The 56971-nt window shown below is 56.1% G+C and carries 56 protein-coding genes, 3 tRNA genes and 1 other RNA gene (2 of these 60 cut by a window edge); 33 read left to right on the top strand and 27 right to left on the bottom strand.

All coding sequences use genetic code 11. The features are described 5' to 3' along the window. The 4 genes in view from yjfF to ytfQ are tightly spaced (at most 54 nt apart) and all read right to left on the bottom strand, a layout consistent with a single transcriptional unit that may run on beyond the window. On the bottom strand, positions 1–12 hold the start of the coding sequence (gene yjfF / locus B4056_RS07035; protein WP_039384209.1) for a galactofuranose ABC transporter, permease protein YjfF. Its footprint begins 975 nt before the window's first position; the window shows 12 of its 987 coding nt (coding positions 1–12); the start codon lies at positions 10–12; its stop codon lies beyond the left edge, outside the window. After that, entirely contained in the window at positions 9–1025 is a 1017-nt protein-coding gene (gene ytfT, locus B4056_RS07030) for a galactofuranose ABC transporter, ATP-binding protein YtfT (RefSeq protein WP_039384208.1), read from the bottom strand. The genes yjfF and ytfT overlap by 4 nt, the downstream gene beginning before the upstream one ends. Next, a complete protein-coding gene (locus B4056_RS07025) occupies positions 1018–2538 on the bottom strand; it encodes a sugar ABC transporter ATP-binding protein (protein ID WP_071668783.1) in 1521 nt (506 codons plus the stop codon). The genes ytfT and B4056_RS07025 overlap by 8 nt, the downstream gene beginning before the upstream one ends. A 54-nt stretch (positions 2539–2592) precedes the next feature. Beyond that, entirely contained in the window at positions 2593–3549 is a 957-nt protein-coding gene (gene ytfQ / locus B4056_RS07020) for a galactofuranose ABC transporter, galactofuranose-binding protein YtfQ (protein ID WP_071668782.1), read from the bottom strand. A gap of 619 nt (positions 3550–4168) precedes the next feature. Between ytfQ and ydgT the strand changes: the two genes are divergently transcribed. The 9 genes from ydgT to nth all read left to right on the top strand — a co-directional run bounded on the left by ydgT (position 4169) and on the right by nth (position 11418). Next, positions 4169–4384, top strand: coding sequence for a transcription modulator YdgT (ydgT, locus tag B4056_RS07015; protein WP_039384201.1), 216 nt, complete (start codon positions 4169–4171; stop codon positions 4382–4384). A 2-nt stretch (positions 4385–4386) separates the two neighbouring features. After that, positions 4387–4830, top strand: a complete 444-nt coding sequence (locus B4056_RS07010) for a DUF2569 domain-containing protein (RefSeq protein WP_039384199.1) — start codon at positions 4387–4389, stop codon at positions 4828–4830. 123 nt (positions 4831–4953) lie between these two features. After that, a complete protein-coding gene (gene rsxA / locus B4056_RS07005; protein WP_094111270.1) occupies positions 4954–5535 on the top strand; it encodes an electron transport complex subunit RsxA in 582 nt (193 codons plus the stop codon). A 1-nt stretch (position 5536) separates the two neighbouring features. Then, the gene (gene rsxB / locus B4056_RS07000; protein WP_094111269.1) at positions 5537–6115 is read left to right on the top strand and encodes an electron transport complex subunit RsxB; all 579 of its coding nucleotides are present in this window, start codon (positions 5537–5539) and stop codon (positions 6113–6115) included. After that, positions 6108–8390, top strand: coding sequence for an electron transport complex subunit RsxC (gene rsxC, locus B4056_RS06995; RefSeq protein WP_288654204.1), 2283 nt, complete (start codon positions 6108–6110; stop codon positions 8388–8390). The genes rsxB and rsxC overlap by 8 nt, the downstream gene beginning before the upstream one ends. Next, positions 8391–9449 carry an electron transport complex subunit RsxD gene (gene rsxD, locus B4056_RS06990; protein WP_039384187.1) on the top strand — a complete coding sequence of 353 codons (1059 nt, stop codon included), beginning with the start codon at positions 8391–8393 and terminating at the stop codon, positions 9447–9449. It begins immediately after the preceding gene. Between the two features lie 3 nt (positions 9450–9452). Beyond that, positions 9453–10082, top strand: coding sequence for an electron transport complex subunit RsxG (rsxG, locus tag B4056_RS06985; protein ID WP_039384184.1), 630 nt, complete (start codon positions 9453–9455; stop codon positions 10080–10082). Next, a complete protein-coding gene (locus B4056_RS06980) occupies positions 10079–10786 on the top strand; it encodes an electron transport complex subunit E (RefSeq protein ID WP_039384182.1) in 708 nt (235 codons plus the stop codon). Before rsxG ends, B4056_RS06980 begins: the two co-directional genes overlap by 4 nt. Further along, positions 10783–11418, top strand: coding sequence for an endonuclease III (gene nth, locus B4056_RS06975; protein ID WP_113655485.1), 636 nt, complete (start codon positions 10783–10785; stop codon positions 11416–11418). Before B4056_RS06980 ends, nth begins: the two co-directional genes overlap by 4 nt. A 41-nt stretch (positions 11419–11459) precedes the next feature. Here the strand turns inward: nth and B4056_RS06970 are convergent, their stop codons facing one another. Further along, positions 11460–12524 carry a mechanosensitive ion channel family protein gene (locus B4056_RS06970; RefSeq protein ID WP_039385834.1) on the bottom strand — a complete coding sequence of 355 codons (1065 nt, stop codon included), beginning with the start codon at positions 12522–12524 and terminating at the stop codon, positions 11460–11462. Between the two features lie 733 nt (positions 12525–13257). Here B4056_RS06970 and dtpA point away from each other — a divergent pair. Together dtpA and gstA are read left to right on the top strand one after the other, a co-directional pair. After that, a complete protein-coding gene (gene dtpA, locus B4056_RS06965; RefSeq protein ID WP_113655486.1) occupies positions 13258–14763 on the top strand; it encodes a dipeptide/tripeptide permease DtpA in 1506 nt (501 codons plus the stop codon). Positions 14764–14931: 168 nt separating this feature from the next. Further along, positions 14932–15537, top strand: a complete 606-nt coding sequence (gene gstA / locus B4056_RS06960; protein ID WP_039384173.1) for a glutathione transferase GstA — start codon at positions 14932–14934, stop codon at positions 15535–15537. 41 nt (positions 15538–15578) lie between these two features. Here gstA and pdxY read toward each other — a convergent pair whose 3' ends face one another. From pdxY to anmK, 5 genes are all read right to left on the bottom strand, one after another. Continuing rightward, a complete protein-coding gene (gene pdxY / locus B4056_RS06955; RefSeq protein ID WP_039384169.1) occupies positions 15579–16439 on the bottom strand; it encodes a pyridoxal kinase PdxY in 861 nt (286 codons plus the stop codon). Between the two features lie 54 nt (positions 16440–16493). Then, positions 16494–17768 carry a tyrosine--tRNA ligase gene (tyrS, locus tag B4056_RS06950; RefSeq protein ID WP_039384166.1) on the bottom strand — a complete coding sequence of 425 codons (1275 nt, stop codon included), beginning with the start codon at positions 17766–17768 and terminating at the stop codon, positions 16494–16496. A gap of 138 nt (positions 17769–17906) precedes the next feature. Continuing rightward, positions 17907–18563, bottom strand: a complete 657-nt coding sequence (pdxH, locus tag B4056_RS06945; RefSeq protein WP_071668777.1) for a pyridoxamine 5'-phosphate oxidase — start codon at positions 18561–18563, stop codon at positions 17907–17909. 19 nt (positions 18564–18582) lie between these two features. After that, positions 18583–18912, bottom strand: coding sequence for an MliC family protein (locus tag B4056_RS06940; RefSeq protein WP_039384161.1), 330 nt, complete (start codon positions 18910–18912; stop codon positions 18583–18585). Positions 18913–18921: 9 nt separating this feature from the next. Next, entirely contained in the window at positions 18922–20043 is a 1122-nt protein-coding gene (anmK, locus tag B4056_RS06935) for an anhydro-N-acetylmuramic acid kinase (RefSeq protein WP_288654222.1), read from the bottom strand. Between the two features lie 277 nt (positions 20044–20320). Between anmK and slyB the strand changes: the two genes are divergently transcribed. After that, on the top strand, positions 20321–20788 hold the full coding sequence (gene slyB, locus B4056_RS06930) for an outer membrane lipoprotein SlyB (protein ID WP_039384159.1): 468 nt from the start codon (positions 20321–20323) through the stop codon (positions 20786–20788). 39 nt (positions 20789–20827) lie between these two features. Here the strand turns inward: slyB and slyA are convergent, their stop codons facing one another. Next, complete coding sequence (gene slyA, locus B4056_RS06925; protein WP_039384157.1) at positions 20828–21265, bottom strand: transcriptional regulator SlyA; 438 nt, start codon at positions 21263–21265, stop codon at positions 20828–20830. A 151-nt stretch (positions 21266–21416) separates the two neighbouring features. Here slyA and B4056_RS06920 point away from each other — a divergent pair, with 151 nt between their 5' ends. Genes B4056_RS06920 through B4056_RS06910 form a run of 3 tightly spaced genes read left to right on the top strand, consistent with a single transcriptional unit; the run spans position 21417 to position 24522 of the window. Further along, positions 21417–21653, top strand: a complete 237-nt coding sequence (locus tag B4056_RS06920) for a DUF1656 domain-containing protein (RefSeq protein WP_039384154.1) — start codon at positions 21417–21419, stop codon at positions 21651–21653. Positions 21654–21659: 6 nt separating this feature from the next. Then, complete coding sequence (locus tag B4056_RS06915; protein ID WP_039384152.1) at positions 21660–22517, top strand: HlyD family secretion protein; 858 nt, start codon at positions 21660–21662, stop codon at positions 22515–22517. A gap of 7 nt (positions 22518–22524) precedes the next feature. Beyond that, positions 22525–24522, top strand: coding sequence for an FUSC family protein (locus B4056_RS06910; RefSeq protein ID WP_288654195.1), 1998 nt, complete (start codon positions 22525–22527; stop codon positions 24520–24522). Here the strand turns inward: B4056_RS06910 and B4056_RS06905 are convergent, their stop codons facing one another. The 4 genes from B4056_RS06905 to B4056_RS06890 form a co-directional block, all read right to left on the bottom strand. After that, a complete protein-coding gene (locus B4056_RS06905) occupies positions 24523–24990 on the bottom strand; it encodes a hypothetical protein (protein WP_039384148.1) in 468 nt (155 codons plus the stop codon). It abuts the gene before it with no gap. A gap of 125 nt (positions 24991–25115) precedes the next feature. Continuing rightward, positions 25116–25634, bottom strand: a complete 519-nt coding sequence (sodC, locus tag B4056_RS06900) for a superoxide dismutase family protein (protein WP_094111264.1) — start codon at positions 25632–25634, stop codon at positions 25116–25118. 81 nt (positions 25635–25715) lie between these two features. Then, positions 25716–26612 carry an aldo/keto reductase gene (locus B4056_RS06895; protein WP_094111263.1) on the bottom strand — a complete coding sequence of 299 codons (897 nt, stop codon included), beginning with the start codon at positions 26610–26612 and terminating at the stop codon, positions 25716–25718. A gap of 64 nt (positions 26613–26676) precedes the next feature. Then, complete coding sequence (locus B4056_RS06890; protein ID WP_162287178.1) at positions 26677–26946, bottom strand: DUF1289 domain-containing protein; 270 nt, start codon at positions 26944–26946, stop codon at positions 26677–26679. 184 nt (positions 26947–27130) lie between these two features. Here B4056_RS06890 and eptA point away from each other — a divergent pair, with 184 nt between their 5' ends. From eptA to rnt, 5 genes are all read left to right on the top strand, one after another. Beyond that, on the top strand, positions 27131–28768 hold the full coding sequence (eptA, locus tag B4056_RS06885; RefSeq protein WP_094111262.1) for a phosphoethanolamine transferase EptA: 1638 nt from the start codon (positions 27131–27133) through the stop codon (positions 28766–28768). Between the two features lie 39 nt (positions 28769–28807). Beyond that, on the top strand, positions 28808–29410 hold the full coding sequence (locus B4056_RS06880) for a TetR/AcrR family transcriptional regulator (protein WP_039384141.1): 603 nt from the start codon (positions 28808–28810) through the stop codon (positions 29408–29410). Positions 29411–29451: 41 nt separating this feature from the next. Continuing rightward, on the top strand, positions 29452–30549 hold the full coding sequence (locus tag B4056_RS06875) for an alkene reductase (RefSeq protein WP_113655489.1): 1098 nt from the start codon (positions 29452–29454) through the stop codon (positions 30547–30549). A gap of 96 nt (positions 30550–30645) precedes the next feature. Continuing rightward, positions 30646–31053, top strand: a complete 408-nt coding sequence (gene gloA, locus B4056_RS06870; protein WP_039384137.1) for a lactoylglutathione lyase — start codon at positions 30646–30648, stop codon at positions 31051–31053. 108 nt (positions 31054–31161) lie between these two features. Then, positions 31162–31845: a ribonuclease T gene (gene rnt / locus B4056_RS06865; protein WP_039384135.1), complete on the top strand. Its 684-nt coding sequence runs from the start codon at positions 31162–31164 to the stop codon at positions 31843–31845. Between the two features lie 38 nt (positions 31846–31883). Here rnt and B4056_RS06860 read toward each other — a convergent pair whose 3' ends face one another. Next, positions 31884–32216 carry a Grx4 family monothiol glutaredoxin gene (locus B4056_RS06860; protein ID WP_021506217.1) on the bottom strand — a complete coding sequence of 111 codons (333 nt, stop codon included), beginning with the start codon at positions 32214–32216 and terminating at the stop codon, positions 31884–31886. A 352-nt stretch (positions 32217–32568) separates the two neighbouring features. On the opposite strand from B4056_RS06860, the gene B4056_RS06855 reads away from it, so the two are divergent. After that, the gene (locus tag B4056_RS06855; protein ID WP_039384133.1) at positions 32569–33357 is read left to right on the top strand and encodes a C40 family peptidase; all 789 of its coding nucleotides are present in this window, start codon (positions 32569–32571) and stop codon (positions 33355–33357) included. A 297-nt stretch (positions 33358–33654) separates the two neighbouring features. Continuing rightward, positions 33655–34680, top strand: coding sequence for an HTH-type transcriptional repressor PurR (gene purR, locus B4056_RS06850; RefSeq protein ID WP_039384130.1), 1026 nt, complete (start codon positions 33655–33657; stop codon positions 34678–34680). Here purR and punR read toward each other — a convergent pair. Next, the gene (gene punR / locus B4056_RS06845) at positions 34677–35588 is read right to left on the bottom strand and encodes a DNA-binding transcriptional activator PunR (RefSeq protein ID WP_094111259.1); all 912 of its coding nucleotides are present in this window, start codon (positions 35586–35588) and stop codon (positions 34677–34679) included. The genes purR and punR overlap by 4 nt on opposite strands. 108 nt (positions 35589–35696) lie before the next feature. Between punR and punC the strand changes: the two genes are divergently transcribed. Together punC and cfa are read left to right on the top strand one after the other, a co-directional pair. After that, complete coding sequence (gene punC / locus B4056_RS06840; protein WP_039384127.1) at positions 35697–36890, top strand: purine nucleoside transporter PunC; 1194 nt, start codon at positions 35697–35699, stop codon at positions 36888–36890. 272 nt (positions 36891–37162) lie between these two features. Then, on the top strand, positions 37163–38311 hold the full coding sequence (gene cfa, locus B4056_RS06835; protein ID WP_288654192.1) for a cyclopropane fatty acyl phospholipid synthase: 1149 nt from the start codon (positions 37163–37165) through the stop codon (positions 38309–38311). A gap of 59 nt (positions 38312–38370) precedes the next feature. On the opposite strand, the gene B4056_RS06830 is transcribed toward cfa, so the two are convergent. Then, complete coding sequence (locus tag B4056_RS06830; RefSeq protein WP_039384122.1) at positions 38371–39027, bottom strand: riboflavin synthase; 657 nt, start codon at positions 39025–39027, stop codon at positions 38371–38373. A 191-nt stretch (positions 39028–39218) separates the two neighbouring features. Here B4056_RS06830 and B4056_RS06825 point away from each other — a divergent pair, with 191 nt between their 5' ends. From B4056_RS06825 to B4056_RS06800, 6 genes are all read left to right on the top strand, one after another. Then, positions 39219–40592 (top strand): MATE family efflux transporter, encoded by a 1374-nt coding sequence (locus tag B4056_RS06825; protein ID WP_039384121.1) that lies wholly within the window; start codon positions 39219–39221, stop codon positions 40590–40592. Positions 40593–40746: 154 nt separating this feature from the next. Continuing rightward, a tRNA-Val gene (locus B4056_RS06820) sits at positions 40747–40823 on the top strand. 3 nt (positions 40824–40826) lie between these two features. Then, positions 40827–40903, top strand: a tRNA-Val gene (locus B4056_RS06815). A 14-nt stretch (positions 40904–40917) separates the two neighbouring features. Beyond that, positions 40918–40994: transfer RNA gene (locus tag B4056_RS06810), tRNA-Val, on the top strand. A 343-nt stretch (positions 40995–41337) separates the two neighbouring features. Then, positions 41338–42750 carry a pyruvate kinase PykF gene (pykF, locus tag B4056_RS06805; RefSeq protein ID WP_039384119.1) on the top strand — a complete coding sequence of 471 codons (1413 nt, stop codon included), beginning with the start codon at positions 41338–41340 and terminating at the stop codon, positions 42748–42750. Positions 42751–43052: 302 nt separating this feature from the next. Beyond that, on the top strand, positions 43053–43289 hold the full coding sequence (locus B4056_RS06800) for a major outer membrane lipoprotein (RefSeq protein WP_039384115.1): 237 nt from the start codon (positions 43053–43055) through the stop codon (positions 43287–43289). A gap of 88 nt (positions 43290–43377) precedes the next feature. Here the strand turns inward: B4056_RS06800 and B4056_RS06795 are convergent, their stop codons facing one another. Genes B4056_RS06795 through sufA form a run of 7 tightly spaced genes read right to left on the bottom strand, consistent with a single transcriptional unit; the run spans position 43378 to position 49980 of the window. Beyond that, the gene (locus B4056_RS06795) at positions 43378–44352 is read right to left on the bottom strand and encodes a L,D-transpeptidase family protein (RefSeq protein WP_288654191.1); all 975 of its coding nucleotides are present in this window, start codon (positions 44350–44352) and stop codon (positions 43378–43380) included. 60 nt (positions 44353–44412) lie between these two features. Next, positions 44413–44829, bottom strand: a complete 417-nt coding sequence (sufE, locus tag B4056_RS06790) for a cysteine desulfuration protein SufE (protein ID WP_071668772.1) — start codon at positions 44827–44829, stop codon at positions 44413–44415. Between the two features lie 20 nt (positions 44830–44849). Further along, entirely contained in the window at positions 44850–46070 is a 1221-nt protein-coding gene (gene sufS, locus B4056_RS06785; RefSeq protein ID WP_104084800.1) for a cysteine desulfurase SufS, read from the bottom strand. Further along, on the bottom strand, positions 46067–47344 hold the full coding sequence (gene sufD / locus B4056_RS06780; RefSeq protein WP_039384107.1) for a Fe-S cluster assembly protein SufD: 1278 nt from the start codon (positions 47342–47344) through the stop codon (positions 46067–46069). Before sufD ends, sufS begins: the two co-directional genes overlap by 4 nt. Further along, a complete protein-coding gene (gene sufC, locus B4056_RS06775) occupies positions 47319–48065 on the bottom strand; it encodes a Fe-S cluster assembly ATPase SufC (protein ID WP_039384106.1) in 747 nt (248 codons plus the stop codon). The genes sufD and sufC overlap by 26 nt, the downstream gene beginning before the upstream one ends. A gap of 39 nt (positions 48066–48104) precedes the next feature. After that, complete coding sequence (gene sufB, locus B4056_RS06770) at positions 48105–49598, bottom strand: Fe-S cluster assembly protein SufB (RefSeq protein ID WP_039384104.1); 1494 nt, start codon at positions 49596–49598, stop codon at positions 48105–48107. A 7-nt stretch (positions 49599–49605) separates the two neighbouring features. Continuing rightward, positions 49606–49980 carry a Fe-S cluster assembly scaffold SufA gene (gene sufA / locus B4056_RS06765; protein WP_094111255.1) on the bottom strand — a complete coding sequence of 125 codons (375 nt, stop codon included), beginning with the start codon at positions 49978–49980 and terminating at the stop codon, positions 49606–49608. Positions 49981–50367: 387 nt separating this feature from the next. On the opposite strand from sufA, the gene B4056_RS06760 reads away from it, so the two are divergent. After that, a complete protein-coding gene (locus tag B4056_RS06760) occupies positions 50368–50772 on the top strand; it encodes a hypothetical protein (protein ID WP_039385821.1) in 405 nt (134 codons plus the stop codon). A 30-nt stretch (positions 50773–50802) separates the two neighbouring features. Here B4056_RS06760 and ydiJ read toward each other — a convergent pair whose 3' ends face one another. Continuing rightward, positions 50803–53856: a D-2-hydroxyglutarate dehydrogenase YdiJ gene (gene ydiJ / locus B4056_RS06755; RefSeq protein ID WP_288654190.1), complete on the bottom strand. Its 3054-nt coding sequence runs from the start codon at positions 53854–53856 to the stop codon at positions 50803–50805. Positions 53857–54057: 201 nt separating this feature from the next. On the opposite strand from ydiJ, the gene ydiK reads away from it, so the two are divergent. Then, a complete protein-coding gene (gene ydiK / locus B4056_RS06750) occupies positions 54058–55167 on the top strand; it encodes an AI-2E family transporter YdiK (protein ID WP_288654189.1) in 1110 nt (369 codons plus the stop codon). Between the two features lie 250 nt (positions 55168–55417). Continuing rightward, positions 55418–55526: antisense sRNA RprA (gene rprA / locus B4056_RS06745), an RNA gene on the top strand. 162 nt (positions 55527–55688) lie between these two features. Here rprA and ppsA read toward each other — a convergent pair. After that, positions 55689–56971: the 3' portion of a phosphoenolpyruvate synthase gene (gene ppsA / locus B4056_RS06740; protein WP_071668771.1), read on the bottom strand. It continues 1108 nt past the right edge of the window; the window shows 1283 of its 2391 coding nt (coding positions 1109–2391); the start codon falls outside the window, past its right edge; the stop codon is at positions 55689–55691.

The following is a 56971-nucleotide window of genomic DNA, read 5'->3' as shown; positions in this document are numbered from 1 at the left end:
ACGCTTTATCATTTTGAACGCCTCCCCTTCAGCATGGCGATAAACCGCGGCGACTGCAGCAGCAGCACGCACATCACAACCACCGCTTTCACCACCTGGTTCAGTTCCGGCGGGAACCCTGACAACAGGATCCCGGTATTCATCGACTGGATAATCAGTGCGCCAATCAGCGACAGCACCAGATTAAAGCGACCGCCCATCAGCGAGGCTCCGCCAATCACCACGGCCAGAATGGCATCCAGCTCCAGCCACAGGCCGGCGTTATTGGCGTCAGCACCCCGGATATCAGCCGCGACAATCAGCCCGGCCACCGCTGCACATAAGCCGCTAATCACATAGGTCGACATCACCACCAGCCAGCCGTTAACGCCTGCGTTACGCGCCGCGCGCAGGTTGATACCTACCGCTTCGATAAACAGGCCCAGCGCTGTTTTGCGCGTCAGCAGCCAGACAGCCAGCGCCACCAGCAGCGTGATCCACACCGGCACCGGCAACCAGAGCAGCGAACCGCTGCCAAACCACGCCAGGCTTTCGCTGTTAAACGTCACGATCTGCCCCTGCGTAATCAGCTGCGCTACGCCCCGCCCCGCTACCATCAGAATAAGCGTGGCCACAAACGGCTGGATTTTCAGCAGCGCCACCAGCACCCCATTCCACAGACCACATAGCAGACCGGTGCCGAGCGTTGCCAGCACAATCACGCCCAGGCTATGTCCGGCAACGGTCAGCGTGGCTGCGGTTGCGCCCGCAATAGCCATTACCGCGCCCACAGAGAGATCGATCCCGCCGGTAGCGATGACCAGCGTCATGCCCACGGCGAGCAGCGCTACCGGCGCGGCGCGGTTCAGAATATCGATCGGGCTGCCAAACAGACGACCATCCTGAATATGAATGGCAAAAAAGTTATTCGCTACCAGGCTGTCAATCAGCAGCACCAGAATCAGTGCAACAAGCTGTGGCATACCCGGAGGCAGCTTCAGCTTACGTCTTTCAGGTTTTGACTGTGTCATAGACGATTCAGGCATGTTGTGCACCTCCCTCGGCGATCGCGTTCACAATGGACGCCACGGAGAGCTGCTCGAGTGGGATTTCAGCCACCTGCTTCAGATCGCGCATAATCAGGACGCGATCGGCGTAACCAACCAGCTCTTCCAGTTCAGAAGAGATGACCAGCAGCGCCAGACCATCCGCGCAGAGCGACTCGATCAAACGAATAATCTCAGCGTGCGCACCGACATCGATGCCGCGCGTTGGCTCATCCAGGATCAGAAACTGCGGTTTGGTCACCAGCCAGCGCGACAGCAGCACCTTCTGCTGATTGCCGCCTGACAGCAACTCGATCGGCTGGTCGGCATGCGGCGTACGGATGCCGAGGCTTTTAATGAAACGTTCGGCAATCGCCTGCTGCTCGCGACGCTTAATCGGACGCAGCCAGCCGCGCTGCGCCTGCAGCGCCAGAATAATATTCTCACGCACGGAAGCCGCACCAATAATGCCATCCGTTTTGCGATCTTCAGGACAGAATCCCATACCCAGGCGGGATGCCTGCGCCGGCGTGCGAATAGTCTGCAGCTTGCCTTTAATACGCGCGGTGCCGCGATCGGCACGCCGGATGCCAAACAGCACCTCTGCGGTTTCAGTACGGCCTGAACCCAGCAGACCCGCCAGACCCACCACCTCGCCTGGCCTGACCTGCAGGCTGAAAGGCTCAATGGTGCCTTTCCTGCCATAATCCTCAAACGCTACTACCGGCTGATCGCTGCGCAGGGTGCTGCCCTGTCGCTGCAGCGCGGTCTCCAGCAGCTCGCGCCCCAACATCAGTTTAATCAGCTCTATCTGTGGTAGCGAAGCGGTATCACGCGTGGCGATAAACTGGCCGTTGCGTAATACGGTAATGCGGTCGGTAATACGGTACACCTGGTCAAGAAAGTGGGTTACAAAGATCAGACTCATGCCTCTGGCACGCAGCTGCGCCATGAGCGTAAACAGCATCTCTACTTCACTGGCGTCCAGACTGGCCGTAGGCTCATCCAGAATCAGTATCTGTGCCGACAAATCGACCGCGCGGCAGATAGCGATAATCTGCTGCATGGCGACAGAGTAATGTCCGAGCGGGCGCGTCACATCCAGCGCAAAGCCGTAATTGCGCATCAGCGTATCCGCATCACGGTTCATTTTCCGGCGATCGACCATGCCAAAGCGCTTTGGCTCACGGCCGATATAGAGGTTATCTGCTACCGACATATTTGGCAGAAGGTTAACTTCCTGATAGACCGTACCGATCCCGGCGCGCTGCGCATCCGCCGTACTGTGGGGCGTGATTGCTTCTCCGTTAAGGGTGATGCTACCGGCATCCCGTGAATAGACGCCGGTCAGCACTTTAATCAGCGTTGATTTGCCGGCGCCGTTTTCACCCAGCAGCGCCATAATCTCGCCTTTGCGGATAGTGAATGACACATTATCCAGCGCTTTTACGCCGGGAAATCCTTTACTGATGCCGCTCAGCGTGAGCAGCGGTGTATCATCAATGGTGCTCATCAGGCTCTACCTCGCTGATGTCAGCAGAGCCGCCCCGCAGGGCGGCTGCGGGGATCAGTAACCCATGTTTTTCTTTTTATCGAGTTCTGTCTGGGCATCCGCCGGCAGGAAGAGCTTCGACTCCGTTTTAATGATTTTAGGCGGCATGGTGCCATCTTTCTTAAACTTCTCCAGCGCATCAAACGCCGGGCCAGCCATATCCGGCGTCAGCTCGACGTTGGCATTTGCCTCACCGGCCAGCATCGCTTTATAGATATCCGGTACGCCATCGATTGAACCAGTCAGAATATCTTTGCCCGGCTTCAGGCCCGCTTCTTTTATCGCCTGAATGGCACCGATTGCCATATCATCATTGTGGGCATAGACCATGCAGATGTTTTTGCCGTTATTTTCAGCTTTAATAAAGCTCTCCATCACCTCTTTACCTTTACTGCGGGTAAAGTCACCGGACTGGGAACGGATCACCTTAATGTTGTTATGTCCGGCTATCGCTTCGGCAAACCCTTTTTTACGATCGATGGCCACACTGGCGCCGACCGTTCCCTGCAGCTCTACGACGTTACACTGCTTGTCGCCCACGGTTTTCACCAGCCAGTCGCCAATCAGCTTGCCTTCCAGCACGTTGTCCGCCGTCACCACAGCCATATAGAGAGATTTATCCTTAACAACAATGGCGCGATCCAGCAGGAAAACCGGAATTTTGGCATCTTTTGCTTCTTCAAGTACCGGTTCCCAGCCGGTCTGCACCACCGGCGCGATGAAGATGGCGTCCACCCCCTGAGCAATAAACGAACGTACTGCTTTAATCTGGTTTTCCTGCTTCTGCTGACCATCAGCAATTTTCAGCGTAATGCCGCGCTTTTTAGCCTCGCTTTTTGCGACGCTGGTTTCAGCAGCACGCCAGCCCGATTCTGAACCAACCTGCGAGAATCCCACTGTCATATCAGCGGCCAGCACCGGCGTGCTGAGCGCGGCGCTCACCATGGCGGTCAGGAGTAAACGTTTCCACATAGTTTTCATTCCTCTGAAGGGAGTGTGTAGTCGGGGTACAAACGCAGATTAAGCCTGACGTAATTCAGGTAAAACTAGCGCGACATAACTCACAAAACAGAATGATTTAAAGGGGTTACGCCTAAATAGCATCATCAGCTCGCGACAGGTTTATGGATAAAACAGCTGAGTTTTAATATCCGAAGGGGCAAATAACTGTAATAAACAGAACTGGTTAGATTTGAACGGGCTGGAAGCGATTACAACCGCTGCGTAAAGAATGGTTATGCTGTTGTTCATAAAGCAATAAGCAATTTTGTGATAACCCGCACACTCCACCAGCGGCTACGCTGGCTTAATTATCTTATATCGCAGTTAAGACTTAATTACCGGCGAAAAATAAACGCAATGAATGTTGCCGTTATCACCTGTTAGATTTTCTCACAGCATCGGAAATAAGGTGTCTGTGAAATAGATGTTTGGCTGTTATACCCCGAAACATCCCTCAAAAAATCGCTGCTGATGAAGTAATTACTCCACCTGTTCTGAATTTTAAATTTTTTTAACACCGATATATAGACAGCAGCAGCGCGCTCCCTATACTTGAGCCTTCTTTCGTTCTTTCTGTTCAATGGCAATCATGACTGCGCTGGATTACCTGCTAAAATTTCGCAAAGTGAATAATCTTGAGAGTCTGGAAAAACTCTACGATCATCTCAACTATTCGCTGACTGATGATAATGACATCATCAATATGTATCGTGCTGCCGATCATCGCCGCGCTGAACTGGTCTCTGGTGGCCGATTATACGATCTGGGCTGCGTGCCTAAATCAGTGTGGCGCTATGTGGTTTAATTATGTCTGAATCTGTTCACTCACCGCGCATCGGGGGCTGGCTGTTACTGCCGCTGGCCTGGCTGATTATGACCATGCTAACCAGCGCGCTGGTTGTCGCGCTTTATCTGCGCCCCCTGTTTGACAGCGAGCTGCGTACCACGCTGTTTTCACACGCTAATCTGCTGTTATCACAGTGGCTGGTCTCCCTGCTGACGGCCGCTGCGGTCTGGCTCTACAGCATCTGGGTATGCTGGATATTCTGCAGACGTTCGCGACGCCTGCCACGGCACTACACCATCTGGCTGCTGATGACCGTCGTGCTGGCGCTGAAAACCTTTGCGTTCACGCCGGTTGCAGACGGCAAAGCGCTGCAGACCCTGCTTCTGACGCTGCTGGCCGCGGCCCTGTTTGTGCCCTACTTTAAGCGCTCCCGACGGGTTAAACAGACCTTCACCGCTCTGTAATGATGCGTTATTCGTCAGGAATTTAATTCTGCGTGCTCTCAGAGCTGCTCTCGCCGGGGTAAAGGTTGAGATGTAGCTCTCATTTCCGGATAATAAACGCCTTTAGGCTTCCCGGGTTAAACCATGACCGATTACTTGCTTCTCTTTGTTGGCACAGTGCTGGTGAACAACTTCGTGTTGGTCAAATTCCTCGGCCTTTGCCCGTTCATGGGCGTGTCAAAAAAACTGGAAACGGCCATTGGCATGGGGCTTGCCACTACGTTTGTTATCACGCTCGCTTCGGTGTGTGCGTGGCTGGTTAACCATCTGATTCTGATCCCGCTGGATCTGGTTTATCTGCGTACGATGTCCTACATCCTGGTAATTGCCGTAGTGGTGCAGTTCACAGAAATGGTGGTGCGGAAAACCAGTCCGTCACTCTACCGGCTGCTGGGGATCTTCCTGCCGCTGATCACCACCAACTGTGCGGTACTGGGTGTGCCATTACTGAGCGTTAATCTCAACCATACGTTTCTGCAGGCTGCGCTCTATGGCTTTAGCGCCTCGCTGGGCTTTTCACTGGTGATGGTGCTGTTTGCCGGCATGCGTGAACGTCTGGTGCTGGCTAACGTGCCGGCACCGTTTAAAGGTAACTCTATCGCCCTGATCACCGCCGGCCTGATGGCGCTGGCATTTATGGGCTTTACCGGTCTGGTGAAATTCTGATATGACCGCTATCTGGATAGCAATCGCTGTACTCAGCGCGCTGGGGCTGATTTTTGGCGGCCTGCTCGGCTACGCTTCGCGCCGTTTTGAAGTTGAAGAAGACCCTATTGTCGAACAGATTGATGCCGTACTGCCACAAAGCCAGTGCGGTCAGTGCGGCTACCCCGGATGTCGTCCCTATGCGGATGCCGTCGGCAACAACGGGGAAGCGATTAACAAGTGCGCTCCGGGTGGCGAGCAGACCATGCTCAGGCTGGCGGAGCTGCTGAACGTTGAGCCGCAGCCGCTCGATGGCGGTGCCGAAATCCTTACGCCGGTACGCACCGTGGCGTGGATCGACGAAGAGAACTGTATCGGCTGCACCAAGTGCATTCAGGCGTGTCCGGTGGATGCGATCGTCGGCGCCACGCGCGCCATGCATACCGTGCTCAGCGACGTCTGCACGGGCTGCGACCTGTGTGTGGCTCCCTGCCCGACTGACTGCATTGAAATGCGCCCGGTCGCCGCCACTCCAGCAAGCTGGAAGTGGGATCTCAACACCATTCCTGTAAAAGTGATCCCGGCAGAACATCATGCTTAATCTGTTAAATCTGTTTCGCAAAGAGAAGCTGTGGGATTTTCAGGGCGGTATTCATCCGCCGGAAATGAAAACACAGTCTAACGGTACGCCGCTGAGCACGCTGCCGCTGCCTGAACAGTTTGTTATTCCCCTGAAACAGCATATTGGCCATGAAGGTGAGATCTGCGTCTCGCCAGGCGATCGCGTGCTGCGCGGCCAGCCGCTCACCTTTGGCAGCGGACGCATGCTGCCGGTACACGCGCCAACCTCAGGCACTATAGAGGCTATCGCGCCACATATGACGGCGCACCCGTCCGGGCTCTCAGAGCTGTGCATTTTCCTGCGCGCTGACGGTGAAGATCGCTGGATTGAACGTGATGCGCAGCCCGACTACCGTGCGCTGAGCCGGGAAGAGGTTATCCGACGCATTCACAGCGCCGGCGTAGCGGGCCTGGGTGGCGCCGGGTTCCCTACCGCCACTAAACTGCGTGGCGGCCTGCAGGGTGTCAAAACATTAATCATCAATGCCGCAGAGTGCGAGCCTTACATCACCGCTGATGACCGGCTGATGCAGGATTACGCCGCCGAAGTGCTGGAAGGCTGCCGGATCCTTGCCTGGGTACTGCAGGCGGAACGCGTTCTGGTGGGTATTGAAGATAACAAACCTGAAGCGATAGCTGCCCTGAAACAGGCGCTGCGCGGCGAGCGCGATATTGAGATCCGGGTTATCCCGACAAAATATCCCTCTGGCGGGGCCAAACAGCTGACCAAAATCCTGACCGGGCGGGAAGTGCCGCACGGCGGACGCTCAACCGATATTGGTGTGCTGATGCAGAACGTCGGCACCGCCTGGGCGGTTAAGCGTGCGATCGTTGATGGTGAACCCATCACCGAGCGCGTGGTCACGCTGACCGGCGACGCGATTGCGCAACCGCGCAACGTCTGGGGGCGTCTTGGCACCCCGGTGAGTCATCTGCTGCGTCAGGTCGGTTTTCAGCCGGGGCCGCGTCAGATGGTGATCATGGGCGGGCCGCTGATGGGCTTTACCCTGCCTTCCCTCGACGTGCCGGTTGTGAAAATCACCAACTGTATTCTGGCGCCTGCCGCCAGCGAAATGGCTGCGCCGCAGGAAGAGCAATCCTGCATTCGCTGCAGCGCCTGCGCCGACGCCTGTCCGGCGAAGCTGCTGCCGCAGCAGCTCTACTGGTATAGCCAGGGCGGCGATCATGAAAAAGCGCGCGCGCATAATATCGATGACTGTATTGAATGCGGGGCCTGCGCTTACGTTTGCCCGAGTAATATTCCGCTGGTTCAGTATTACCGGCAGGAAAAAGCTGAGCTGCGCGCCATCGATCTTGAAGCGAAGCGCACGGCGGAGGCTAAGGCACGCTTTGAGGCGCGTCAGGCGCGGTTAGAACGTGAGAAACTGGCGCGCGAGGCGCGTCATGAAGAGGCGAAGCAGCGCGTTGCACGCAGCGATAACGGTGAACGCGACGCCGCTGCTGCACGTATTAAGGCGCGTCAGGCGAAAACGCCAGAGCAGGAACTGGCCGAACGCGAAGCGCGTCACGCACAGGCGCTGGCGCAGCAGGCAGCAACCCAGGCAGAGACGCAGCCGGTTACCCGTCAGACAGGCGACCCGCGTAAAGCGGCGGTGGAAGCCGCGATTGCCCGGGCAAAAGCGAAAAAAGCGGCTCAGCCAGAGAGCGAGGCTGCGGCAGAGAGCGACCCGCGTAAAGCGGCAGTGGAAGCCGCGATTGCGCGGGCAAAAGCGAAAAAGGCGGCAACCGAGCGTCCTGAGGCCACTCCTGCTGCGATGCCCGCAGCAGAGGCACCTGAGCCGGTAACGGAAGACGATCCGCGCAAAGCCGCCGTCGCCGCCGCCATTGCCCGCGCCAAAGCGAAAAAAGCGGCCGCGCAGGCCACAACCGCGGACGAGCCGGTCGCCGCAACGCCTGAGCCGATAACGGAAGACGATCCGCGCAAGGCCGCCGTCGCCGCCGCTATTGCCCGCGCCAAAGCGAAAAAAGCGGCCGCGCAGGCCACAACCGCAGACGAGCCGATCGCCGCAACGCCTGAGCCGGTAACGGAAGACGATCCGCGCAAAGCCGCCGTCGCCGCCGCCATTGCCCGTGCCAAAGCGAAAAAAGCGGCCGCGCAGTCGGAAAGCTCGCTGCCGCCGGCGGTATCCGCTGAACCTGAACCTGAAGACCCACGCAAAGCGGCCATCGCTGCGGCGGTCGCCCGTGCTAAAGCGCGTAAAGCGCAGCAGCAGCCTTCGACCACTGAGGAATAAATGGCCTTTCGTATCGCAAGCTCTCCCTATACTCATAACCGGCGCAGCACCGGTAACATTATGCTACTGGTGGTACTGGCGGCCCTGCCCGGCATGGCGGCGCAGTGGTATTTCTTTGGCAGCGGTTTTCTTATCCAGGTTGTGCTGGCTATTGCGACGGCGCTGCTGACCGAAGCGGCGATACTGCGGTTGCGCCACAGCGCCGTAAAGCCGGTGCTGGCAGATAACTCAGCCCTGCTGACGGCGCTGCTGCTCGGGATCAGCCTGCCGCCGCTTGCCCCCTGGTGGCTGATTGTTCTGGGCACCCTGTTTGCGATTCTGATTGCCAAACAGCTCTATGGCGGCCTGGGCCAGAATCCGTTCAACCCGGCAATGGTCGGCTACGTTGTGCTGCTGATCTCTTTTCCGGTGCAGATGACCAGCTGGCTGCCGCCCGATGCGCTGCAGGCGGTAAAACCGGATCTGATGGATTCACTCAGTATGGTGTTTCGCGGCCATACGCTGGCCGGCGATACCATGCAGCAGCTGCAGCTCGGGGTGGATGGCATCAGTCAGGCCACGCCGCTCGATACGTTTAAAACCGGACTGCGCGCCGGCCACAGCGCCGAAGAGCTTCACGCTCAGCCAATCTACGCCGGGGTACTGGCGGGACTGGGCTGGCAGTGGGTCAACCTGGGTTACCTGCTGGGCGGCATGCTGCTGCTGGCAAAAAATGCGATTCGCTGGCATATCCCGGCCAGCATGCTCGCCTCGCTGGCGGTATGCGCCACGCTCGGCTGGATCTTCTCGCCTGAGACGCTTAATACACCGCTCACCCACCTCTTTTCGGGTGCGACCATGCTGGGCGCATTCTTTATCGCTACCGATCCGGTTACCGCCTCCACCACTAACCGGGGGCGTCTGATCTACGGTGCGCTGATCGGTCTGCTGGTCTGGCTGATCCGCAGCTTTGGCGGCTATCCGGATGGCGTGGCGTTCGCCGTGCTGCTGGCAAACATCTGCGTGCCGCTGATTGACTACTACACTCAGCCGCGCGTTTATGGTCACCGGAAGGATTAAGGTATGATCGACGCTATTCGCAAAAACGCGGTAACGCTGGGGATGTTTGCAGTGGTGACGACCGGCGTAACCGCCGTGGTGAACTATGTGACCAAACCCACCGTTGAGCATCAGACTGCGCTGCAGCAGAAAAACCTGCTGGATCAGGTGGTACCGACCGCGCTGTACGATAATGCTATTCAGCAGGAGTGTTATCTGGTGCACAATGCGGCGCTGGGTAATGAGCAGCCGCATCACCTCTATATTGCCCGTAAAGGCGACAAGCCGGTGGCCGCAGCGCTGGAAAGTACCGCCCCCGATGGCTACTCCGGCGCCATTCAGCTCCTGGTAGGCGCTGACTTCAGCGGTACCGTGCTGGGCGTGCGCGTCATTGAACACCATGAAACGCCCGGGCTGGGTGATAAAATTGAGCTGCGCATCTCTGACTGGATCAACAGCTTTAATGGAAAACAGATTAAAGGGGCCGATGACCCGCATTTTGCCGTGAAGAAAGATGGCGGCGATTTCGATCAGTTTACCGGTGCGACCATTACGCCGCGCGCGGTGGTTAACGCCACTAAACGCACGGCGCTCTATATTGAAACGCTGCCAGCGACGCTGCGTTCGCTGCCGGAATGTGGAGAAACACCATGAGTGAAGCGAAAAATCTGCTGATTGGCGGTTTATGGAAAAATAACTCTGCGCTGGTACAGCTGCTGGGACTCTGTCCGCTGCTGGCGGTGACCTCCACCGCAACCAATGCGCTGGGGCTGGGGCTGGCCACGACGCTGGTGCTGACCATTACCAACAGTGCAATCTCCGCCTCACGCCGCTGGGTACCGGCAGATATCCGTATCCCGATTTATGTGATGATTATCGCCTCGGTTGTCAGCTGCGTTCAGATGCTGATCAACGCTTACGCCTACGGTCTTTATCAGTCGCTGGGGATCTTTATTCCGCTGATCGTCACTAACTGTATTGTCGTGGGCCGTGCTGAAGCGGTAGCGTCAAAAAGCAGTATCCCGCTATCCGCGCTGGATGGGTTCGCTATCGGTATGGGAGCGACCTGCGCCATGGTCACGCTGGGATCCATTCGCGAACTGATTGGCAGCGGTACGCTGTTCAACGGTGCCGATCAGCTGCTCGGCCCGTGGGCAACCTCACTGCGCATCGAAGTCGTGCACTTTGATTCACCGATGCTGCTGGCTATGCTGCCACCCGGCGCCTTCATCGGTCTGGGTATGCTGCTGGCAGGAAAGTATCTTATCGATCAGAAAATGAAACAGCGCGCCGCGCTGCGCGCTGAAGCGGAAGCTAAAACAGTGGCTGCGCCAGGCGAAATCGGGAAAGCGGTGTGAATAAAGAGAAGCGCCTGCAGATCCTGACCCGTCTGCGCGATAACAACCCGCATCCGACCACTGAGCTGCAGTTCAGCTCGCCATTTGAACTGCTGATTGCGGTACTGCTTTCGGCTCAGGCGACCGATGTCAGCGTGAACAAAGCCACGGCCCGGCTCTATCCGGTCGCGAACACCCCGGCGGCCATGCTGGCGCTTGGCGTCGACGGCGTCAAAGAGTACATCAAGACAATCGGGCTGTTTAACAGCAAAGCGGAAAACGTGATTAAAACCTGCCGCATATTGCTGGAACAGCATGGCGGCGCGGTGCCGGAAGATCGGGCCGCACTTGAGGCGCTGCCGGGTGTCGGGCGTAAAACCGCTAACGTGGTGCTGAACACCGCCTTTGGCTGGCCCACCATCGCCGTCGACACGCATATTTTTCGCGTCAGTAACCGCACGCGTTTTGCGCCGGGTAAAAATGTGGAAGAGGTTGAAGAGAAACTGCTTAAAGTGGTGCCTGCCGCGTTTAAGGTCGACTGCCATCACTGGCTGATTCTGCACGGGCGTTATACCTGCATAGCACGCAAGCCGCGCTGCGGCGCCTGCCTGATCGAAGACCTGTGCGAATACCGTGATAAGACGGACATCTGAGCGCGGTGCCGGGGTCAGCGGCACCGCATTCTCCTGTCTGGTTACGCTTCCGGATGGCTCAGCGTAGCCCGTACATGCGGCAAACACTGCGGATAGTGCTGCTGAATAAACTCAATCATCTTTTCCCGCACGTAGCAGCGTAAGTCAAACGCGGTAGGCGAGTTATGTGCCGTCATCAGCAGCCTGATCGTCATGGTTTTTTCGGTTGTTTCCGTTACCTGCAGCACCTGCGTTTCCCGATCCCAGAGCCGGGTTTCATTGAGCACCTTCTCAAAATGCTCGCGCAGCGGTTCCAGCGGCATAGAGTAATCAAGATAAAGAAAGACGGAACCTAAAATCTGTGCGTTATTACGCGTCCAGTTCTGGAACGGATTTTCTGTAAAGTAGGTTATCGGCAATACCAGCCGGCGCAGATCCCAGAGACGCACCACAACATAGGTCAGATTAATTTCTTCAATCCAGCCCCACTCTTTTTCTACCACCACCGCATCATCAATTTTTATCGGCTGCGTAAATGCAATCTGAATACCGGCAAACAGATTGACCAGCGATTTCTGTAATGCAAAGCCAATAATAATACCGGCAACGCCTGCCCCGGCGAGAATCGTCGTGCCAAACTTACGCACACCCGGAAAGCTAAGCAAAATCAACGACAAACAGAGCGTTACCAGCACAACAATCACAACTTTTTTTACATACATGATCTGCGTGCGGATTTTTCGCGCGCGCAGGTTATTTGAGATATTAATGTCATAACGGATAAAGAGCATGTCCTGCGCGACATTGATCATCCTGATCATCAGCGAGCAGAAGGATAATATAATAAAGATGTGCAGAGCGGCATTAATAAAGCCCAGCGACTCCGGCTGAATATTCACATAATCTACGCCGGCGCTGATGAATAACAGCGGTAAAATAAGAAACATCGAGCCGCGCAGATGTTTTTCGAGAGATTTAAACAGTTTTTTATCCCGTCCCTGCCAGTAACGAATCAGGCTGAGAAGGATATATCGCGCCAGAAAGCCCATTGCGAGCGACAGTGTGACGAGTAATACAGCAGGCACCCATTGCGGAGCACCAGATAACTCACCCAGTATCAACGGCATCATCTTCCCTCATGGTTTACTGACGGCACTGCACCGCCAGTACGCTGAACATCTGGCCGGTTTCACGCCGGCCCCCGGAATTGTACTGACATGAGTATATGAAATTTATGATAAACCGCGTCTGCCCACGGCTGTTTATTCGTCTGAAAGGATGAGTTGATGTTTCAGTTAAGCCGTGAACAGCGTTCAGCGCTGGCTGGCCTCAGCGTTTTCGTTCGTTTCCTCAATAAAAAGAGATTTGCTGCACGAACAGCGCGCCATTTCTTTTTTCATGCGGCTAATTAATTGGAGAATTTGTGCGCTGGATCAACTAATTAGCTTTCCGGAAACCCCGCCCTGCTCTTTTAGCTCAATAATCAACCTATTATGCTCATAATTCACGCGAAAACAGCAGCATATATCGTATAAATATTCAGCAACAGTCTGTTATTCCGCTTTATGCCTCTCAGGCGGTTTGTTTCAGTAAAGGGGTTTACCAAACTTATGCGCTGCGTGTTTATTCTGTTACAATCGTTTTACACCCTATTAAACACTAAACCATCGCGCTTAGCCGCAGAGATTGCCCTGCCGGCATTCGCTACGCCAGCGTGTAAAAAATGCTTGCCCTGTGGCCCCGATTCAGCCAAATTAGGCGCCGTTTTTCCTTTCTAATAACAATGTTGCGCGGGATGACCCAGACCGACGCAGACTTAATTCCTGTTACAAAACAGGCGATGTATAAACTGAGGTATACGTGTCAACTGCAAACAAACACACTAACGAGGCAGTAAGCCTCAACGCCTTCCGGCAACCTAAAGCATTTTATCTGATCTTCTCTATCGAGCTGTGGGAGCGTTTCGGCTACTACGGCTTACAGGCCATTATGGCCGTCTATCTGGTCAAACAGCTGGGGATGTCTGAAGCGGACTCCATTACGCTGTTTACCTCCTTTAGCGCCCTGGTTTACGGTCTGGTGGCTATCGGCGGCTGGCTGGGTGACAAAGTACTCGGCACCAAGCGCGTCATTGTGCTGGGCGTCATGGTGCTGGCACTCGGCTATGCGCTGATCGCATTTTCCGGGCATGACACCACGCTGGTTTATGTCGGCATGGCGACCATTGCTGTGGGCAGCGGCCTGTTCAAAGCGAACCCCTCTTCGCTGCTCTCCACCTGCTACGCCAAAGACGATCCGCGCATCGACGGCGCATTTACCATGTTCTATATGTCGATCAACATTGGCTCGCTGTTCTCAATGATGCTGACGCCGTGGCTGGCAGCAAAATATGGCTGGGGTGCCGCTTTCTCTCTCTCCGTCGTGGGGCTGGTGATCACGCTGCTTAACTTCCTGTTCTTCAAGCGGCTGGTGAAAGAGTATGGGTCAAAGCCCGATTTTGCTCCGCTGCAGGTGGGTAAACTGCTGCTGACCATCGTGGGCGTTGCGGTGCTGATCGCACTCGCCACCTGGCTGCTGCATCATCAAAGCATTGCGCGCATAACGCTCGGCGTTGTCGCACTGGGCATTGTTCTGATCTTTGCCAAAGAAGCGTTCACGCTGCAGGGTGCCGCGCGCCGTAAAATGATTGTGGCGTTTCTGCTGATGGTGGAAGCGATTGTCTTCTTTGTGCTCTATATGCAGATGCCGACTTCGCTCAACTTCTTTGCGATCCGCAACGTTGAACACGCCATTTTCGGCATCGCGTTTGAGCCGGAGCAGTTCCAGGCGCTGAATCCGTTCTGGATCATGGTCGCCAGCCCGCTGCTGGCCGCAGTCTATAACAAGCTGGGCGATAAGCTGCCGATGCCGCACAAATTTGCCATTGGCATGGTGCTCTGCTCCGGCGCGTTTCTGGTGCTGCCGCTCGGCGCCGGCTTTGCAAATCAGGCAGGTATTGTCTCCGTTAACTGGCTGATCCTGAGCTATGCCCTGCAGAGTATCGGTGAGCTGATGATCTCCGGCCTGGGTCTGGCCATGGTCGCGCAGCTGGTGCCACAGCGTCTGATGGGCTTTATCATGGGCTCATGGTTCCTGACTACCGCAGGCGCAGCGATGATCGCCGGTAAGGTGGCCAACCTGATGGCGGTGCCGCAGGATGTCACCGATCCGCACACTTCCCTGGCGGTCTACAGCCAGGTATTCCAGCAGATTGGTATTGCCACCGGTGTGATTGCCCTGCTGATGCTGGTTACCGCCCCGCTGCTCAACCGCATGACGCAGGATACCGCTGAGGGTGCGCTGAAGCGCGCCGGCGCCAGCGAATAACCGCATCCGGCTCCGCGCTGCGCACGCCTGTTACTGCGCACCGGAGCCGTTTTTCAGCTGATAAGTCCCTTCCCATCTCTCTTTTTCCCTTGTAGTTTACTCAGAGTCCGCTATCCGGCGTGCCATGTTTGTCACGTCACTCATATCATTTGTTGAGGAGATGCAACAATGAAACTCTATTGCAAGCCCGGCGCCTGTTCCCTCTCCCCCCATATCGTCGCCCGCGAATGCGGCCTCGACTTTACGCAGGTTAATGTTGATCTGCAGAAGAAACTGACGGAACAGGGTGAGGATTACTGGCAGATTAACCCTAAAGGTCAGGTTCCGGCGCTGCAGTTTGATGACGGGACGATACTGACTGAAGGCGTGGCGATTGTGCAGTATCTGGCGGATCTCAAACCTGATTACCATCTGCTGGCTCCGACCGGCAGCCTGACGCGCTACCATACGCTGGAGTGGCTGAGCTTTATCAGCAGCGAGCTGCATAAAGGGTTTTCGCCGCTGTTCCGCCCCGATACGCCAGACGCGTACAAACCGCAGCTGCGTGCCCAGCTGGAGAAGAAGTTTCAGCTGGTCAATGCGGCGCTGGAAGACAAGCAGTGGCTGCTGGGCACGCGCTATACCGTCGCCGATATCTATCTGTATGTGGTGACGCGCTGGGCGAAAGCGGTGAAGCTGCAGCTGGATGAGATGCCGGCGCTGGACGCGTGGTTTGCCCGCGTGGGTGAGCGTCCGGCGGTTCAGGCGGCGCTGCAGGCAGAGGGGCTGGCGTAAACAGTGCGACAGGCCGGCGCTGAAACCGGCCTGCCGTGCAGTCAGAGTTTTTCTGCCGCGAAATGCTGCTGCGGCTGCGCGATAGCGTCCTGTGCCGCGACCAGCTGCAGCTCATACTCTCCCATTTCATGGGTTTTCAGCATCACTTCATATACCGCTGCAGTAACATGCTCCAGCGCCTGCTGCAGCGATTTGCCGTGCAGCAGATCCACCAGCAGCAGACCGCTGGTCAGATCGCCTACGCCTACCGGCTGACGCACGCCAAAGTCCACCAGCGGACGGCTGATATGCCAGCACTCATCAGCGGTAACCAGCAGCATCTCAAAGCGGTCGCTGCGCCGGCCGGCACGGGCCAGATGTTTAACCAGCACCACTTTCGGTCCCTGCGCAATCAGCAGACGCGCCGCATCAACCGCCTGCTCAACGTCAGCCACCGTCTGTCCGCTCAGCATCTCCAGTTCAAGCAGGTTAGGTGCAATCAGATCGCTGGCGGGCAGCGCCTGTTTGCAGTGAAACTCCGCTACGCCCGGTGCCACAATACAGCCTTTCTCAGGATGCCCCATCACCGGATCGCAGAAAAACCAGGCGTCCGGGTTGGCGGCTTTGACTTCACGCACAATCGCCAGAATCTGCTCGCCCTGTTCGGCTGAACCCAGGTAACCGCTGAGTACGGCATCACAGGTTTTAAGGCGATCGATGGCGGCGATACCTTTGACGATATCGGTCAGATGGCTGGCCGGCATCACCGTACCGGTCCAGTGACCATACTGCGTGTGATTAGAAAACTGAACAGTATTGAGCGGCCAAACGTTTGCGCCCATGCGGCGCATCGGGAACTCTGCCGCGCTATTACCGGCGTGGCCAAACACCACGTGAGACTGAATTGCGAGAATATTTTTCATTATAACCCTGTACTGCCTTGCCATGAAAAAGGGCCGGAAACCGGCCCTGACACCTTACTGCCAGTTTATCAGGCAGTAGTGTTTTTTGCCGCGACGCAGCAGCGTAAAGCGGCCAAACAGCTTGTCGCTGTCGCTGAAACGATACTCGGCATCCGCCTGTTTTTCTCCGTTCACAGAGACCGCATTAGAGCCGATCATCGTCCGGGCCTGGCCGCGCGACGGCACCAGCTCTGCGGCAACCAGCGCCTGCTGCAGATCGTCTTCCGCGCTGAGCGTGATAACCGGCATGCCGTCCTGTGCCAGCTGCTCAAAGTCTGCTTCGGTCATGTCGCTCAGGCTGCCTGAGAACAGGCTCTCGGTGATCCTTCTGGCCGCAGCCAGTCCTGCATCACCGTGCACCAGGCGCGTAACCTGCTCGGCCAGCACGTACTGGGCGCGTGGCGCTTTGCCGCTGTTTTTGTCCTCTTCTTCGAGCGCGTTAATCTCATCCAGGCTCATAAAGGTAAAGAACTTCAGGAAGCGGTAGACATCTGCGTCAGCGGTGTTGATCCAGAACTGGTAAAACTTGTAAGGACTGGTTTTTTTCGCATCCAGCCAGACCGCGCCGCCTTCTGTTTTACCGAACTTGGTGCCATCTGATTTTGTAATAAGCGGCACGGTCAGGCCAAAGGCCTGCTGCTGATGCAGACGACGGGTCAGGTCGATACCGGAGGTGATATTTCCCCACTGATCGGAGCCGCCAATCTGCAGCACCACGCCATAACGCTTGTAAAGCTCGGCAAAATCGTAGCCCTGCAGCAGGTTGTAAGAGAACTCCGTGTAGGAGATCCCCTGATCCTCACGATTCAGACGCTGTTTAACCGCTTCCCGGTTGATCATCTGATTAACAGAGAAGTGCTTGCCGATATCGCGCAGGAAAGTCAGCACGTTCATGCCACCAAACCAGTCGTAGTTGTTAGCTGCGATAGCGCTGTTATCGCCGCAGTCAAAGCTAAGGAACGGGGCAACCTGGTTGCGGATCTTCTCTACCCACTCGCCTACGGTTTCACTGGTATTGAGTTTACGTTCCGCGGCTTTAAAGCTGGGATCGCCAATCAGACCGGTGGCTCCACCCACCAGCGCAACCGGCTTGTGGCCGGCATCCTGAAAACGCTTCAGGCAGAGCAGCGGCACCAGATGGCCCAAATGCAAGCTGTCAGCGGTAGGGTCAAAGCCGCAATAGAGGGCAATTGGCCCTTGCGCCAGTCGCTCTGCTAACGCTTCTTCATCCGTTACCTGGGCCACAAGGCCACGTTCCTGCAATTGTTGTATCAGGTTACTGCTGGTCATCACTGACTCCAAATTGATCGGGCTGCACCTGGGCTGGTACACAGCTTTCCGCTACGATGCGGAGACGAAAAAAAAGAGGGCTATAGCATAAAGCGCTGACGCTCACGGCGCCAGCGCTGAAACGGGGAAAAGCGGGTTTTACGGTGCTAACCGGTCAATCGTCCAGCCATTCTCACTGCGCTGATAGAGAAAACGATCGTGCAGCCGGTGTTCGCCGCCCTGCCAGAACTCAATGGCAGAAAACCGCACGCGGTATCCGCCCCAGAACGAGGGCAGCGGGACGTCGCCCTGCTGAAATTTCTGCGTAAGTTCCAGAAACTTGCTCTCCAGTACGCTGCGCGCAGAGATACGGCTCGACTGTTTAGAAACCCAGGCACCAATCTGGCTGTCGCGGGGGCGGCTATGGAAATATTTTATGACCTCCAGCGGCGAGAGCTTCTCCGCCTCGCCCAGCACCATCACCTGACGCTCCAGAAAGTGCCACGGGAGATGCAGCGAGATGCGCGGGTTTTCTGCCAGCTGCAGCGCTTTACGGCTGCCAAGGTTGGTATAAAAGACAAAGCCTGCAGCATCGTAGTGCTTGAGCAGCACAATGCGCTGATAAGGCTGACCGCTGCTGTCTACCGTCGCCACCGTCATGGCGGTGGGATCGGGCAGCTGCGCGGCACACGCCTGCTGCAGCCACTGTTCAAACAGGACCAGAGGATCGTCCGGCAAATCTTTGCGCCGCAAGCCGCCGCGGGTATATTCCCGGCGCAGATGGGCAATCTGTTGCAGGCTGTCGCTGTCGCTCATAGCGTCTCTCTTAATCGTATTAAGACCGGTTGGTGTTCGCCGCGTCCTGCAGTTCGCAGTCGTTGATAATGATTCTGTCATTGCGCTCAACAAAAGCGCTGTTGCCTTTCGACCAGAAAACGTAGTGGTCGTCACTGTAGCGCGCGCCCGACGCGGAGACGGTCTGTTTCAGCGTCAGCGGCTTGCCATCAAGAATAAAGCTGACCTCTTCTTTGCTGTTATCCAGCGTAACCGTCAGCGGCAGCGTGCCGCACTGGTAGTGCAGCGTTTCGGGCTGCGGGGCCGGCTTCTGCAGCATACCGCAGCCGCTCAGTGCCAGGCAGCCCGCTGCCAGCATATATCTCTTCATTACTTCTCCTTATCGTGTCGGCCGGCTATTTGCCGGATAGATAGCACCCAGCACGCTCATTTCACGCGCCCCGGTGACCGCAGGCAGATTGCCTGGCAGGCCAGAGAGGGTCCGGAACGCCAGCCAGGCAAAGGCCAGCGCTTCCATATCATCGCCGCTGACGCCCGCGGCATCGGTAGTGGTCACCTCGGTGCCGGGAAGATGCGCCGCGAGCCGCGCCATGAGCAGCGGATTGCGGCCACCTCCGCCGCACACCAGCAGACGGTCACAGCCGTTACTGAGCTGGATCTGCTGTGCAATTGTCAGCGCCGTCAGTTCGCTTAGCGTAGCCTGCACATCCTCCGGTGCCAGCGCAGGAAAAGCCTGTAGCTGACGCCCTATCCAGTCAGGATTAAAGTACTCACGCCCGGTGCTTTTCGGCGGCGGCAGCGCAAACCAGGGATCGTTCAGCATCTGCTCCAGCAGCGCGGGTACCACCTGCCCGCTGGCGGCCCAGGTCCCGTTATGATCGTAGCTTACCCCCTGATGACGCCAGATCCAGGCATCAATCAGCATATTGCCGGGTCCGGTATCAAAGCCCCGCACCGGCTGCCCCGGGATCAGCAGCGACAGGTTAGCGATGCCGCCAATATTCAGCACCATGCGGCGTTCACTGCTGTCCATGAGCAGCGCCTGATGAAACGCAGGCACCAGCGGCGCACCCTGCCCGCCCAGCGCCATATCGCGCCGGCGAAAATCGCCGACTACGGTCACGCCGGTGGCGGCGGCAATCTGGTTATTATCGCCAATCTGCAGCGTATTAGGGGCGAAGCTGCCGGGTTCATGCCAGACGGTCTGACCGTGGCAGCCGATGGCCACAATGTCATCGGCTTCCAGCGCCTGCTGACGCATCAGGGTGACCACCGCTTCAGCAAACAGCTTACCCAGCTCGGTGTCCAGCTGCCCGAGCTGCGACAGCGTCAGCGGCTGTCCCTGGCATATAGCCAGTACCCGCTGCCGCAGTGCGGGCGGAAACGGGTGACAGTAGCTCGCCTGCTGCGCCACCATGTGACGGTCGATCGCCGCCAGCACCACGTCCACGCCATCCAGACTGGTGCCTGACATCACTCCTATATAGCGTCCTGACTTTATCACGATAGCTCCTCGTTATCCGGCGGGCGCCGGCGCCGGCACTCTGCTGATGCCGCCTTTCTAATATGATGATAACTTTCTGCTTTTCACTCTGCCATGCGCAGTGCAGCAGAGCAGAAATATTTTTACCGGCGGATTGAATTTTTGTTGATGAGGCATACTCTATGCTGCGACTCTGGTACTGATTGTGCGGCATGGCATCCATGCGTCGCTTTCTGTCTTATACTCTGTGCAGAGCAGGATGAGAACATGGCGTTTTTTATAAAGGAGCTTTCTGATGATTAAGCGTTTCATAGCCGTGGCCCTCGCTGGTGTAACGCTGGCAGGCTGTGTCAGCAATGACACCCTCTCAGGCGATGTTTACAGCGCCAGTGAAGCCAAGCAGGTCCAAAATGTGTCATACGGCACGCTGGTGTCAGTGCGCCCGGTTAAGATTCAGGGTGGCGATGACAGCAATGTCATTGGTGCAATTGGCGGTGCGGTGCTGGGTGGTTTCCTGGGTAACACCATCGGTGGTGGTGCAGGTCGCAGCCTGGCGACGGCGGGCGGTGCGGTACTGGGCGGCGTTGCGGGCCAGGGCGTACAGGGTGCCGTTAACAAATCTAACGGCGTTGAGCTGGAAATCCGCAAAGATGATGGTAATACCATCATGGTCGTGCAGAAGCAGGATGCGAGCCGCTACTCACCAGGCCAGCGCGTGGTACTGGCCTCTAACGGCAGCCAGGTCACAGTCTCTCCGCGCTAACTCTGACGCGCAAAAAAACCGACGCCTGGCGTCGGTTTTTTATTTTTCGCGATGCTGTAATTCGAGAATATTTTTCTCAAGCCGCGCAATCAGCGTGACCATCTGATTGATCTCTTCGGCGCTGATGCCAGCCAGGATATCGTCGCGGGTTGCATCAATAACGTGCTCTACCTGCCCGATAATCGGTGCGGCTTCTTTGGTCAGCCTGATGCGTTTCGCCCGCCGATCGTTTGCGCAGGTGGAGCGGGTGATCAGTCCCTTCTCTTCCAGCTGATCCAGCGTGCGCACCAGCGAAGGCTGCTCAATACCGATCGCTTTAGCCAGCTGGATCTGCGACTGTTCTGGCGGAAGTTGATGAATATTATGCAAAGTCACCCAGTGCGTTTGTGTCAGCTCCAGCGGCTTCAGGCGCTGATCGATTAACGCGCGCCAGATGCGCACCAGGCGCGACAGGTCGGTTCCAAGTGGCGTATCCATTTCATCTCCTTATAATTAGCTTGCTAGCTATCAAGCCAGATTTTACACTATTTTGCGAGTTTACAGGACAAAATACAAATAGCAGGCCAGACGTAGTGGATATCGCTACGCTTATCATGACATTGCCTGAGTCAACAAAGGATGATGACACATGCCCACCCCTGATTTTCCTGCAGCAGCGCCCCTGACCGATCTGGTCTTTGGTGCCTCACTGCTGTTTCCGCCGCTGTTTAAGGCCGTGCTGCTCGGCTTTTTTTTCTGGCTGCTGATCCATCCTCTGCTGCGCGACCGGCTCTATGCCGGTGATATCTGGCACCCCACTCTGCTGGATCTCTCACTGTTTGTGCTTTGCGTGTCAGCCGCGCTGTGGCTGGTGCAATATGGATAACCGACCATGACCTTTAATCCCCTGAAATATTTCTCGACCCTGATTGTTTTTGCGCTGGCGCTGCTGGCCGCCTGGTGGATGTGGAATACCTACATGCAGGCGCCCTGGACACGCGACGGCAAAGTGCGCGCTGAACTGGTTGATGTGACGCCTGAGATCTCCGGCCGCATTACTCAGCTGCGGGTGCGGGACAATCAGCGCGTACACAAAGGCGACGTGCTGCTTGAGCTTGATGCAAAACCGTGGCAAATCGCGGTAGCGAGCGCTGAAGCACAGCTGGCGAAAGCACAGAGCGATCTGGCAAAAGCGCAGCATGAAGCGCGGCGGCGGGCAGAACTGCCGCGTAATGTTATTTCAGCAGAAGATCGGGATATCGCTCAGCTAACCGCTGAAGCGGCTGCCGCTACGGAGAAAGCGGCGCAGGCGACGCTGGATCAGGCGCGCTGGAATCTGCAGCAGACCACACTGACGGCTCCCACCGATGGCTGGATAACCAATCTGACGCTGCGTCCTGGCAACTATGCGACGGCGGGAACACCGCTGTTTGCACTGGTTGACAGTCATTCATGGTATGTCGTGGGCTATTTTGAAGAGACTAAACTGCGCCATATCCAGCCTGGTGCCGCAGCGCGAATTGCGCTCTATAGCGATGGCACCCGGCTGCAGGGAGAAGTAGAAAGCATCGGCAGCGCTATCTACGACCAGAGCGTAGCGACCGACAGCGGCCTGGTGCCGGATATCAAACCCAATGTTCCCTGGGTGCGGCTGGCGCAGCGGGTACCGGTACGTATCCGGCTGACGCAGCTGCCCGCTAATGTCCGGCTGGTTGCGGGCACCACCTGTACCATCTCTGTTGCGCACTGAGGCGAGCATGAAACTGCACTGGCTGGCGTGGCATAACCTGCCCTGGATCAGAGCCACACGCGGTGAGTGGTGGAGCGCCCTGCGCATTAGCCTGGCGATGTGCCTGGCCCTGACTATGGCGTATCTGCTGCAGCTGGATGAGCCCTACTGGGCGATGACGTCGGCGGCGGTCGTGAGCTTTCCCGGACTGGGGGGTGCAATCAGTAAAAGCCTGGGGCGGATTGCCGGCAGCCTTACCGGCGCGCTCGCCGCGCTGCTGATTGCCGGTCACACGCTAAATGAGCCATGGCTGTTTGCTTTTTTTATGGCCAGCTGGCTGGCGCTCTGCACCTGGATCGCCAGCCATTATCAAAACAATGTCGCTTACGCTTTTTCCCTCGCTGGCTACACCGCCGCTATCATCGCGTTCAGCAGCGTTAACGTCAGCGACACGGCTGAGCTCTGGACGATTACCCAGGCGCGCGTCTGTGAAGTCATCACCGGTATTCTCTGTGCGGGCATAATGCTGATGCTGCTGCCCGCTACCTCAGATGGCAGCCATCTGATGCGCTCGCTGCAGCAGATGCATCAGCGTCTGCTGCAGCACGCACGTTTGCTGCTGCAGGAGCGCGGCGAAACAGCCCATCTTGCTCATGAGCAGGTTATCAGTGAAATTCTGACCATGAATCTGCTGCGCATTCAGGCATTCTGGAGCCATTACCGCTACCGCCGGCAGAATAGCGTGCTGAACTATGTGCTCCACCAGCAGCTGCGGCTGACCAGCATGCTCTCAGGCCTGCGCCGTATGCTGCTCAACTGGCCCGATGCACCGGACGACGTGCAGGAGGCGTTAGCGCAGGTGCTGGAGCAGCTTACCCGGCCGCAGTGCGATAAATATTGCATCGCGCGCATCCTGAGCCGCGTGACGCCGCCTGACAGCGGTGATTTTCGTCAGCGCGCTTTTGTCACGCGTCTGCATACCTTCTGCCGCCTCTGGCTGGACGTGCAGCGCTGGATCCGTCTGCTGCAGCACCCCGAAACCGGCGTCCGTTTTCAGCCACCGCGCGTTCCGGCACTGTCGCGTGAAGCTGACAGCGTTGAGGCGGCCTGGAGCGCCCTGCGCACGTTTACCGTTATTATGCTGGGCTGTGCTTTCTGGATTGTTACCCGCTGGGAATCGGGTGCCGCAGCGCTGACGCTGACGGCTATCGCCAGCGTACTTTACGCCTCAGCCCCTTCGCCCGGCGGCAGCGTTCTGCTGCTGCTGCGTACTCTGCTCTGGCTGTCGCTGTTCAGTTTTCTGTTTCAGTATGGATTGATGGTGCAGATCAATGCGCTGGGCGGGTTTTTAGCCGTGCTTTTTCCGCTACTGCTGACGCTGCAGCTCTTCAGGTTACAGCAGAAAAAACGGGCGGCGCTGTGGGGGCAGTTCATTGTGTTCATGGGATCGTTTATCGCCGTCACCAATCCGCCTGAGTGGGATTTTCAGCGTTTCATTAATGACAACCTGGCAAAGGTGTGCGGCGTGTTGCTGGCGTGGATGGCCTTTCAGCTGCTGCGGCCGGGTTCTGATATGCGCCGCAGCCGCCGTTATATCCACGCTATTCGTTACGCTTTTCTCGACCAGCTGCGCAGACGACCACGCCTGAGCGAATATCGTTTTGAATCACATATCTATCACCATATCGGCCAGCTGACGCAGAGCCGCGATGCGCAGGCCCGTCTCTGGCTGCTGCGCTGGGGCGTTGTTCTGCTGAACTGCTCGCATATTGTCTGGCAGCTGCGCCAGTGGCAGCCTGCGGATAGCGCGCTGGCGCAGCTGCGCGACCAGAGTATTCAGGATCTGCACCCGATCATGAGCCGGCGCGGCGTGCAGCATCGCGCCCTGGAGCAGACGCTGCAGGCGCTTGATAAACAGATATTCCGGCCCGGTTCAGAGGTCAGCGGTGAAGCGAATACGCTGGCAGGCATGTTATGGCAGCTTCGCTGTGCGCTGGCTCAGCTGCAGCAGGCGCTGCCGGAGTAATTACCGGCAATATTTTGCCCACTGATTCTGAAAATCGGTTTGCAGCTGCGCCAGCGTTTTACGATCTTCAAACCGGCTTTTATCCTGTTCGCTCTCCGGCCTGATCACCAGCGCTTTTTCATCATAAGAGTAGATAAAGCGGCGGGTCAGCGTGGTTCCGGTAAAGCTGCGCCCCTGAATTGAGCCGCAGACCACCGGGATAGTCTGCGTATAGATCGCCGTATTGAGGAAATTGGTTTCGCTGGCGCTACGCAGCACGTTCTGGCAATGGTGCTTTTCCAGCTGCTGCACGCTGTGCGGCGTCAGCCACTCCCGGCCGCGGGCGATATGCTCGCAGCTGGCGCGCAGCGGACTGGTATCTATATTGCGCTGCAGCTGACGGCTGGCGTCGAGACGCAGCTGCGTATCCCTGGGCCGATCGCACCCTGCAAGTAACAGTGCCAGCAGCACTATCCCTAAGCTTTTCATTCCTGCCCCTGAGTGGTTCCCTGACTGTATCGCTATGATAGAGCGGAATAATCGTCCTGAGTAGCATTAAACGGTGTCAGAATTTTATTGCAGCGGGCAGCCCTTGCTGCACTACCCGCGGTTGATCAGATTACGCCACAGGCAAGACGCGCTCCCCCGCCTCCCAGCGGTTCAGGATGATCGGCATGGTTATCACCGCCCACGTGAACCATCAGCGCCTTACCTTTAATATCACTGAGCGATTTCAGACGCGGCGCAACCACCGGATAGCTGGCTTTGCCGTCATCTGTAACATAGAGGGCCGGCAGATCGCCGAGGTGCCCGTCGGCATAAGGACCGAGATGTTTGCCGCTGTTCTGCGGATCAAGATGGCCACCCGCAGCGCCGGCTGCCACGGTTTTCCCCTGCGACTCGCCAGGTTCACAGCTGCCTTTAGCATGCACATGGAAACCATGGATGCCCGGTTTCATACCGGATAACGCCGGGGTAAATTGCAAACCGTAGTCCGTTTCCGTAATGGTCACTTTACCCACGGCCTCGCCGACGCCCTGGGCGGAAACCTGATGCAGCGTGACCTCCTGAGAAGCAGCGCTGGCACCGGCCGAACAGGCCAGCGTAATAAGAGCAATAAGCGTTCTTTTCATAACGTCTCCTTACGGTTGATAGACCCGATAAGTCTGGACGCTTTTTGCCCGCGCTGCTGCAGTTTGACGAAGCTTTACGCTTCAGGGCACATCGTAGCCGAGCGCGGCTTTACGGATACGGAACCACTGCTGGCGATTAAGCGTCAGCGCAGCCGCCTCTGCCGCCTGACCGATGCGGCCGGTTTTACCGGAGCCGATGATCGGCAGTGGCCGGGATGGCAGCATCATAATCCAGGCATAGACCACCTGCTCAATCGTGGCCGCACCGATCTCCTGCTGAACCTGGCTCAGCTCGTCGCGCAGCGGCTGGTAGTGTGGATCGCTGAACAGACGGCCGCCGCCGAGGCAGGACCACGCCATAGGACGCATCCGCGCCTGCTGACACTGATCGAGCGTGCCATCCAGCAGCGCGGTCTGCTCCAGCGGCGAGATCTCCAGCTGGTTGGTCACCAGCGTAAACGGCAGGCGCGACTGCAGCAGCGAAAACTGCGCCGGGGTAAAATTTGAGACGCCAAAATGACGCACTTTACCGCTCTGGTGCAGCTGCATAAACGCTTCGGCCACTTCATCGGCATCCATTAGCGGATCGGGACGATGGATCAGCAGCAGGTCGAGGTAGTCAGTCGCAAAATGCGTGAGCGAGTTTTCCGCACTGCGAAGAATGTGGCTGGCATCGGTGATGTAGTGTCCGATCTGATGCTCAGGTTTGGCCCGCGTTGCGATGCCGCACTTAGTCACAATCTGCAGCTGTTCGCGCAGCTGTGGCGCCAGGCGCAGCGCAGCGCCAAACGCCGCCTCGCACTGATAGTCACCGTAGATATCCGCATGATCGACCGTGGTCAGCCCGAGGGAGAGATGATACTCAATAAATGAGACCAGCTGCTGTGGTGTCATCCCCCACTCCATTAACCGCCAGTAGCCGACCACCAGAGGAGAGAAAGCCGGCCCCTGAGGGGAGATAGCCTGTGGTTGTAACATAACAAAACTCCCTGCATTGAATGTTAAAAAAGGGAGTATAACGAAATGAGGACAGAAGCGGCGTTTAAAACAGCGAGGGCTGCTGCGGATCCTGATCCGCATCCGGTTTTTGCTGACGCTGCAGGCGCAGATAGCGCTGCCGGCACAGCCTTAGCACTTCACGCTTCTGCGCATCGCTGAAGCGCATCCAGTTAAAACGCTCTTCACGACTTCGCAGGCAGCCGCGACAATAGCCGCGCGCATCGGTCTGACAGATGCCGCGACAGGGGCTGGGTACCGGGAAAAACTCGAGTTGTTCAGCCACATCTGCCTCTGATTCGCTACTGGATAACATAGTGATAACAGTTTCCGCGTGAACTGCAAGCTGCGGTGCTAAAAGAAAGCGTACCTGCCCGGCTCTCTGATCTAATCAATAAGTGTTATTTAACTTTAACAATAACGTCATCTGAAGTGCGTTTAAGGTTATCCTCAGATTTCTTCTCTACTGTGCGTCCATTCTGACTTGATAATGAACCTCAATGAAACCTGCCATTAAGTTACAGTGTCACGAAAACCGGTTTAATCTGCTGGCTGCCCTGCTGTTCGCGCTGATTCTGAACGCGCTGTTTCTGCAACAGGCGTGGAAAATCATCACCTATACCCGTCTGCACGACTACCTTTTTGCTGCCAGCATGCCGGTCGTGCTGACGGCCGCATTTTATCTTCTGTTTTGCCTGTTTGCCTGGCCATGGGTTCGCAAGCCACTGCTGATCGTACTGGTACTGATCAGTGCAGCAGCCAGCTACTTTATGTTCAGCTTTGGGACGGTAATCGACACCAATATGGTGGCCAACGTCTTTGAATCCAGCGTGCAAGAGGCGGGTGCGCTGGTAAGCCCGCGCTGGCTGGTCTGGATGCTGCTGATGGGGTTGCTGCCGGTGCTGCTTATCGCCTTCGTGCGCGTCAGGCGCAGTCAGCGCTGGTGGTGGAGCATCCTGCAGCGGCTGGCGGGAGCGCTGGGGGCGCTGCTGGTGATCCTGCTGATGGCTGCCCTGTTCTACAAAGATTATGCGTCGCTGATCCGTAACAACAAAGGGCTGGTAAAAATGATCACGCCAGCCAATGTGATTAGCGGTGCTGGCCATTATGTCGATAAGCGCTATCTGCAGGGCAGCCAGACGCTGATTAAAATCGGGCAGGATGCCCGCAAAGGCCCGCTGATCGCGCAGGCAGCTAAAAAAACCCTGGTGGTGCTGGTTGTGGGAGAAACGGCACGCGCGGAGAACTTTTCGCTGGGCGGCTATGCGCGCCAGACCAATCCGGAGCTGCAGAAGCAGCAGGTGATTTACTATCCGCATGCGACCTCCTGCGGCACCGAGACGGCGGTTTCTGTACCCTGCATGTTCTCAGTGATGCCGCGCGAGCATTACGATGCTGACCTGGCACATCACCAGGAGGGCGTACTGGATGTGCTGGCGCACGCCGGAGTCAGCGTATTGTGGCGCGAGAATGATGGTGGCTGTAAAGGCGCCTGCGACCGCGTGCCGCACACTGACATGACGCAGTGGTCGTTACCGCAATACTGCCATAGCGGATTCTGCCTCGATGACGTGCTGCTGCACCGCTTCGATAACTACGTTGACAGTTTACATAACGACAGCGTGATCGTGCTGCATCAGATGGGAAGCCACGGCCCGGCCTACTATCTGCGCTATCCGGCTGCATTTCGTCGTTTTACACCCACCTGCGACAGTAATCAGATTCAGGATTGCGATCCGCAGGCGCTGGTCAACACCTATGACAATACCCTGCTTTATACCGACAGCATGCTTAGCCAGACTATCGACAAGCTAAAAGCGCTGAGCGACCGCTTTAACGTGGCGCTGGTTTATCTTTCGGATCATGGTGAGTCGCTGGGCGAACACGGTATGTACCTGCACGGCGCGCCCTGGATGCTTGCCCCGTCACAGCAGACGCACATTCCGCTGCTGATGTGGTTCTCACCCGGCTATGCCAGCGCGTTTCATCTGGATGAAAGCTGTCTGCGGCGGCAGGCCGCAACGCAGCCGGTCTCCCAGGATAACCTGTTTCATACGCTGCTGGGCCTGTTTGACATCCGGACGCAGGTTTATCAGCCGCAGCTGGATATGATCAAATCGTGCCAGCAGAAAAGCTGACGCTTGCATTAGACCGACTGGTCTACTAGGCTTTTGCTCATGAACAAAAGTGTGCAACGTAATGAAACCCGTGAACACCTGCTCGCTACCGGCGAGCAGGTTTGTCTGCAGCGCGGCTTTACCGGAATGGGACTCAACGAAGTACTCACGCTGGCGGCCGTGCCGAAAGGGTCCTTCTATTACTATTTCCGCTCTAAAGAGGCGTTTGGCGTTGCGCTGCTGGAGCGCTATTTCGTCAATTATCTGCAGCAGATCAATCAGCAGCTGACGCTGCCATCCCTGCCTGCGCGTCAGCGGCTGCTGGCGCATTTTCGTTCAGGCCGGCAGCTGTTTGCTGAGCAGGGGCTTATTATGGGCTGCCTGGGCGTCAAGCTGTCGGCTGAGGTATGCGATCTCTCAGAGCCGATGCGCGATGCGCTGCAGCGCGGCGCCAGCGCCATTATTGCCGCTTACGCACACTGCCTGACCGAGGCTGCGGCTGAACAGCCGCTGCTATTTAATCAGACTCCGGTGCAGCTTGCGCAGCGTTGCTATCTGCTCTGGCTGGGCGCCAGTCTGCAGAGCAAAATTTCCCGCGAACCAGATCCGATTAATCTGGCACTCAGCACTATCGAACAGTGGCTTAACGGCCCGCATTTTTAAAACAGATGTTTATAGACGACCGGTCTAATAGAGGAATTACTATGGCGAGCAAACAGCTATTTTCCCCGCTGAAAGTGGGTGCAGTTACCGTTCCTAACCGCGTATTCATGGCACCGCTGACGCGGCTGCGCAGTATTGAGCCGGGTGATGTTCCCACGCCGATGATGGCTGAGTACTACCAGCAGCGTGCCGGAGCGGGCCTGATTATTACTGAAGCGACGCAGGTCTCTTTTCAGGCTAAAGGCTATGCGGGCGCACCAGGCCTGCATACGCAGCAGCAGATTGATGCATGGAAGATGATCAACGAAGGCATTCACGCTGCTCAGGGCCACGTTGCGGTCCAGCTGTGGCATACCGGCCGCATTTCACATTATAGCGTGCAGCCAGAAGGCAATGCACCGGTTGCGCCTTCTGCCCTGCCAGCCGGTACCCGTACCTCGCTGCGCGCCGCTGACGGCAGCGTGTATCGCGAAGAGACCTCCGTGCCGCGCGAACTGACCGTCGATGAAATTAAGCAGATTGTGCAGGATTTCGGCCAGGCTGCAGCCAATGCCCGCGAGGCTGGCTTTGACCTGCTTGAGCTGCACTCAGCGCACGGCTATCTGATGCACCAGTTCCTGTCGCCTGACTCAAACAAGCGCGACGACGAGTATGGCGGCTCGATTGAAAAGCGCGGCCGCTTTGCGCTGGAAGTTGTGGATGCAGCGATCGCCAACTGGTCTGCCGATCGCGTCGGGATCCGCGTTTCACCTGTCGGGGCGTTCCAGAACCTGGAAAATGGCCCGGACGAAGAGGAAGCTGCGCTCTGGTATATCAGTGAACTGGGCAAACGCGGCCTGGCCTATCTGCACCTTTCTGAGCCAGACTGGGCGGGTGGCAAACCTTACACTGATGCGTTCCGCGAAAAAGTCCGCGCGGCTTTCCCCGGTGTGATCATCGGTGCCGGCGCCTACAGCGTGGAAAAAGCGGATGATTTGATCGCGCGCGGCCTGATTGATGCCGTGGCGTTTGGCCGCGACTTTATTGCCAACCCGGACCTGGTTGCCCGCCTGCAGCAGGATGCTCCGCTTAACCCGCAGCGCCCGGAGAGTTTCTACGGCGGCGGTGCGGAAGGTTACATCGACTACCCGACGCTGTAACCGGCAGCTGCCGCATAACGATGCGGCAGCCCCGTCACCCGCTATACTTGTACTGTTTCTGCGTCAAAATCTGACCATGTTAAAAAAGAGGATGTTATGCGTTTACTTCACACCATGTTACGCGTTGGCGATCTGCAACGCTCAATTGACTTCTATACCCGCGTGCTGGGTATGCGCGTGCTGCGTCAGAGTGAAAATGCAGAATATAAATATACTCTGGCATTTGTTGGCTACACCGAAGAGAGCGAAGGTGCGGTCATTGAGCTGACCTATAACTGGGGTACGGAAAAATATGACCTTGGGAACGCCTATGGTCACATCGCGCTGGGCGTAGACGATGTCGCCGCAACCTGCGAGCGCATCCGTAGCGCGGGCGGCAACGTAACCCGTGAGGCGGGCCCGGTTAAAGGTGGCAGCACGATTATTGCGTTTGTTGAAGATCCCGATGGCTATAAAATTGAGCTGATTGAAAACAAGCATGCCGGTAATGGCCTTGGTAACTGATGCCTGACGCCAGCCCGCAAATTTGCGGGCTGGTTTTTCTCATCTGCTGCACCCTCCCGCCTTTTTTGCCATAATGCGCGCTGCCCTTTTCACTGCTATGAGATCCTGATGTCTGAATCGAACGCCCAGAACGCCCTTAACCAACGCTTTCGCGGCTTTTATCCGGTAGTTATCGATGTCGAAACCGCCGGTTTTAATGCGCAGACTGATGCGCTGCTGGAGATTGCCGCCACGACCCTGAAAATGGATGAGGATGGCTGGCTGCAGCGTGACGAAACCCAGCATTTTCACATTGAACCCTTTGCAGGTGCCCTTCTTCATCCTGAAGCGCTGGCGTTTACCGGTATCGATCCTGCGAACCCGCTGCGCGGCGCAGTGAGCGAATATGAAGCGCTGCACGCCATCTTTAAACAGGTGCGCAAAGGGCTTAAAGAGAGCGGCTGCAACCGGGCGATTATTGTGGCGCATAATGCCAACTTTGATCACAGCTTCGTTACGGCGGCGGCTGAGCGCGCCAGCCTGAAACGCAACCCCTTTCATCCGTTTGCCACCTTTGATACGGCGGCGCTGAGCGGGCTGGTGCTGGGACAGACGGTGCTGGCAAAAGCGTGCAAGGCGGCAGGTATCGATTTTGACAGCACGCAGGCGCACTCGGCGCTTTATGATACAGAGCAGACGGCAATGCTGTTTTGCGAGCTGGTAAACCGCTGGAAACGTTTAGGTGGCTGGCCGCTGGCGCTAAATGACGCTGAGGCAGAGAGCGAAGCGTCAGGCGAAAGCGCGGCAGAGTAAAAGAATGAAAAAGGCCGGCACAGCGCCGGCCTTTTAATTTATTCCGCTTCTTTGTGTTTCTCAGCGGTTTCTTTGATCAGCGGCTGAAGTTCACCGCGCTGGAACATCTCAACGATGATGTCGCAGCCGCCGACCAGCTCCCCATCCACCCACAGCTGCGGGAAGGTTGGCCAGTTAGCGTATTTTGGCAGTTCAGCACGGATATCAGGATTCTGCAGGATATCAACATACGCGAAGCGTTCGCCACAGGCAGAGAGCGCCTGAACAGCCTGAGCTGAGAAGCCGCAGCTTGGCAGTTTTGGCGATCCTTTCATATACAGCAGGATCGGGTTTTCTGCGATCTGGCGCTGAATTTTTTCAACAGTACTCATTTTTGCCTTCCTTAATTCTTCACTTCGTGTTTGTTTATTGTAGCGACTTCATCCCGCGACTGAAATCGGGAATTTGCCTCGCTGCGGCATGAATCGCCATGTTTGTTAAGTTTGCCGCCACGGGCGTATGACGAAGTGTGTATTAATACACGATTAGCAATAAATATGCTGCGTTAACCGCCTGAAACCGCTCATTTTTGCTGCACAGCCCTTGTGTTGATGGATTTAATAAAAAAGACCTTACCTTTTGTAAAAAAAGTGGATTAGAATCAATCCGGCGCTGATCGCTGATCAGAATTTTCTAATATTGCCGCGGTCTGCTTCTGCAGCCTGCCGAACCTGTAACCGGACTATGCGTTTACTGATTACGCTTTTCATACTGGCTTTTGCTCAGCTGTTTTTTAACGTGGCCGCTGCTTCACCGCACAAGCCGGTTAACGCCAGCCTGCAGAAAGCGGAGAAAAAGAGTGCGCGCGACGATGAGCGCCGCAAACGACGTCCGGTTAAAACCTCGGCTAAAAAAACACGCGTCACGCCCGTACAAAAAGTTAAATCGAAAAAAAGCCTGCACGCAGAACCGCCTGCGACTTCCCGTACCGCCCGTAAAAAAGCGCCCGCCCTCTCCGCCAGCAAAAAATATGGTCATCAGCGTACCAGCCGGAAAATAGCGGCCGCGGAAGAGAGTACCGATGCGCTGACCGGTATCAGGCTCAGCAAATCCCACCGTCTGCGCTACCAGAAGGCGCGTGAAACCGCCATGACTAAACTTATGGGCCAGCTGGGCAAACCTTATCAGTGGGGCGGCACCTCTCCGCTTACCGGATTCGATTGCAGTGGCCTGGTCTGGTACGCCTACAAAGATCTGGTCCGTTTCAAACTGCCGCGCACGGCCAACGAAATGTATCATCTGCGCGATGCCGCTCCTATCAAGCGCGAAATGCTGGAGAAAGGGGATCTGGTGTTTTTCCGCATCAATAATCGCGGTACAGCCGATCATGTTGGCGTTTATCTGGGTAACGGCAAATTTATTCAGTCACCACGTACCGGCAAGGATATTCAGATCAGCGCGCTGGGTGAAGATTACTGGCAGAAGCACTATGTTGGCGCACGCCGCATGATGACACCTAAAACCATTCGTTAGCAGTTGCGCAACACGCCGCGCGCGTTTTGGCCTGAACACATACCGGCTGCCGTAATCTAAATATTTTCGCCTGACCTCAGGTAAAAATCTCGTTTTATGCCCCTCACCTTGCTAGAATCGCCGCCTTTCGTTGCGCAACACCTTTTGCGCACGCTGCTGTCATTATCTGTTACGGTTAATTACTCGCCTTAAATCAGCCATTTTTATGCTGAAACCGGGCAGAAAACCCTGCGCAGACGCAAACGTTTAACACTATACTTATCATAAAGTTGCGATAGGTTTAAGAGGTCCATTTTCATGGCAACAATTAAAGATGTGGCAAAACGCGCTGGCGTATCAACGACCACGGTTTCGCACGTCATCAATAAAACGCGCTTTGTCGCTGAAGAGACGCGTAATGCCGTGTGGGAGGCGATTAAAGCGCTGCACTACTCTCCCAGCGCCGTGGCGCGCAGCCTGAAAGTTAATCACACGAAAACATTGGGTCTGCTGGCGACATCCAGCGAAGCCCCCTACTTTGCTGAAATCATTGAAGCGATTGAAAACCACTGCTTCGCTCAGGGCTATACGCTGATTCTGGGCAATGCGCACAATGACCTGCAAAAACAGCGCGCCTATCTGTCGATGATGGCGCAAAAGCGGGTAGATGGCCTGCTGGTGATGTGCTCTGAGTATCCGGACGATCTGCTTCAGATGCTGGAAGAGAATCGCAATATTCCGATGGTGGTCATGGACTGGGGCGCTTCCCGCGGTGATTTTACCGATACCGTGCAGGATAACGCCTTTCAGGGCGGCTATCTGGCCGGCCGTTACCTGATCGAGCGGGGTCATCGCGATATTGGCGCTATTCCGGGCCAGCTGGAGCGCAATACCGGCGGCGGACGGCACGCCGGCTTCCTGCAGGCGATGCAGGAAGCGGGGATCGCGGTGCGTGCGGAGTGGATCGTACAGGGCGATTTTGAGCCGGAGTCGGGTTATCAGGCGATGCAGCAGATCCTGAGCCAGAAGCAGCGGCCTACCGCTGTGTTCTGCGGCGGCGATATTATGGCAATGGGCGCCATCTGCGCTGCTGATGAGATGGGCCTGCGCGTACCGCAGGATATTTCGGTGATCGGCTATGATAATGTGCGCAACGCCCGCTACTTTACGCCGGCGCTGACGACGGTGCATCAGCCCAAAGCTCAGCTGGGTGAGAAAGCGCTGGAGATGCTGCTGGACCGCATTACCAGTAAACGTGAAGAGCCGCAAACAATTGAAGTTCAGCCCAGTCTGATTGAGCGTCGCTCCGTCGGGGATGGTCCGTTTCGCGACTATCGCCGCTAAGCGCGGCGCTCGCTGAGCCACTCATGGTTTAGCGTCTCAGCATCCCCCAGGTATTCCAGCAGCCAGGTCAGCGCTGGCGACGCCCGCTGCTCGGCCCAGCTGACGCAGCAGGGACTCTCCGGAAAGGGCTGCGGTAATATCAGCTCCACCAGCGCGCCGCTATCCAGTAGCGGCCGCGCCAGATGTCCCGGGATCATCCCCACGCACAGGCCAGCCTGCAGGCAGTCGATTCCGGTTTCCCACTCCGGTACCACCAGCCGGCGCTGATTATCCAGCGTCCAGGTCATACGGCGCGGCAGCGCGCGCGACGTATCTTCCAGCACCAGCGACGGCCAGGCGCGCAGCGCCTCTTCGTCAGGATGCGCGCTCTGCGCCAGTGGATGATCCGGACTGACCACGCAGCGCCAGTTAAGGGCGCCCATATCCTGAAAAGCAAAGCGTCCGCCAACCGGGATCGCCTGCGTGGCGCCGATGGCTACGTCAACCCGGCCATCGGCCAGCGCATCCCATACGCCGTTAAACACTTCATAGCTGATGATCAGCTCCATATCGGGAAAGTGGCGATAGAAATCTTTCACCAGCTGGCGCGTGCGCTGCGGCTTGACGATACAATCAACGGCAATAGTGAGCTGGCCGCGCCAGCCGTTGGCCAACTGCTGACACTGGCGTCGCGTTGCCAGCATTTTTTTGATAACAGAGCGGCCTTCTCGCACAAAATGCTCGCCGGCCGGCGTCAGGACCACCTCCCGATGCTGGCGTTCAAACAGCTCCACGGCAAGCCAGCTCTCCAGCTGCCTGATGGTATAGCTGATAGCAGAAGGCACGCGGTGCAGCTCCTGCGCTGCCGCGCTGAAACTGCCGGTGCGGGCGACGGCATCCGCCACCTCAAGTGCATATTCAGACCACATATTTTTGCCTTCAAAAAATTTAACAGCACTCTGCAAATATTAGCGTTTCACAAAGCTGACTGCACCCTTTTACACTCCTTCGCGTTTCCCTGCCGAATGAGAAAAATAGTGATGTCATCTAAAGGATTTCTGCCCTATCTGGCGCTGCTGAGCATGCTCGGCTTTCTCGCCACGGATATGTATCTGCCCGCATTCAGCGACATGCAGCGTGATTTTGCCACCGCTCCGGGTGTTATCAGCGCCAGCCTGAGCCTGTTTCTGGCAGGCTTTGCCTGTGCGCAGGTGGGCTGGGGACTTCTCTCTGACCGCATTGGCCGCAAACCGGTTTTACTGGCGGGCCTCTCAATCTTTGCCCTGAGCTGTCTGGCCATGCTATGGGCCGACAACGTCTGGCTGATGCTGGCGCTGCGCTTTATTCAGGCTGTGGGCGTCTGTGCCGCCGCCGTGAGCTGGCAGGCGCTGGTTATCGATCGCTACCCTAAAGCGCAGGCCAATAAAGTGTTTGCCACTATCATGCCGCTGGTGGCGCTCTCTCCTGCTCTGGCTCCGCTGCTGGGTGCCTGGCTGATGAGTCATTTTCACTGGCGCACTATTTTCCTGGTGCTGACGCTGATTACCCTGGTGCTGCTGGCAGGTACCCTCAGACTTCGCTCGCCGCGTATCTCTCAGGCGGCGCGCGGCGATCAGCCTGGCTGGCTGACGCTGCTCGCTACCCGCGCCTACAGCGGCAACGTGCTGATTTACTCCGCCTGCTCTGCCAGCTTCTTTGCCTGGCTGACGGGTTCACCCTTTATTCTGGCGGCCGCGGGCTTAACCCCGGCCGATATCGGGCTCAGCTATGTGCCGCAGACGATTGCCTTCCTTATTGGCGGTTTTGGCTGTCGTGCGCTGCTTAATCGCTTTCAGGGCGCGCAGCTGCTGCCCTGGCTGCTGCTGATTTACAGTCTGAGCATTATGAGCCTCTTTGCCGTTGCGCTGCTTCCCGCGCCGTCGCTTTTTGGCCTGCTGCTGCCTTTCTGCGGTATGGCGCTGGCAAACGGCGCTATCTATCCGATTGTGGTTGCCAGCGCGCTGGCGCCGTTCCCGCACGCCAGCGGTAAAGCTGCAGGTTTACAGAATCTGCTGCAGCTTGGCTTATGCTTCCTTGCCAGCCTGATTGTCTCGGCTGGTTTGCAGCAGGCGCTTTATCACACTACGCTGGTAATGGTAAGTACGGTGGTGCTCGCCTGGATGGGCTTCGTCTGGCAGCGCGCAACGGCTAAATCAGCCGATATCGCCCATCCCTGCGAAGACAACGCATAAGCCGGTCTGGTGCTATTTTGCCAGAGAGCGATCCGCCCGCATTCGCGCCGCGGGTCGCTATCTCTTCTGACATTCATAACAATAACAGCGCTCCCGGTCTTTCCGGGACAGCATCTGCGTGCGGCCAGGCCGCTGCGCATTGCGTGAGTCCGGACTATTCATACCTCTGTTAATGTGGTTTAGCTGCGCACGGCACCACCCTGCGTTCTTTCACAGACCTGATGCAGATCCTTCTGTTTCCCAGGTCATATTTACAAGGTGATGGAGAAGCTATGAGTTCATCATGTGCAGAAGCAGTCACTCCCGAAGAGAATCCGTGGTTTCGTATTGCCCGGGAGTTACTTGAACAGGCAGATATTCGCGTTAATGGTTCACGACCGTGGGATATTCAGGTTCATCATGCTGACTTTTTTAAGCGCGTGATGCAGGAAGGCTCACTGGGTCTGGGCGAAAGTTACATGGATGGGTGGTGGACGTGTGAACGACTGGATATGTTTTTTCATCGCGCGCTCAGACATCATCTCGATCATCAGCTGCCGCACCACTTTAAGGATACGCTGCGTATCGCCGCTGCCCGGCTGACCAATCTGCAATCAAAAAAGCGCGCCTGGCAGGTCGGCAGAGCGCACTACGATTTGGGTAATGACCTGTTCAGCCTGATGCTGGACCCGTTTATGCAGTACTCCTGCGGCTACTGGCCTCATGCGCAAACGCTGGAAGCGGCGCAGGAAGCCAAGCTGGATCTGATCTGCCGCAAACTGCAGCTTGAACCCGGCATGTCTCTGCTGGATATCGGCTGCGGCTGGGGCGGGCTGGCGGAGTTTGCTGCCCGCCGCTACGGTGTCAGCGTATATGGCGTCACTATCTCCCAGGAGCAGCAAAAGATGGCACAGCAGCGCTGCGCCGGACTGGACGTCACGATACTGCTGCAGGATTATCGCGACCTTAAGCAGCAGTTTGACCGCATCGTTTCCGTCGGGATGTTTGAGCACGTTGGCCCGAAAAATTATGCGACCTACTTCAGGGTGGTTAACCGCAACCTGAAACCCGGCGGCCTCTTTCTGCTGCACACCATCGGGGCGGTAAGAACCGATATGCGGGTAGATCCGTGGATCGATAAATATATTTTCCCGAACGGCTGCCTGCCCTCTGTGCGACAGATAGCGGACGCCAGCGAGCCTTATTTTATTATGGAAGACTGGCACAACTTCGGGACCGATTATGACACCACGCTTATGGCGTGGCATACGCGTTTCCTGGCGGCGTGGCCGCAGCTCTCTGCCCGCTATGATGAGCGTTTTAAGCGTATGTTCAGCTACTATCTCAATGCGTGTGCAGGTGCCTTTCGCGCCCGGGATATTCAGCTGTGGCAGGTGATGTTCAGTCGCGGCTATGAAGGCGGGCTGCGCGTTGCGCGCTAGGTTAAAAAGGCGCGTTGCGCGCTAGGTTAAAAAGGCGCGCTGCGCGCCTTTACTGAAGTTTATTCTGCCGGTCCGGCCGGCGCTGTTGCTGCGGCAATCAGGGCGGCTTCACGCTGCGCCATAACGCGCTCAACGGTATCCACAATCGCCTGCGTTTGCGGATCGATTTCGATATTGACCTTATGCCCCAGCTTTTTGCTTCCCAGCGTGGTGCGCTCCAGCGTTTCCGGGATCAGGTGGACGCAGAATTTGGTTTTGGTCACATCGCCGACCGTCAGGCTGATGCCATCAATACCGATATAGCCTTTGCGCAGAATATATTTTATCTGTTCTGCATCCTGCAGTCTGAACCAGACTTCGCGGTTATTTTCCGACTGAATAATTTTGCAGATTTCAGCGGTGGTCATAATATGACCCGACATCAGGTGTCCGCCAATTTCATCGCTGAATTTAGCCGCACGCTCAATATTGACTCTGTCACCCACCTGCAGCGCACCCAGATTGGTAATGCGCAGCGTCTCTTTAATCAGGTCAAAGCTGACCCGATCTTCTTCGATGGCCGTTACGGTCAGGCAGCAGCCGTTGTGCGCTACAGACGCCCCCAGCTCCAGCCCTGGCAGCAGGGCTGCATCAAGACGTACAGTATGAGTGCGAAACAGCTCTTTCTCTTCAATGGCGACAATTTCCGCCACGCCCTGCACAATACCCGTAAACATAACTATCCTCTCAACGCGTTTGTCTTAGCTTATCACAGCCTGCCAGCACAACTTAATTTGCGCATGCGCAATGGTTGCATAAAAGGCAAATAAATTTGTTATCATTATTTGTTCCGCGTGCGGGCTCTGGCTGCATTGAGCGCGCATTCGCCGGGAATAGTCTCTCTTTCTCTTAATCAAACAGGTGATACGTGCAGAAGTATTTAACAGAAGCGCGTCAGCTGCTGGCCCTCGCAATCCCGGTGATCCTCGCTCAGGTAGCCCAGACTGCGATGGGATTTGTAGATACCGTTATGGCCGGTGCGGTAAGCGCCACGGATATGGCCGCCGTTGCTGTTGGCACCTCTATCTGGCTTCCCGCCATTCTTTTTGGTCACGGTCTGCTACTGGCACTGACGCCAGCCGTTGCGCAACTCAACGGGTCCGGACGACGTGAACGCATTGCCGAGCAGGTGCGCCAGGGGTACTGGCTGGCACTGGCCGTTTCGCTTGTCATTATGGTTGTGTTATGGAACGCGGGCTATCTTATCCGCGCAATGCATGACATTGACGCCGATCTGGCCATTAAAGCGGAAGGTTACCTGCATGCGCTGCTCTGGGGCGCACCGGGCTATCTTTTTTTCCAGGTGGCGCGTAACCAGTGCGACGGTCTGTCTAAAACCAAACCCGCCATGCTGCTGGGCTTTCTCGGACTGCTGACCAACATTCCGCTGAACTACATCTTCATTTATGGCCACTTTGGTATGCCGCGTCTCGGCGGCGTGGGGTGCGGCGTGGCAACCGCCTCCGTCTACTGGGTGATGTTTCTGGTTATGCGCTTCTGGCTCCGGCGTATGCCGGCGATGCGCGATATTCGCATGGCCTCACGCTGGTCAGCGCCCTCGCGCGCTATTCTCACGCGGCTCTTTTCGCTGGGGTTACCGGTAGCGCTGGCGCTGTTCTTTGAAGTTACGCTGTTTGCCGTAGTGGCGCTGCTGGTTTCACCACTGGGCATTGTGAATGTCGCAGGACACCAGATCGCGCTCAACTTCAGCTCACTGATGTTTGTCCTGCCACTGTCGCTGGGGGTAGCCACCACGATTCGCGTGGGTTACCGGCTGGGTGAAGGCTCGGCGGAAGGTGCACGCACCGCCGCCTGGACCGGTCAGGGCGTGGGCATCGCCATGGCGGCCTGCACTGCCCTGTTTACCGTCACGTTCCGTCACGATATCGCCGCGCTCTATACGGCGAACCCTGCGGTCATTACGCTGGCTGCCCAGCTGATGCTGCTGGCTGCGATCTATCAGTTCTCCGATTCGATTCAGGTTATCGGCAGCGGGATCCTGCGCGGTTATAAAGATACCCGCTCGATCTTTTTCATTACGCTGATCGCTTACTGGGTATTGGGACTGCCGGCAGGCTATATCCTGGCGCTGACTGACTGGATTGTTCCGGCGCTGGGTCCGGCCGGATTCTGGTGCGGGTTTATTGTGGGCCTGACCTCTGCCGCCGCGATGATGATCTGGCGTATTCGCCGTATGCAGCGTCTGCCTGCAGAGGTTATCCTGGCGCGGGCGGCGCGCTAAGTGGCTGAGCGGGCGTTTATCTGGCCCGCAATGCTGAAAAAAGCGACGCTTCGCACAGATGCTGGTCAGTCGTCCCGATTTTCTGTTTTTTTCCCTTGCCAGGTTTCCGGCGTACCGTTAATATTCGTCCCCGCTGTCGCCCTGACAGCGTGTTGCGCTCTTAGCTCAGTTGGTTAGAGCACCACCTTGACATGGTGGGGGTCGATGGTTCGAGTCCATTAGAGCGCACCAAGTGCGTCCGTAGCTCAGTTGGTTAGAGCACCACCTTGACATGGTGGGGGTCGGTGGTTCGAGTCCACTCGGACGCACCAGTTTGCTGTATTGCGCGCTCTTAGCTCAGTTGGTTAGAGCACCACCTTGACATGGTGGGGGTCGATGGTTCGAGTCCATTAGAGCGCACCACTTCGCTGTATCCTCTTCTTGCGCAACGTCGCTTTCCTTAATTCAGGTCGATATCCCCTGCTGCTTTTATATTGGTTTTCGCATACTTAGCGATTATACTATGGCTCGTTGTTTCACCTGAAAGGTTTCAGCGCTGACGTGCCTATGCCATCAATGTCTCTGATTTGCGCAACGCCGCCCTGCCGGCCTGCTTCTGCAACGCATAACTTCCCTGCACGCTCAGTTCCTGTCACCTATTCTTACTTCTGTATTATCCGTAGCCACAATCGTCACATTTTCACTTCGGTGCTCCGCGCATCGGATACCGACCTTTATCATCCATCACAACATACAGATATCTGACATGAAAAAGACCAAGATTGTTTGTACTATCGGGCCGAAAACCGAATCAGAAGAGATGCTGACCCAGTTGCTGGAAGCAGGCATGAACGTTATGCGTCTCAACTTCTCGCACGGTGATTACGCCGAACATGGTCAGCGCATCGCAAATATGCGTGCCGTCATGGAAAAAACGGGGCATCAGGCCGCGATTCTGCTGGACACCAAAGGACCGGAAATCCGCACCATGAAGCTGGAGGGTGGCAACGACGTTTCACTCAAGGCGGGCCAGACCTTTACCTTTACCACCGATCAGTCTGTGATTGGTAATCATGAACGCGTCGCTGTTACCTATGCCGGTTTTACTGAAGATCTGAAAATTGGCAACACGGTTCTGGTCGACGATGGCCTGATTGGCATGACCGTTACTGAAGTCACGGAAAACAGCGTAGTGTGTGAAGTGCTGAATAACGGCGACCTCGGCGAAAACAAAGGCGTTAACCTGCCTGGCGTCTCTATCCAGCTGCCTGCACTGGCAGAAAAAGATAAGCGCGATCTGATTTTTGGCTGCGAGCAGGGAGTGGACTTTGTCGCCGCGTCGTTTATTCGTAAACGCTCTGACGTGCTGGAGATCCGCGAGCATCTGAAAGCGCATGGCGGCGAAAACATCCAGATCATCTCTAAGATCGAAAACCAGGAAGGCCTTAACAACTTCGATGAAATTCTCGAAGCGTCTGACGGCATCATGGTTGCGCGTGGCGATCTGGGCGTAGAGATCCCGGTTGAAGAGGTTATCTTCGCGCAGAAGATGATGATCAAAAAGTGCAACAAAGCCCGCAAAGTGGTCATCACTGCTACGCAGATGCTCGACTCCATGATCAAAAACCCGCGCCCTACCCGTGCTGAAGCGGGCGACGTGGCTAACGCCATTCTTGACGGTACTGACGCCGTGATGCTGTCTGGTGAGAGCGCCAAAGGCCGCTATCCGCTGGAGTCGGTCACGATCATGGCCACCATCTGTGAGCGTACCGATCGCGTGATGAAGTCACGCATCGACGAGCTGAAAGATTCCCGCAAGCTGCGTATTACGGAAGCTGTCTGCCGTGGTGCCGTTGAGACCGCAGAGAAACTGGAAGCACCACTGATTGTTGTAGCCACCGAGGGCGGTAAATCAGCAAAATCAGTACGTAAGTACTTCCCGGATGCAACCATTCTCGCCCTGACGACCAACCAGACCACTGCCCGTCAGCTGATCCTGAGCAAAGGTATCGAGACTCGCCTGGTTGCCCGCATTGAATCAACCGATGATTTCTATCGCATTGGTAAAGAGCTGGCGCTGGAAAGCGGCTACGCGCAGAAAGGTGATGTGGTCGTGATGGTTTCAGGTGCCCTGGTGCCAAGCGGAACTACTAACACCGCTTCCGTGCACGTGATTTGATTTAACGTCACACTTTATTTAAACAAGCGCCTTAACCGGCGCTTTTTTTATTCCGTCGCTAATCTATAATCAGAAAAATTCAAATCGAAAATAACTATTCAATATGTTGTGGAATTAAGGTTAATCCGATTAAATCCCTCTGTTTTCGCTAAATATTTTCATCATATTCTGCCAGATGCTGCTTCTTTGAGCGAACGATCAAATTTAAGCATGTTCTCATCAAAAATTTATTCTCAACTTAAAAAGCTTTGTGCAATACTTGTAACGCTACATGGAGATTAACTTAATCTAGAGGGTATAAAATGAAACGTACTAAACTGGTACTGGGCGCGGTAATCCTGGGTTCAACTCTGCTGGCTGGTTGCTCAAGCAACGCTAAAATCGACCAGCTGTCTTCAGACGTTCAGACTCTGAACGCTAAAGTTGACCAGCTGAGCAACGACGTGAACGCAGTGCGTTCTGACGTTCAGGCTGCTAAAGATGACGCAGCTCGCGCTAACCAGCGTCTGGACAACCAGGCTCACTCTTACCGTAAGTAAGAGTTCTGGTTTGAAAAATGGTGCCCTGGTGGCACCATTTTTTTTATGCTGATTCCAGCGCCCGGTGGCGCTGTCTGACCGGCTGACTTCAGCCCTGCGGCTCTGCTGCAACCTGCTCTGCCGTCTCTGCGGCAACCGGCTCGCCGCTGCTGACCAGCACCGGCATACCTGAACGGCGCGTCATCGCCTCCTCAATCAGCGCACTGTCGCTTTTCGCACTGCGGCTAAAGGCTTTCAGAGCGGTGCTGCGCACCAGCGGCTGCGTCTGCGGATCATCTTTTTCACTGCGCGACAGCGGCTGATGAACCTCAATATAGCGTTTACCGTCTGGTTCGATGGCGTACTTCACCGGCTGATTAACAATCTGAACGCGCGTGCCTGCCGGGACGCTGTTGAACAGCGCTTCAATATCAGCGGGACGCAGGCGAATACAGCCGGAGCTGACGCGCATGCCGATGCCAAAGTCAGCGTTAGTGCCGTGAATCAGGTAGTGTCCCTTGCCATACGCCAGACGCAGGGCGAATAGCCCCATCGGATTGTCAGGGCCGGCCGGAACCGTCACCGGCAGCGTCACGCCCTCTTTCGCATAGCGCTTGCGAATATTTGGCGTCGGTGTCCAGGTCGGGTTGGGAATTTTCTGGCTGATACGCGTTACCATGTCGGGCGTTGCAGCGCCTAACTGGCCAATGCCGATCGGATAGACCACCACGCGGTTTTCTCCCGGCGGATAGTAGTAGAGGCGCAGCTCAGCCAGATTAACCACAATCCCTTTGCGCGGCGCATCCGGCAACAGCATCTGCAGCGGCACGGTGATCTGCGTACCTGCCGCCGGCAGCCAGGGATCAACGCCGGGGTTTGCTTCCAGCAGGCCGAGCAGTCCTGTGCTGTAGCGCGCTGCCACGCTCTCCAGCGGCTGTTTCTTATCAGAGATAGTGGTCAGAACGTTTTCGCCGATCAGGCGGCTGTCGTCGGCAGGGAGAGGATATTCAGTAGCCATTGAAGGTGCAGAGAGTCCAAAGCAGGACAGCAGCAGTGCACCAGCTAAACGTAACGCAGGTTTCATGCAGGTTTCTCTTTCTGGATGGAAAAGACCCCGGCTAAACCGGGGTCTGAAGAGTGTACCTTAGCAGAGCTGCTGAGCGTTATGCCGGATAGCGCGGATCATCGCTTCCAGCCCCTGAGAACGCGTTGGCGTCAGGTGCTGAGTCAGCGCCAGTTCCGCAAACCAGTGGCGCACATCCAGCTCGAGGATCTCCTGCGGCTTCAGCCCCTGATAGAGGCTAAATACTACTGCAATCAATCCCTTAACAATAGCTGCGTCGCTATCCCCTTCAAACGCCATCGATCCGTCCGCCTGCGGCGTCATGCGGATCCAGACCTGGCTCTGACAGCCTGAAATGACATACTCAGGCTGATGCAGGCTTTCAGAGGATTCTGGTAATTTTGCACCCAGCTCAATGATGTAAAGGTACTTCTCTTCCCAGTTAGCGCAACGATTAAAGTTGCGCACCAGCTTCTCTTTTTCCGGCAGGTTCGCCATCTGTTACTCCTGAAATCTGCTTAGCCCAGCAGGCGATGGATACGCGTCAGGCCAGCGGCCAGCCGATCTGCCTCATCTTCGGTATTATAGAGCGCGAAGGAGGCGCGACACATCGCCGGTACGGCATAGTGGCGCATCAGCGGCATCGCACAGTGGTGACCGGTGCGAATGGCAATACCATACTGATCGAGGAAGCTGCCAACGTCAAAGGCGTGATGTTTACCCAGGTTAAAGGCGATTACCCCGCTGCGCTGCGCTGGACCATAAAGCACGATGTCCGGTACTGAAGCGAGTTTGTCCAGCGCGTAACGCATCAGCGCGCTTTCGCGTGCATGAATAGCGTCAAGACCCAGTTCACTTACCCAATTCAGTGCAGCACCCAGACCGATGATACCGCCGGTATTAGGCGTACCCGCTTCAAAGCGCCACGGCGCGCTGTTCCAGGTGGTTCCCACCGGCAGCATGACCTGGTCAATCATGGCCCCCCCGCCTTCCCACGGCGGCATCTGCTCCTGCAGCGCTTTACGCGCATAGAGTACGCCGATACCGGTCGGACCGTAAATCTTATGTCCGGAGAAAACGTAGAAATCACAGTCGATATCCTGCACGTCAACGGCGTGATGCATCACCGCCTGCGCGCCATCAATCAGTGTGACCAGGCCGGCTGCTTTCGCCTGAGCGACCAGCGCCTTAACCGGGTTAACGGTGCCCAGCACGTTAGAGACGTGCGTGACCGCCAGCAGCCGGGTACGGCTGTCGATAAGCGAAGCAAGCTGCTCTGTAGCCAGTTCACCGCTATCGCTGAGCGGCAGGACGCGGATCTCAGCACCGGTGCGCTGTGCCACCATCTGCCACGGCACAATGTTAGCGTGATGCTCCATCTCGGTAATGATGAGATTGTCACCGGGCTGCAGCTGACTGCCGCCCCAGCTATTGGCTACCAGATTAATGCCTTCGGTTGTGCCTTTAACAAAGATAATCTCTTCATGCGAAGCCGCATTCAGAAAGGCCGCAGCCTGCGCGCGTACCGCTTCCATATCGCTGGTGGCCTGCGCGCTAAGCGAATGGATGCCGCGATGCACGGCGGCGTAGCCGTGCTGGTAAAAATGACTTTCCGCGTTGATTACCGCGAGCGGACGCTGCGCGCTGGCCGCGCTGTCAAGGTAGGCCAGCGGGTGTCCGTTGACCTCACGACTCAGGATCGGAAACTCCGCTCTGACTCGTTCGGAATCGAAACTCATGAATGTACTCCAGGGAAACGCTGTGAGATGCGTGCCAGCACCGCCTGACGCAGAATGTCATCATCCAGCGTTTCGGTCAGTTCGGCGGCAAAAGCGTGGATGATCATCTGCTGCGCCGCTTCTTCAGCGATACCGCGCGAGCGCAGATAAAACATCTGCTCATCATCAATGCGGCCGATGGTGGCACCATGGCTGCATTTTACGTCATCGGCGTAGATCTCCAGCTGTGGCTTGGTATCGACTTCCGCCAGCCGGCCCAGCAGCAGATTATTGTTGGTCATCTGGCCATCGGTTTTCAGCGCGTGCTGTGCCACTTTGATGTGACCATTGAAGACGGCACGGCCTTTTTCGCGCGAAATGGTTTTATGCAGCTGACGACTCAGGCAGTGGCCTTTGTTGTGCTCCAGATAGCTGCGGGTATCTGCGATTTCGCTGCCCACCGGCAGGACCAAGCTGTTCATTGCCAGCTCGCTGTTTTCGCCATTCAGCTGCGTGCTGGTGTTATGACGTGACAGGCCGGCGCCCAGCAGGAAGCTGGTGCTGCTGACGCGCGCATCCTGACCCATCACAATGTCATTATGCGCAAAGTGATAGCTGCTGCTGGTTTCAAAGGCGAGCTTGGTATGTTTCAGCTGCGCATTATCTGCTACGGCAAAGGTGATCCGCGCGCCGGTAAAGTGCGCCGCGTCATTCAGCGTGACATAGTGCTCAACGATTTCCGCTACCGCACTCTGCTCCAGCTCTACATGATGACGATGGTGCACGGTATTGAGCGCATCTGCCTGACCGCTGGTGATATGCAGCAGGTAGAGTGGGCGGGTAGCCGCTTTGCCGCGCGCCAGACGAATCGTCGTCACCTCTTCTGCCAGGCTCTCTGTCAGATGCAGGAAGATCTCCGGCTGTACCGGCGCCGGTAAATCGCGACGCTCAGCTGCCTGAACGTGCTGGATCTCAAACAAATCGGTTTCCGTGCTGCTCAGCGCAGGCTGGAAGCGGCCATCAACAAATACCAGTCGTACCGCGTCCAGCGGCAGCGCCAGCGCATCCGCCTGCTCACGGCTGAGACTCTGCGCGGAAGGCAGCACAAAGTGCTGTCCCAGCAGGCTCTCCAGCGACGTATATTTCCAGTTTTCATGCTTGCGGGTGGGCAAGCCTTCACGCATCAGCTGCTGCCAGTGCTGCTGCGCCTGCAGCGAGCGCTGCTCGCCGCGAGACTCAAACAGATGGTGCCACTGCTGCAGGGCATTATCACTCTTCGTCGGTAAGCCAGCCATAGCCTTGCTCCTCCAGCTGTTTCACCAGTGAAAAGTCGCCAGACTTAACGATTTTACCCTGATAAAGAACGTGCACGTGATCCGGCTTAATGTAATCCAGGATACGCTGATAGTGCGTTACGATGATGAAAGAGCGCTTACCGTCGCGCAGGCTGTTAACGCCCTCAGACACGATTTTCAGGGCATCAATATCCAGACCCGAATCGGTCTCATCGAGAATGCAGAGTTCCGGCTCCAGCGCCGCCATCTGCAGAATATCATTGCGCTTCTTCTCACCACCGGAGAAGCCGACGTTAACTGAACGCGTCAGCAAATCTTCCGGCATTTTCAGCAGCTTGATCTTATCTTCGATAAAATCCTGGAAGTCGAAGCGATCCAGCTCTTCCTGCTCACGATATTTGCGTACTGCATTAACGGAGGTCTGCAGGAAAAACTGGTTGCTGACACCCGGGATCTCTACCGGGTACTGGAACGCCATAAAGATGCCTTCTCCGGCACGCTCTTCAGGTTCCAGCGCCAGCAGATCTTTCTCTTTAAAGGTGACGGAGCCACCGGTGATCTCGTAATCTTCGCGACCCGCCAGCGTTGCTGAAAGCGTACTTTTACCTGAGCCATTCGGGCCCATAATGGCGTGGACTTCACCTGGTTTAACTTCCAGGTTCAGACCGCGCAAAATCTCTTTATCTTCAACGCTAACCTGTAAATCTTTAATACTTAACATACTTATTCCTTCACATTGCTTCCGGCAACGCGTGTGGCATCAGCCGACACTGTGCTCAAGGCTGATCGCTAACAGTTTTTGTGCTTCCACGGCAAATTCCAGTGGCAGCTCGGAGAAAACATCTTTACAGAAGCCGTTGACGATCATAGAGATCGCATCTTCTTCGCTGATGCCGCGCTGCAGGCAGTAGAACATCTGATCTTCGCCAATACGTGACGTAGTGGCTTCATGCTCAAGCTGCGCTGTGTTGTTGCGCGTTTCTACATACGGGAAAGTATGCGCACCGCAATCGGGACCAATCAGCATCGAGTCACACTGCGTAAAGTTACGCGCATTGGTTGCCGTCGGCATGATTTTCACCAGACCGCGGTAGGTATTCTGGCTTTTACCCGCCGATATCCCTTTAGAGATAATGGTCGATTTGGTGTTTTTACCGATATGGATCATCTTAGTACCGGTATCCGCCTGCTGGCGACCGCTGGTCAGGGCAACCGAGTAGAACTCACCTACGGAGTAGTCACCGCGCAGGATACAGCTTGGATATTTCCAGGTAATCGCAGAGCCGGTCTCAGACTGCGTCCAGGACATCTTGCTGTGATCGCCTTCGCACAGGGCGCGCTTGGTAACGAAGTTGAGGATACCGCCCTCACCTTCACCGCCAGGGAACCAGTTCTGTACCGTGGAATATTTCACTTCAGCATTTTTATGGATGATGACTTCAACGACCGCTGCGTGCAGCTGATAAGTGTCACGTACCGGCGCCGAGCAGCCCTCGATATAGCTGACATAGCTGTCTTCATCTGCAATCAGAATGGTGCGCTCAAACTGACCTGTTTTCGCCGCGTTGATGCGGAAATAGGTCGACAGCTCCATCGGGCAGCGTACCCCTTTCGGGATATAAACAAAGGTGCCATCGGAGGCTACCGCTGAGTTAAGCGCAGCAAAGAAGTTATCGTTGTGTGGCACGACGGTACCCAGATACTTCTGTACCAGTTCCGGATGGTCATGGATCGCTTCACCAAATGAGCAGAAGATAATGCCCTGTTTGGCCAGCTTGTCACGGTAGGTGGTTGAGACCGACACGGAATCGAAAATCGCATCGACAGCGACCTCTTTACCTTCACGTACCGGAACACCCAGCTGATTAAACGCGTCTTCCACTTCCTGAGTCAGGTAGTCACTGGAGGCCACGCTGCCCGACGCCTGGGTTGCACCCGGCTCAGATGCGCAGCTGTCGTCACAGTTCCCGCATGATGGCGCAGAAAAGTAGCTGTAATCCTGATAGTCGAGCTTGTCATAGTGCGCTTTTAACCAGTGCGGCTCTTCCATTTCAAGCCAGGCACGGAAAGCCTTGAGCCGGAACTCAAGCATCCATTCGGGTTCGTTACGTTTAGCCGAGATCGCACGCACGACATCTTCATTAATGCCGTGTGCCAGTTCGTCGGTTTGTAACCGGGTAAAGAAGCCCTCTTTGTAGTTGAGCTTGCCTTCCCAGGTCTGTACATCATCAGATGCTTCGCTATGTCGTGACATATTTCACTTACTCGACGCCAAAGCTTTCACCGCACCCGCAGGCGTGCTGAGCTTTAGGGTTATTGAATTTAAAGATCTGGTTCAGGCCTTCACGGACGTAGTCCAGCTCGGTGCCGTCGACAAACGGCATTGCCTGAAGCGGCACAAAGAGTTTTGCGCCAAACTGCTCAAACTGCAGATCGTCATCGGCTGGCTTTTTTACCAGATCCATGACATAACCAAAACCGGCACAGCCAGATTGTTTCACGCTCAGTTTCAGACCCTTTACTTCCGGGTCCTGTTCAACCAGAGTCAGGATCTGTTTCGCTGCCGACTCGGTCAGCGTAAGTCCTTTCCAGACAAAATCGTCAGGCGAAAAGGACGCGGCGTTTACTGATGACATCGTTGTACCTCGCAAGTCTGGACCTTCTCAGGCTATCCCCCTATGGTAGTGATATCGCCTATCACTTCAACCTCTTGTTTTGCAGGGATAATCATCTCGTGCTGTTTTTTCTGCTTAATTATTAAGCATAGTCCCTTTAGTACGGCCTGTAACAGACAGTTTTTATTCGGGACAAATATTACAACCTATTGATATCGTAACATTTTATAAAAACCGGCCCTAAAGCAATTAACCTGTATACAGGTTACGCCTTTACCGAATGTAAAGAGATTGTTATTGCCGATTTTAGTAACAGGTTACAGACATCAATATATTTCTTTAGCGGGAATTGCATTCCTGACGCAGTTTAATATGATAATGATTATCATTAACTATTTAGGCGGCGCTATGACACGTACCGTTTCAGCCTGGTTACAACACAAAATCAGCGACTACCGATTTGCCGTGCGCGACATCACCGTAGATTTTTATCTGGCCGAAGCCAGACTCAACCGGCCAGAGTGCTCACTGGAGCAGCTGCGCCGGTTTAACGATACCTGCCTGGATATGGCGGAAATCTGCGATATCAACGGCGACGATCGCAGCTATCTGCACGCCTTAGGCAAGCTGCACCATCGCCTGATTCAGGAGATGGGCAACGATGACCGTGACCGGCTGTTTCGCCTGCAGGCGTATCAGTTCGCCCGCCAGTCGCTGACGCATTTATGCCAAAAGCTTGCACAAAGCGGCGACTGGGACCAGATAACGGGCCTGCAGCGTGATTTTGTCCGCCACGCTGGCTGGATATTCTAATCCAGCTTTGTGACGGCTCCTACATTTTGTTTACATCAATTCCAGCAGCGCCTGTAAAGGATGACGCATGCTGTTGCCTTCGGCACGTTTTACCTGGCTGCGACAGGAAAAGCCGGTCGCCAGACAGCGCTGGCGCGGCAGCCGCTGCAGCTGCGGATGCCAGGAGAGCGCATAGATGCCGAGCGAGTTCTCCAGATGCTGCGCCTCGTGGCCATACGTCCCCGCCATGCCGCAGCAGCCGGTATTGATATTTTCCAGCCGGGCACCGAAGCGGGCAAATATCTTCTGCCATTGATCCGGCGTAGCGGGCAGCGCGGTCACTTCCGTACAGTGCGCAAACAGATACCAGGGCTCGCCGCTGACCGGCTGATTTACGCCATCAGCCAGCGCCTGCTGCAGCCACTCATGCACCAGCAGCACGCTGAAATCACCGCGCTTGCTTTTCAGTACCTGCTGATACTCATCGCGATAGCAGAGCACAGTGGCCGGGTCGACCCCGACCATCGGGATCCCCAGTTTTGCCACCCGATTGAGCAGTTCAGCAGTTTTCGCTGCGGTACGGGCGAAACGCTGCAGAAACCCCTTAACATGCTGCGCTTTGCCGTTGGGAGAGAAAGGCAGCAGCACCGGACGGTAACCCAGCTTTTCAATCAGTGAAATAAAGTCGGTCACCAGCTGCGCTTCGTAGTAGCTGGTAAACGGGTCCTGCACCACCAGCACGCACTGCTGCCGCGCTGCGCTATCCATCGCTTCCAGCTGCTCCAGCGTCAGGTTCATTGCCGGATGCCCGCTCAGACGCTGTTTAAGGTTAGGTGCGGAGAGCTGAGGCAAATCCACCATACCGATATGCGTTTTGCTGAATTCGCGCATCCACGGCTGCTGCAGGAAGAAATTGAACACCTTTGGCGCTTTCGCCATCAGCGGCGCATAGCTCTCTACGCTGGCCACCAGGTGATCGCTGACCGGTCGCAGATAGCGCGTATGGTAAAGTTGTAAAAAGCGCGCGCGGAAATCGGGCACATCGATTTTAATCGGGCACTGGGTCGAACAGGCTTTACAGGCCAGACAGCCCGACATCGCCTCTTTTACCTCATGGGAAAAATCGTACTCTCCGCGGTTAGCGTGCCAGCTGTTACGTGTACGCTGGATCAGCATACGCAGGCTGGCTCCCTGCTGCGGCAGCGCCTGCTCAAGCTGGTCAGGATCAACGCCCTGCTCCGACAGCAGGCGCAGCCATTCACGCGTCAGCGTCGCGCGTCCTTTCGGCGAGTGAATACGATTGCGGGTGATTTTCATCGACGGGCACATCGGGCTGCGCACATCAAAATTGAAGCAGAGGCCGTTGCCGTTGCACTCCATCGCGCCGCGCCAGCTGGTGCGTACCGTCAGCGGGATCTGACGATCCAGATCGCCGCGCATCGCGCCATTCACCTGCATCATCGGCGCATCGCTCTCCAGCGGCGTGCAGATTTTACCCGGATTCAGCCGGTTATCGGGATCGAACGCGCGTTTGATACGACGCAGCTCGGTAAACAGCGTTTCACCGAAAAAGGCCGGACTATACTGCGCGCGGAAACCTTTGCCATGCTCCCCCCACAGTAACCCGCCGTAACGGGCCGTCAGCGCGACCACTTCATCTGAAATCTGCTTCATCAGCAGCACCTGCTGCGGATCGCACATATCCAGTGCCGGACGCACGTGCAGCACGCCCGCATCAACATGGCCAAACATACCGTAGCTCAGGCCGTGGCTATCCAGCAGCGCGCGAAACTCACCAATATAATCGGCCAGCTGCTCCGGCGGCACCGCCGTATCTTCCACAAACGGAATCGGCTTGGCGCGCCCCTGTGCATTGCCCAGCAGGCCAACCGCCTTCTTACGCATCGCGTAAATACGCTCGACCTCAGCCAGTTCATTACAGATCTGATAACCTATGACGCCACCCTGCCGCTCAGTCATCAGCGTATCCAGCCGGTCGCAGAGACGGGCGATTTGCTGTTCGATAAGTGCGCCATCATCGCCGGCAAACTCCACGATATTCAGTCCCAGCATCGTTTTATCCGGGATATCGGTGATCAGTTCTTTAACGGAGTGCCAGACAATATCTTCCCGCGCCAGATTCAGTACTTTTGAATCCACCGTCTCCACTGACAGCGCCTGCGCTTTTACCATAAATGAAGCGTTGCGCAGCGCGGAGTCGAAAGACTCATATTTAACGTTAACCAGACGACGGACTTTGGGGATTGGCGTGATATCAAGACGCGCTTCCGTAATAAACGCCAGCGTGCCCTCGGCACCGCACAACAGCCGCGTGAGATCGACCTGCTGCATGTCATCACTGAAGACGTGGCGTAAATCGTAACCGGTCAGGAAGCGGTTAAGCTTTGGAAAATTTTCAAGGATCAGCGCGCGCTGCTCACGACAGCTTTGCAGCACCGTCTGGTAGATGCGGCCCTCAGGCGTCGGCGTTGCGGCGAGCTGCTCCGCCAGCGCCACCGGTATGGCGCGCGTATCAAGGATATCGCCGCCCAGCAGCACCGCGCGTAACCCCTCGACATGATCGGAAGTTTTACCATATACCAGCGATCCCTGACCTGAGGCATCGGTGTTGATCATGCCGCCCAGCGTGGCGCGGTTACTGGTGGAGAGCTCCGGGGAAAAGAAGAAACCGTATGGCCGGAGCCAGGCGTTGAGCTGATCTTTCACTACTCCCGCCTCAACCCGCACCCAGCCCTGTTCGGTGTTGATCTCCAGAATGCGGTTCATGTAGCGCGACATATCAACCACAATGCCCTGATTCAGCGACTGTCCGTTAGTGCCGGTGCCGCCGCCGCGTGGCGTAAACGTCAGGCTGGCAAAAGCGTCCTCACCGGCGAGCCGCGCAATCAGAGCGATATCTGCGGTCGAACGCGGAAACAGTGCCGCATCCGGCAGAAGCTGATAGATGCTGTTATCCGTAGAGAGTGAGAGACGGTCGGCATAGCTGGTAGCGGTATCGCCGGTAAAACCCTGCTCTTTGAGCGCCTGCAAAAAGGCGAGAACTTGCTGAACCAGGCCAGGAGCCTGCGGAATTTGTGGGATCATGGTGTCGTGACCGGGATGTTGTAAACGTTTGCGTAGTAATTTTTTAACGTCTGGTTGTATCACATTTTTTTCCTGTCTGCTGGCATTTCCCTTCCCCGCTTCTGTGGCCCTGCTTTTCCTGTTTAATTTTCAGGAAATAGCGCATGATGATCCCGGGCCAGGGGCCCTTCCTGAAGGATTAACTGAGGTTAAATCGCTGTTATGAAAAGCCTGCAACGCGGTGTGGATCTGCCGCAACTGCTGTTCTCACTGATGTTTATTTTGCTGATGATTATCGCCTGTCTCTGGGTGGTACAGCCTTTTATTCTGGGCTTTGCCTGGGCAAGCATGGTTGTTATCGCAACCTGGCCACTCATGATTCGCCTGCAGCATCTGCTGTGGGGACGCCGCTCCCTGGCCGTTATCGCCATGACGATTCTGCTGCTGCTGCTGTTTATCATTCCGATTGCGCTGCTGGTCAGCAGCCTGATTGACAACAGCGCCCCGGTTATCGCCTGGGCTACTCAGCGCCATCTGCTGATGCCGGAATTCGCCTGGCTGCGGGAGATCCCGTATGCCGGCAACAAGCTCTATGTCAGTTACCATAAGCTGGTGGATGGCGGCGGTTCAGCGATCATGCGTCAGGTGCAGCCCTATATTGGTCGCACCACGGGCTTCTTTGTCGCACAGGCGGGACATTTTGGCCGCTTTATGCTGCATCTGGCGCTGATGCTGTTATTCAGCGTGCTGCTTTACTGGCGCGGTGAGCAGGTGGGACAGGGTATCCGCCACTTCGCCTACCGTATGGGGGGGCCCCGTGGCGATGCTGCGGTGCTGCTGGCCGGACAGGCAATACGGGCCGTTGCGCTGGGTGTTGTCGTCACGGCGCTGGTGCAGGGGGTATTAGGCGGGATCGGACTGGCGATCTCGGGCATACCTTATGCCACGCTGCTGACGGTGCTGATGATCCTGACCTGCCTGGTCCAGCTGGGTCCGCTGATTGTTCTGGTACCCGCGATTATCTGGCTCTACTGGAGCGGTGATACGACGTGGGGCACGGTGCTGCTGGTCTGGAGCTGTATTGTCGGCACGCTCGACAACGTGTTACGTCCGGTGCTGATTCGCATGGGTGCCGATTTACCCATGATTCTGATCCTCTCAGGTGTTATCGGCGGCCTGATCGCCTTTGGCATGATTGGCCTGTTTATCGGCCCGGTCGTGCTGGCGGTCTCTTATCGCCTGGTTTCAGTCTGGATGCACGAGGCTCCGGCGCCGCATGATGATGTGGAAACGGCAATTGAAGCGCTGACAGAGCATGAAGAGCTGCCCTGATACCTCTGATGGTCGCAGCGGCCTGAACATTCATGCCCGGGCATTTTTCAGGCACGCTGTTTTTCATAAACGGTTTTTAAGAAAAAACGCGATTTTTAGCGCTTAACGACGTTTCGCTGGCTGGAATGATTATTTTTCATACTGAATCGCCCGATGCAGCGGGCAAAAAAGGCGATAAAAGATTATCAGCTTTAAACTAATAAGAGGATTCTTAAAGACTATAGCAGGCGCAATAAATAATATGTTTCTCATGTTGGAAATCAACCTACTGATTTTTAAACAACCTTTTTCCCCTGAGTAACGTAAAAGAATTGCTGTGTGTAGTCTTTGCCCATCCCCTGTGATGGGCTTTTTTTTGGCCTGCATTCAGCGCCCGCTGTAGCACTGCGTGCTATCTGAACAGGCGGGATGCTTAGCAGCTAAAACTCAGGGTTATTATGCTGAAACAGTGGCTCATCCGCAGCTTAAGCCTGCATGAATCATGACGCGTACGGTATAACCTTACGCGTCATGTTCAGAGGTTAAGCGCGCTGAGCAGAGTCAATCTCAGCCAGGCTCAGCCAGGTTTCCACCACCGTATCCGGATTAAGCGACAGGCTGTCAATGCCCTGCTCCATCAGCCACGCGGCAAAATCCTGATGATCTGAAGGACCCTGTCCGCAGATACCGACATATTTGCCCTGTTTTTTTGCGGCCTGAATCGCCATCGAAAGCAGCGCTTTCACCGCTTCATTGCGCTCATCAAACAGAGCAGACACCACGCCAGAATCGCGATCCAGCCCCAGTGCCAGCTGCGTCATATCGTTGGAACCGATGGAGAAACCGTCGAAGTGCTGCAAAAACTGTTCTGCCAGCAGCGCGTTTGACGGGATTTCACACATCATAATCACCTTCAGACCCGCTTCACCGCGCTTCAGCCCGTGCTTCGCCAGTTCAGCCACGACCGCTTCCGCCTGGTCAACGGTGCGCACAAAAGGCACCATGATTTCAACGTTACTCAGCCCCATCTCATTGCGCACCCGCTTCACGGCTTCGCACTCCAGCGCAAAACAGTCGCGGAAGCTGTCAGCAACGTAGCGCCCGGCCCCCCGGAAACCAAGCATCGGGTTCTCCTCTTCCGGCTCGTAGCGCTCTCCGCCGACCAGATTGGCGTACTCGTTCGATTTAAAATCGGACAGGCGCACAATCACGCGCTTCGGCGCAAAGGCGGCGCCCAGGGTAGCAATCCCCTCCGTCAGGCGCGCGATATAGAACTCAACCGGATCGTCAAAGCCTTTCATCATCTGGCGGATCTGCTGCTGTAGCTCCGGCGTCTGCTGATCAAACTCCAGCAGCGCTTTAGGATGCACGCCGATCATGCGGTTGATAATAAACTCCAGCCGCGCCAGGCCGACACCCTCATTGGGCAGACAGGCGAAGTCAAACGCGCGATCGGGATTACCGACGTTCATCATGATCTTAAGCGGCAGATCGGGCATCGAGTCGACCTGAGAGCTGGCGATCTCAAAATCGAGCAGGTCATTGTAGACGTAGCCGGTATCGCCTTCGGCGCAGGAAACCGTCACTTTATGCCCGTCACGCAGGTGATCGGTGGCATCACCACATCCCACCACCGCCGGGATCCCCAGCTCACGTGCAATGATCGCCGCATGGCAGGTGCGTCCGCCGCGGTTGGTCACGATAGCCGACGCTTTTTTCATGATAGGTTCCCAGTCCGGGTCCGTCATATCGGTGACCAGCACGTCGCCCTTCTCAATGCGGTGCATTTCGCTGATATCGTGGATCACCTTGACTTCACCCGCAC

It is taken from the genome of Pantoea sp. UBA7232, from assembly GCF_002473195.1.
Lineage (GTDB): Bacteria > Pseudomonadota > Gammaproteobacteria > Enterobacterales > Enterobacteriaceae > Pantoea > Pantoea eucrina.
Note: the sequence above shows the minus strand (reverse complement) of the source record. Positions and strands in the feature narration are given on the sequence as shown.

Coding starts and splice junctions, on each gene's coding strand:
- ytfT (WP_039384208.1), bottom strand. CDS start 1,025: ATGCCTGAATCGTCTATGACACAGTCAAAACCTGAAAGACGTAAGCTG.
- B4056_RS07025 (WP_071668783.1), bottom strand. CDS start 2,538: ATGAGCACCATTGATGATACACCGCTGCTCACGCTGAGCGGCATCAGT.
- ytfQ (WP_071668782.1), bottom strand. CDS start 3,549: ATGTGGAAACGTTTACTCCTGACCGCCATGGTGAGCGCCGCGCTCAGC.
- ydgT (WP_039384201.1), top strand. CDS start 4,169: ATGACTGCGCTGGATTACCTGCTAAAATTTCGCAAAGTGAATAATCTT.
- B4056_RS07010 (WP_039384199.1), top strand. CDS start 4,387: ATGTCTGAATCTGTTCACTCACCGCGCATCGGGGGCTGGCTGTTACTG.
- rsxA (WP_094111270.1), top strand. CDS start 4,954: ATGACCGATTACTTGCTTCTCTTTGTTGGCACAGTGCTGGTGAACAAC.
- rsxB (WP_094111269.1), top strand. CDS start 5,537: ATGACCGCTATCTGGATAGCAATCGCTGTACTCAGCGCGCTGGGGCTG.
- rsxC (WP_288654204.1), top strand. CDS start 6,108: ATGCTTAATCTGTTAAATCTGTTTCGCAAAGAGAAGCTGTGGGATTTT.
- rsxD (WP_039384187.1), top strand. CDS start 8,391: ATGGCCTTTCGTATCGCAAGCTCTCCCTATACTCATAACCGGCGCAGC.
- rsxG (WP_039384184.1), top strand. CDS start 9,453: ATGATCGACGCTATTCGCAAAAACGCGGTAACGCTGGGGATGTTTGCA.
- B4056_RS06980 (WP_039384182.1), top strand. CDS start 10,079: ATGAGTGAAGCGAAAAATCTGCTGATTGGCGGTTTATGGAAAAATAAC.
- B4056_RS06970 (WP_039385834.1), bottom strand. CDS start 12,524: ATGCCGTTGATACTGGGTGAGTTATCTGGTGCTCCGCAATGGGTGCCT.
- gstA (WP_039384173.1), top strand. CDS start 14,932: ATGAAACTCTATTGCAAGCCCGGCGCCTGTTCCCTCTCCCCCCATATC.
- pdxY (WP_039384169.1), bottom strand. CDS start 16,439: ATGAAAAATATTCTCGCAATTCAGTCTCACGTGGTGTTTGGCCACGCC.
- tyrS (WP_039384166.1), bottom strand. CDS start 17,768: ATGACCAGCAGTAACCTGATACAACAATTGCAGGAACGTGGCCTTGTG.
- pdxH (WP_071668777.1), bottom strand. CDS start 18,563: ATGAGCGACAGCGACAGCCTGCAACAGATTGCCCATCTGCGCCGGGAA.
- B4056_RS06940 (WP_039384161.1), bottom strand. CDS start 18,912: ATGAAGAGATATATGCTGGCAGCGGGCTGCCTGGCACTGAGCGGCTGC.
- slyB (WP_039384159.1), top strand. CDS start 20,321: ATGATTAAGCGTTTCATAGCCGTGGCCCTCGCTGGTGTAACGCTGGCA.
- slyA (WP_039384157.1), bottom strand. CDS start 21,265: ATGGATACGCCACTTGGAACCGACCTGTCGCGCCTGGTGCGCATCTGG.
- B4056_RS06920 (WP_039384154.1), top strand. CDS start 21,417: ATGCCCACCCCTGATTTTCCTGCAGCAGCGCCCCTGACCGATCTGGTC.
- B4056_RS06915 (WP_039384152.1), top strand. CDS start 21,660: ATGACCTTTAATCCCCTGAAATATTTCTCGACCCTGATTGTTTTTGCG.
- B4056_RS06910 (WP_288654195.1), top strand. CDS start 22,525: ATGAAACTGCACTGGCTGGCGTGGCATAACCTGCCCTGGATCAGAGCC.
- B4056_RS06905 (WP_039384148.1), bottom strand. CDS start 24,990: ATGAAAAGCTTAGGGATAGTGCTGCTGGCACTGTTACTTGCAGGGTGC.
- sodC (WP_094111264.1), bottom strand. CDS start 25,634: ATGAAAAGAACGCTTATTGCTCTTATTACGCTGGCCTGTTCGGCCGGT.
- B4056_RS06895 (WP_094111263.1), bottom strand. CDS start 26,612: ATGTTACAACCACAGGCTATCTCCCCTCAGGGGCCGGCTTTCTCTCCT.
- B4056_RS06890 (WP_162287178.1), bottom strand. CDS start 26,946: ATGTTATCCAGTAGCGAATCAGAGGCAGATGTGGCTGAACAACTCGAG.
- eptA (WP_094111262.1), top strand. CDS start 27,131: ATGAAACCTGCCATTAAGTTACAGTGTCACGAAAACCGGTTTAATCTG.
- B4056_RS06880 (WP_039384141.1), top strand. CDS start 28,808: ATGAACAAAAGTGTGCAACGTAATGAAACCCGTGAACACCTGCTCGCT.
- B4056_RS06875 (WP_113655489.1), top strand. CDS start 29,452: ATGGCGAGCAAACAGCTATTTTCCCCGCTGAAAGTGGGTGCAGTTACC.
- gloA (WP_039384137.1), top strand. CDS start 30,646: ATGCGTTTACTTCACACCATGTTACGCGTTGGCGATCTGCAACGCTCA.
- rnt (WP_039384135.1), top strand. CDS start 31,162: ATGTCTGAATCGAACGCCCAGAACGCCCTTAACCAACGCTTTCGCGGC.
- B4056_RS06860 (WP_021506217.1), bottom strand. CDS start 32,216: ATGAGTACTGTTGAAAAAATTCAGCGCCAGATCGCAGAAAACCCGATC.
- B4056_RS06855 (WP_039384133.1), top strand. CDS start 32,569: ATGCGTTTACTGATTACGCTTTTCATACTGGCTTTTGCTCAGCTGTTT.
- purR (WP_039384130.1), top strand. CDS start 33,655: ATGGCAACAATTAAAGATGTGGCAAAACGCGCTGGCGTATCAACGACC.
- punR (WP_094111259.1), bottom strand. CDS start 35,588: ATGTGGTCTGAATATGCACTTGAGGTGGCGGATGCCGTCGCCCGCACC.
- cfa (WP_288654192.1), top strand. CDS start 37,163: ATGAGTTCATCATGTGCAGAAGCAGTCACTCCCGAAGAGAATCCGTGG.
- B4056_RS06830 (WP_039384122.1), bottom strand. CDS start 39,027: ATGTTTACGGGTATTGTGCAGGGCGTGGCGGAAATTGTCGCCATTGAA.
- pykF (WP_039384119.1), top strand. CDS start 41,338: ATGAAAAAGACCAAGATTGTTTGTACTATCGGGCCGAAAACCGAATCA.
- B4056_RS06800 (WP_039384115.1), top strand. CDS start 43,053: ATGAAACGTACTAAACTGGTACTGGGCGCGGTAATCCTGGGTTCAACT.
- B4056_RS06795 (WP_288654191.1), bottom strand. CDS start 44,352: ATGAAACCTGCGTTACGTTTAGCTGGTGCACTGCTGCTGTCCTGCTTT.
- sufE (WP_071668772.1), bottom strand. CDS start 44,829: ATGGCGAACCTGCCGGAAAAAGAGAAGCTGGTGCGCAACTTTAATCGT.
- sufS (WP_104084800.1), bottom strand. CDS start 46,070: ATGAGTTTCGATTCCGAACGAGTCAGAGCGGAGTTTCCGATCCTGAGT.
- sufD (WP_039384107.1), bottom strand. CDS start 47,344: ATGGCTGGCTTACCGACGAAGAGTGATAATGCCCTGCAGCAGTGGCAC.
- sufC (WP_039384106.1), bottom strand. CDS start 48,065: ATGTTAAGTATTAAAGATTTACAGGTTAGCGTTGAAGATAAAGAGATT.
- sufB (WP_039384104.1), bottom strand. CDS start 49,598: ATGTCACGACATAGCGAAGCATCTGATGATGTACAGACCTGGGAAGGC.
- sufA (WP_094111255.1), bottom strand. CDS start 49,980: ATGTCATCAGTAAACGCCGCGTCCTTTTCGCCTGACGATTTTGTCTGG.
- B4056_RS06760 (WP_039385821.1), top strand. CDS start 50,368: ATGACACGTACCGTTTCAGCCTGGTTACAACACAAAATCAGCGACTAC.
- ydiJ (WP_288654190.1), bottom strand. CDS start 53,856: ATGATCCCACAAATTCCGCAGGCTCCTGGCCTGGTTCAGCAAGTTCTC.
- ydiK (WP_288654189.1), top strand. CDS start 54,058: ATGAAAAGCCTGCAACGCGGTGTGGATCTGCCGCAACTGCTGTTCTCA.